The sequence below is a fragment of the Streptococcus alactolyticus genome (assembly GCF_012277075.1).
Taxonomy (GTDB): Bacteria; Bacillota; Bacilli; order Lactobacillales; family Streptococcaceae; genus Streptococcus; species Streptococcus alactolyticus.
On sequence record NZ_JAAXMT010000006.1, the window covers coordinates 1 to 48,498 of the forward strand.

Annotated in this window: 52 protein-coding genes, 1 tRNA gene, 2 rRNA genes and 1 pseudogene; 55 read left to right on the forward strand and 1 reads right to left on the reverse strand. The window is 41.1% G+C overall.

Features of this window, described 5'->3' with window-relative positions:
• Nucleotides 1-749 (reverse strand): IS110 family transposase (locus tag HFK82_RS04820; protein ID WP_336498136.1); only part of this gene is annotated, 749 nt, incomplete at its 3' end.
• Nucleotides 750-1,097: 348 nt separating this feature from the next.
• Between HFK82_RS04820 and HFK82_RS04825 the strand changes: the two genes are divergently transcribed.
• The 55 genes and pseudogenes from HFK82_RS04825 to HFK82_RS05100 form a co-directional block, all read left to right on the forward strand.
• Complete coding sequence (locus HFK82_RS04825) at nt 1,098-2,066, forward strand: ribose-phosphate diphosphokinase (protein ID WP_154454863.1); 969 nt, start codon at nt 1,098-1,100, stop codon at nt 2,064-2,066.
• Between the two features lie 120 nt (nt 2,067-2,186).
• On the forward strand, nt 2,187-3,362 hold the full coding sequence (locus HFK82_RS04830; protein ID WP_168261032.1) for a pyridoxal phosphate-dependent aminotransferase: 1,176 nt from the start codon (nt 2,187-2,189) through the stop codon (nt 3,360-3,362).
• Nucleotides 3,352-4,107, forward strand: coding sequence for a DNA repair protein RecO (gene recO / locus HFK82_RS04835; protein WP_168261033.1), 756 nt, complete (start codon nt 3,352-3,354; stop codon nt 4,105-4,107). Before HFK82_RS04830 ends, recO begins: the two co-directional genes overlap by 11 nt.
• A gap of 140 nt (nt 4,108-4,247) precedes the next feature.
• Complete coding sequence (gene plsX, locus HFK82_RS04840) at nt 4,248-5,243, forward strand: phosphate acyltransferase PlsX (RefSeq protein WP_168261034.1); 996 nt, start codon at nt 4,248-4,250, stop codon at nt 5,241-5,243.
• A 17-nt stretch (nt 5,244-5,260) separates the two neighbouring features.
• A complete protein-coding gene (locus tag HFK82_RS04845) occupies nt 5,261-5,491 on the forward strand; it encodes a phosphopantetheine-binding protein (RefSeq protein ID WP_168261035.1) in 231 nt (76 codons plus the stop codon).
• Nucleotides 5,492-5,615: 124 nt separating this feature from the next.
• Nucleotides 5,616-6,326 carry a phosphoribosylaminoimidazolesuccinocarboxamide synthase gene (purC, locus tag HFK82_RS04850; RefSeq protein ID WP_154454868.1) on the forward strand — a complete coding sequence of 237 codons (711 nt, stop codon included), beginning with the start codon at nt 5,616-5,618 and terminating at the stop codon, nt 6,324-6,326.
• A gap of 60 nt (nt 6,327-6,386) precedes the next feature.
• Nucleotides 6,387-10,112, forward strand: a complete 3,726-nt coding sequence (locus HFK82_RS04855) for a phosphoribosylformylglycinamidine synthase (protein WP_168261036.1) — start codon at nt 6,387-6,389, stop codon at nt 10,110-10,112.
• Nucleotides 10,113-10,218: 106 nt separating this feature from the next.
• Complete coding sequence (gene purF, locus HFK82_RS04860; RefSeq protein ID WP_154454870.1) at nt 10,219-11,667, forward strand: amidophosphoribosyltransferase; 1,449 nt, start codon at nt 10,219-10,221, stop codon at nt 11,665-11,667.
• Between the two features lie 60 nt (nt 11,668-11,727).
• Nucleotides 11,728-12,747: a phosphoribosylformylglycinamidine cyclo-ligase gene (purM, locus tag HFK82_RS04865; RefSeq protein WP_154454871.1), complete on the forward strand. Its 1,020-nt coding sequence runs from the start codon at nt 11,728-11,730 to the stop codon at nt 12,745-12,747.
• Nucleotides 12,747-13,298, forward strand: a complete 552-nt coding sequence (gene purN / locus HFK82_RS04870; RefSeq protein ID WP_168261037.1) for a phosphoribosylglycinamide formyltransferase — start codon at nt 12,747-12,749, stop codon at nt 13,296-13,298. The genes purM and purN overlap by 1 nt, the downstream gene beginning before the upstream one ends.
• Nucleotides 13,299-13,332: 34 nt before the next feature.
• Nucleotides 13,333-14,880 (forward strand): bifunctional phosphoribosylaminoimidazolecarboxamide formyltransferase/IMP cyclohydrolase, encoded by a 1,548-nt coding sequence (gene purH / locus HFK82_RS04875; protein ID WP_168261038.1) that lies wholly within the window; start codon nt 13,333-13,335, stop codon nt 14,878-14,880.
• A gap of 376 nt (nt 14,881-15,256) precedes the next feature.
• Nucleotides 15,257-16,519 carry a phosphoribosylamine--glycine ligase gene (gene purD / locus HFK82_RS04880; RefSeq protein ID WP_168261039.1) on the forward strand — a complete coding sequence of 421 codons (1,263 nt, stop codon included), beginning with the start codon at nt 15,257-15,259 and terminating at the stop codon, nt 16,517-16,519.
• Nucleotides 16,488-16,961: a 2-thiouracil desulfurase family protein gene (locus HFK82_RS04885; RefSeq protein WP_167510362.1), complete on the forward strand. Its 474-nt coding sequence runs from the start codon at nt 16,488-16,490 to the stop codon at nt 16,959-16,961. Before purD ends, HFK82_RS04885 begins: the two co-directional genes overlap by 32 nt.
• A complete protein-coding gene (gene purE / locus HFK82_RS04890; RefSeq protein WP_154454876.1) occupies nt 16,958-17,446 on the forward strand; it encodes a 5-(carboxyamino)imidazole ribonucleotide mutase in 489 nt (162 codons plus the stop codon). Before HFK82_RS04885 ends, purE begins: the two co-directional genes overlap by 4 nt.
• Complete coding sequence (gene purK / locus HFK82_RS04895) at nt 17,433-18,530, forward strand: 5-(carboxyamino)imidazole ribonucleotide synthase (RefSeq protein WP_168261040.1); 1,098 nt, start codon at nt 17,433-17,435, stop codon at nt 18,528-18,530. Before purE ends, purK begins: the two co-directional genes overlap by 14 nt.
• A gap of 19 nt (nt 18,531-18,549) precedes the next feature.
• A complete protein-coding gene (locus HFK82_RS04900) occupies nt 18,550-18,774 on the forward strand; it encodes a phosphoribosylaminoimidazole carboxylase (protein ID WP_154454878.1) in 225 nt (74 codons plus the stop codon).
• Nucleotides 18,775-18,863: 89 nt separating this feature from the next.
• Nucleotides 18,864-20,162 carry an adenylosuccinate lyase gene (gene purB / locus HFK82_RS04905; RefSeq protein ID WP_154454879.1) on the forward strand — a complete coding sequence of 433 codons (1,299 nt, stop codon included), beginning with the start codon at nt 18,864-18,866 and terminating at the stop codon, nt 20,160-20,162.
• Between the two features lie 143 nt (nt 20,163-20,305).
• Entirely contained in the window at nt 20,306-21,217 is a 912-nt protein-coding gene (locus HFK82_RS04910) for a helix-turn-helix domain-containing protein (RefSeq protein ID WP_204984845.1), read from the forward strand.
• Between the two features lie 206 nt (nt 21,218-21,423).
• Nucleotides 21,424-22,422 (forward strand): Holliday junction branch migration DNA helicase RuvB, encoded by a 999-nt coding sequence (gene ruvB, locus HFK82_RS04915; protein ID WP_154454881.1) that lies wholly within the window; start codon nt 21,424-21,426, stop codon nt 22,420-22,422.
• Between the two features lie 251 nt (nt 22,423-22,673).
• The gene (locus HFK82_RS04920; protein WP_154454882.1) at nt 22,674-23,054 is read left to right on the forward strand and encodes an MORN repeat-containing protein; all 381 of its coding nucleotides are present in this window, start codon (nt 22,674-22,676) and stop codon (nt 23,052-23,054) included.
• Nucleotides 23,051-24,832, forward strand: a complete 1,782-nt coding sequence (locus HFK82_RS04925; protein WP_168261042.1) for an acyltransferase family protein — start codon at nt 23,051-23,053, stop codon at nt 24,830-24,832. The genes HFK82_RS04920 and HFK82_RS04925 overlap by 4 nt, the downstream gene beginning before the upstream one ends.
• 384 nt (nt 24,833-25,216) lie before the next feature.
• Nucleotides 25,217-26,701 carry a threonine synthase gene (thrC, locus tag HFK82_RS04930; protein WP_168261043.1) on the forward strand — a complete coding sequence of 495 codons (1,485 nt, stop codon included), beginning with the start codon at nt 25,217-25,219 and terminating at the stop codon, nt 26,699-26,701.
• A gap of 54 nt (nt 26,702-26,755) precedes the next feature.
• A pseudogene (locus HFK82_RS04935) lies at nt 26,756-28,293 on the forward strand (MATE family efflux transporter).
• Nucleotides 28,294-28,547: 254 nt separating this feature from the next.
• Nucleotides 28,548-28,856, forward strand: coding sequence for a 30S ribosomal protein S10 (rpsJ, locus tag HFK82_RS04945; protein WP_002885653.1), 309 nt, complete (start codon nt 28,548-28,550; stop codon nt 28,854-28,856).
• 76 nt (nt 28,857-28,932) lie between these two features.
• Nucleotides 28,933-29,559: a 50S ribosomal protein L3 gene (gene rplC / locus HFK82_RS04950; protein ID WP_154454886.1), complete on the forward strand. Its 627-nt coding sequence runs from the start codon at nt 28,933-28,935 to the stop codon at nt 29,557-29,559.
• A 22-nt stretch (nt 29,560-29,581) separates the two neighbouring features.
• Nucleotides 29,582-30,205 carry a 50S ribosomal protein L4 gene (rplD, locus tag HFK82_RS04955; protein WP_154454887.1) on the forward strand — a complete coding sequence of 208 codons (624 nt, stop codon included), beginning with the start codon at nt 29,582-29,584 and terminating at the stop codon, nt 30,203-30,205.
• Entirely contained in the window at nt 30,205-30,501 is a 297-nt protein-coding gene (locus HFK82_RS04960) for a 50S ribosomal protein L23 (RefSeq protein ID WP_154454888.1), read from the forward strand. Before rplD ends, HFK82_RS04960 begins: the two co-directional genes overlap by 1 nt.
• Nucleotides 30,502-30,518: 17 nt before the next feature.
• Entirely contained in the window at nt 30,519-31,352 is an 834-nt protein-coding gene (gene rplB, locus HFK82_RS04965; protein WP_003062844.1) for a 50S ribosomal protein L2, read from the forward strand.
• Between the two features lie 104 nt (nt 31,353-31,456).
• Nucleotides 31,457-31,735, forward strand: coding sequence for a 30S ribosomal protein S19 (gene rpsS, locus HFK82_RS04970; protein ID WP_000533765.1), 279 nt, complete (start codon nt 31,457-31,459; stop codon nt 31,733-31,735).
• Nucleotides 31,736-31,751: 16 nt separating this feature from the next.
• Nucleotides 31,752-32,096: a 50S ribosomal protein L22 gene (rplV, locus tag HFK82_RS04975; RefSeq protein ID WP_003062848.1), complete on the forward strand. Its 345-nt coding sequence runs from the start codon at nt 31,752-31,754 to the stop codon at nt 32,094-32,096.
• A gap of 12 nt (nt 32,097-32,108) precedes the next feature.
• Nucleotides 32,109-32,762, forward strand: a complete 654-nt coding sequence (rpsC, locus tag HFK82_RS04980) for a 30S ribosomal protein S3 (RefSeq protein WP_167829287.1) — start codon at nt 32,109-32,111, stop codon at nt 32,760-32,762.
• Nucleotides 32,763-32,765: 3 nt separating this feature from the next.
• Nucleotides 32,766-33,179: a 50S ribosomal protein L16 gene (rplP, locus tag HFK82_RS04985; protein WP_003062852.1), complete on the forward strand. Its 414-nt coding sequence runs from the start codon at nt 32,766-32,768 to the stop codon at nt 33,177-33,179.
• A gap of 9 nt (nt 33,180-33,188) precedes the next feature.
• Nucleotides 33,189-33,395 carry a 50S ribosomal protein L29 gene (gene rpmC, locus HFK82_RS04990; protein WP_003062854.1) on the forward strand — a complete coding sequence of 69 codons (207 nt, stop codon included), beginning with the start codon at nt 33,189-33,191 and terminating at the stop codon, nt 33,393-33,395.
• 27 nt (nt 33,396-33,422) lie between these two features.
• Nucleotides 33,423-33,683, forward strand: a complete 261-nt coding sequence (rpsQ, locus tag HFK82_RS04995; protein WP_027972220.1) for a 30S ribosomal protein S17 — start codon at nt 33,423-33,425, stop codon at nt 33,681-33,683.
• 24 nt (nt 33,684-33,707) lie between these two features.
• Nucleotides 33,708-34,076 carry a 50S ribosomal protein L14 gene (rplN, locus tag HFK82_RS05000; RefSeq protein WP_154454889.1) on the forward strand — a complete coding sequence of 123 codons (369 nt, stop codon included), beginning with the start codon at nt 33,708-33,710 and terminating at the stop codon, nt 34,074-34,076.
• A 79-nt stretch (nt 34,077-34,155) separates the two neighbouring features.
• Nucleotides 34,156-34,461 (forward strand): 50S ribosomal protein L24, encoded by a 306-nt coding sequence (gene rplX, locus HFK82_RS05005; protein ID WP_003062858.1) that lies wholly within the window; start codon nt 34,156-34,158, stop codon nt 34,459-34,461.
• Nucleotides 34,462-34,488: 27 nt separating this feature from the next.
• Complete coding sequence (rplE, locus tag HFK82_RS05010) at nt 34,489-35,031, forward strand: 50S ribosomal protein L5 (RefSeq protein ID WP_154454891.1); 543 nt, start codon at nt 34,489-34,491, stop codon at nt 35,029-35,031.
• A gap of 17 nt (nt 35,032-35,048) precedes the next feature.
• Entirely contained in the window at nt 35,049-35,234 is a 186-nt protein-coding gene (locus HFK82_RS05015; RefSeq protein ID WP_003062863.1) for a type Z 30S ribosomal protein S14, read from the forward strand.
• Between the two features lie 99 nt (nt 35,235-35,333).
• Complete coding sequence (gene rpsH / locus HFK82_RS05020; RefSeq protein WP_154454892.1) at nt 35,334-35,732, forward strand: 30S ribosomal protein S8; 399 nt, start codon at nt 35,334-35,336, stop codon at nt 35,730-35,732.
• A gap of 113 nt (nt 35,733-35,845) precedes the next feature.
• Entirely contained in the window at nt 35,846-36,382 is a 537-nt protein-coding gene (gene rplF, locus HFK82_RS05025; RefSeq protein ID WP_154454893.1) for a 50S ribosomal protein L6, read from the forward strand.
• A 103-nt stretch (nt 36,383-36,485) separates the two neighbouring features.
• Nucleotides 36,486-36,842: a 50S ribosomal protein L18 gene (gene rplR / locus HFK82_RS05030; protein ID WP_167829288.1), complete on the forward strand. Its 357-nt coding sequence runs from the start codon at nt 36,486-36,488 to the stop codon at nt 36,840-36,842.
• An 18-nt stretch (nt 36,843-36,860) separates the two neighbouring features.
• Nucleotides 36,861-37,355, forward strand: a complete 495-nt coding sequence (gene rpsE, locus HFK82_RS05035; RefSeq protein WP_154454894.1) for a 30S ribosomal protein S5 — start codon at nt 36,861-36,863, stop codon at nt 37,353-37,355.
• Between the two features lie 14 nt (nt 37,356-37,369).
• A complete protein-coding gene (gene rpmD / locus HFK82_RS05040; RefSeq protein ID WP_154454895.1) occupies nt 37,370-37,552 on the forward strand; it encodes a 50S ribosomal protein L30 in 183 nt (60 codons plus the stop codon).
• 143 nt (nt 37,553-37,695) lie between these two features.
• Complete coding sequence (rplO, locus tag HFK82_RS05045) at nt 37,696-38,136, forward strand: 50S ribosomal protein L15 (RefSeq protein ID WP_168261044.1); 441 nt, start codon at nt 37,696-37,698, stop codon at nt 38,134-38,136.
• Nucleotides 38,137-38,152: 16 nt separating this feature from the next.
• Entirely contained in the window at nt 38,153-39,457 is a 1,305-nt protein-coding gene (gene secY, locus HFK82_RS05050) for a preprotein translocase subunit SecY (protein ID WP_154454897.1), read from the forward strand.
• Nucleotides 39,458-39,553: 96 nt separating this feature from the next.
• A complete protein-coding gene (locus HFK82_RS05055; protein ID WP_154454898.1) occupies nt 39,554-40,195 on the forward strand; it encodes an adenylate kinase in 642 nt (213 codons plus the stop codon).
• Between the two features lie 117 nt (nt 40,196-40,312).
• Nucleotides 40,313-40,531 carry a translation initiation factor IF-1 gene (gene infA, locus HFK82_RS08980; RefSeq protein WP_001040189.1) on the forward strand — a complete coding sequence of 73 codons (219 nt, stop codon included), beginning with the start codon at nt 40,313-40,315 and terminating at the stop codon, nt 40,529-40,531.
• Between the two features lie 25 nt (nt 40,532-40,556).
• Nucleotides 40,557-40,673 carry a 50S ribosomal protein L36 gene (rpmJ, locus tag HFK82_RS05065; RefSeq protein WP_002959355.1) on the forward strand — a complete coding sequence of 39 codons (117 nt, stop codon included), beginning with the start codon at nt 40,557-40,559 and terminating at the stop codon, nt 40,671-40,673.
• Nucleotides 40,674-40,690: 17 nt separating this feature from the next.
• The gene (rpsM, locus tag HFK82_RS05070) at nt 40,691-41,056 is read left to right on the forward strand and encodes a 30S ribosomal protein S13 (protein WP_003062883.1); all 366 of its coding nucleotides are present in this window, start codon (nt 40,691-40,693) and stop codon (nt 41,054-41,056) included.
• Between the two features lie 17 nt (nt 41,057-41,073).
• On the forward strand, nt 41,074-41,457 hold the full coding sequence (rpsK, locus tag HFK82_RS05075; protein WP_003062885.1) for a 30S ribosomal protein S11: 384 nt from the start codon (nt 41,074-41,076) through the stop codon (nt 41,455-41,457).
• A 48-nt stretch (nt 41,458-41,505) separates the two neighbouring features.
• A complete protein-coding gene (locus HFK82_RS05080) occupies nt 41,506-42,444 on the forward strand; it encodes a DNA-directed RNA polymerase subunit alpha (RefSeq protein ID WP_168261045.1) in 939 nt (312 codons plus the stop codon).
• 22 nt (nt 42,445-42,466) lie between these two features.
• Nucleotides 42,467-42,853, forward strand: coding sequence for a 50S ribosomal protein L17 (rplQ, locus tag HFK82_RS05085; RefSeq protein ID WP_154454901.1), 387 nt, complete (start codon nt 42,467-42,469; stop codon nt 42,851-42,853).
• 1,456 nt (nt 42,854-44,309) lie between these two features.
• Nucleotides 44,310-45,857 (forward strand): 16S ribosomal RNA (locus HFK82_RS05090).
• Between the two features lie 54 nt (nt 45,858-45,911).
• Nucleotides 45,912-45,984 (forward strand) — tRNA-Ala (locus HFK82_RS05095).
• A gap of 143 nt (nt 45,985-46,127) precedes the next feature.
• Nucleotides 46,128-48,498, forward strand: a 23S ribosomal RNA gene (locus tag HFK82_RS05100); the annotation flags it as partial.

Here is a 48,498-nt window from a genome sequence, read left to right on the forward strand (position 1 = left end):
TGTCTTTGTTCAGAAAGTCTGAGTAGTTCTTTGGCATAGTAACGAACTTCTTCAAGTATTGGAGAGTTTTTCTTGACGGTACAATAAGACTGATTGGCTAGTGCTGCAAGCTTTTGTGCTAAGTAAGCCACGCGTTTGTCGGAAATGTGTTTTGAAGTAGATTGCCGAATACCTTCTAAGAGCTCATCTTTACTTAACTCAAGCACGAAGTCCTTGTAAGGAAACGTCATGACCAAGTTCCAGTATTGCTCTCTAGTTGGCGTTGATAAGATATTTTCCATCTCAGGAAAGGTAACTTGTAAGACCTTGTGCAATCGATTCTTAGTGCGGACAATATCCTCCGTTAAGTTCTGATAGAATCTACTTAAATCGCGCAGTTCTTGATAGACTTCTTCTTGGATATAAGTTGGCTTACGATTCAGTACAAATTGAGATATCGCTAATGTTTCGGCATCGATTTTATCCGTTTTACGGACACGCAAACTGTCTAATTGCTTTTTCGCTTCCAAAGGATTTAGCTGTGTATAAGCGTATCCATTTTCTTCAAGAAATGCTTGAAGACGACGCGAATAGACACCTGTTGCTTCAAAAATGATCTCGGGCTTTTGAACGGTTTTTAAATCATCTAATAGGCGAGTAAAACCGATAGTGTCATTTGGCATGGTGTATCCATGAATTTTCTCGCCATTGATGACAATAGCCACCTCTGAACTTGCCTTACTGACATCAATTCCAAATACTGTACGCATCATATTACCTCTTTGTCTTGAATGATTCCTTGTTTTAGTGATTTCATTTTCAATACTCGACATCTTGTGTCCCACATACTTTGATAACATTCTTCCTAAAACAGGTGTCTTGCCAGTTTTTGATACGACGTCTAGCGTCAAAAGAGAACTCGACCTAACAAGACACCACTACTTTAACATAAAAGAAAAAGTAGAGAGTACTATCTCCCGTCGGAGATTTTCTCACTACTAATCTTAGTATGTTTTTGCTGCTTCCTTTTTAAAGGCAAGGTAATCCCTTCTTTTATTTGTTGAAAAATAGAGAGAAAAACGGTAAAATATTAGAGGATAAAAACTTTGGAGGAAATCATGTCTTATTCTGATTTAAAACTGTTTGCATTATCGTCAAACAAGGAATTGGCAGAAAAAGTGGCTTCGGCTATGGGAATTGAGCTTGGAAAATCATCAGTTCGTCAGTTTTCTGATGGTGAGATTCAAGTTAATATCGAAGAGTCAATTCGTGGGCGTCATGTCTTTATTTTACAATCAACAAGTTCACCTGTTAATGACAATTTGATGGAAATCTTGATTATGGTTGACGCATTGAAACGAGCTAGTGCTGAAACCATCAGTGTTGTCATGCCTTATTATGGCTACGCACGTCAAGACCGCAAAGCAAGATCACGTGAACCAATTACGTCTAAATTGGTTGCAGATATGCTTGAAGTAGCAGGAGTTGATCGTTTGTTGACGGTTGATTTGCACGCTGCTCAGATCCAAGGTTTCTTTGATATTCCAGTGGATCACTTGATGGGTGCACCTCTTATTGCGGATTACTTTGACCGTCATGGTTTAGTTGGTGAAGATGTCGTTGTTGTTAGTCCTGACCATGGTGGTGTGACACGAGCTCGTAAGTTGGCACAATTCCTCCAAACACCAATTGCTATTATTGATAAACGTCGTAGTGTCACTAAAATGAACACAAGTGAAGTGATGAATATCATTGGTAACGTTAAAGGTAAGAAATGTATCTTGATTGATGACATGATTGATACTGCGGGTACCATTTGTCATGCGGCTGATGCACTTGCTGAAGCGGGTGCGACTGCTGTGTATGCGTCATGTACTCACCCTGTCTTATCTGGTCCTGCACTTGAAAATATCGAAAAATCAGCGATTGAAAAACTCGTTGTTTTAGACACGATTTACCTTCCAGAAGAACGTTTAATTGATAAGATTGAGCAAATTTCAATTGCTGAATTAATTGGTGAAGCTATTACTCGTATTCATGAAAAACGTCCGTTATCGCCTTTATTTGGAATGGACACGGCAAAATAAGTCGAAATGTGGAGAGAACACTTTGGTTCTCTCTTTTTATGTTGGTCTAGTCTGAAAGGTTCTGGCTTTTATTAGAATTTTATGTATAATAGATATAATTAAACATAAAGGGAGATTGTTATGGGCTTGACTAATCGTTTTAATAAGTATTTAGATAAAATCGAAGTATCTTTGATTCGTCAGTTTGACCAATCCATTTCGGATGTGCCAGGGATTATGAAGTTGACTCTGGGGGAACCAGATTTTACAACGCCTGAGCATGTTAAAGAGGCTGCTAAGGCGGCTATTGATGCCAACCAATCCCATTATACGGGAATGGCTGGTTTGGTGGCTCTGCGTCAAGCTGCGGCTGATTTTGTTAAAGACAAGTACCATTTGACCTATAATCCAGATAATGAAATCTTGGTGACTATCGGGGCAACGGAAGCCTTGTCTGCGACTTTGACTGCTATTTTAGAGCCTGGGGATACGGTTCTTTTGCCAGCACCAGCTTATCCTGGATACGAACCAATTGTCAATCTTGTTGGGGCTGATATTGTGGAGATTGATACAACAGGGAATGACTTTGTGTTGACGCCAGAGGTATTGGAACAAGCTATTTTAGAGCAAGGAGATTCGCTCAAGGCTGTTTTGCTTAATTATCCAACCAATCCAACTGGTGTGACGTATTCGCGTGAGCAAATTAAGGCTTTGGCGGATGTTCTTAGAAAATACGATGTTTTTGTTATTTCAGATGAGGTGTACTCAGAATTGACCTACACGGATGAGCCACACGTTTCAATTGCAGAATATTTGCCAGAACAAACCATTTTAATCAATGGCTTGTCAAAATCGCACGCCATGACAGGTTGGCGAATTGGTTTGATTTTTGCACCTGCTGTTTTTACGGCACAATTGATTAAGAGTCACCAATATTTGGTGACAGCTGCGACAACGATGGCACAATTTGCAGCTATTGAAGCTCTTTCTGCCGGCAAGGACGATGCGCTACCAATGAAAGCTGAGTACGTGAAACGTCGTGATTACATTATAGACAAGATGTCTGCACTTGGCTTTAAGATTATCAAACCTGATGGGGCATTCTACATTTTTGCTAAAATTCCAGAGGGTTATGAGCAAGATTCGTTTAAATTTTGTCAGGATTTTGCTCGTGAAAAAGCTGTTGCCTTTATCCCAGGGGTTGCTTTTGGAAAATACGGTGAAGGTTACCTTCGTTTGTCTTATGCTGCTAGCATGGAAACCATCACAACTGCGATGGAGCGCTTGAAAGAATTTATGGAAGAACATGCAAACTAAGGAAACTTATGGGCTTGTTCTCTACAACCGCAATTATCGTGAGGATGACAAGCTGGTCAAACTCTTTACCGAAACGGATGGCAAGTATATGTTTTTTGTCAGACATGCTAGCAAGTCTAAGTTAGCAGCGGTTCTCCAGCCTTTGACCATTGCAAAATTCATTTTAAAATTGAATGATGAGGGCTTGTCTTTCATCGAGGATTATAAGGAAGTGGAAACCTTTAAGGCCATCAACGCAGATTTGTTTAAACTGTCTTATGCGTCCTATGTCACAGCTTTGACAGATGCGGCTTTGAGCGACCATGTGGCAGATGCTCCTTTATTTGCCTTTTTACAAAAGACTCTTTCTTTAATGGAAGAAGGTCTTGATTACGCTATTTTGACCAATATCTTTGAAATTCAGATTTTAGAGCGATTTGGTGTACGCCTTAATTTTCATGAATGTATTTTTTGTCATCGTGTGGGTTTGCCTTTTGATTTTTCGCATCGGTATTCGGGCTTGCTTTGCCCAGAGCATTACCACAAAGATAATCATCGTAGCCACCTCGACCCCAATATGCTTTATTTGGTGGACCGTTTTCAAGCTATTCATTTTGATGATTTAAGAACCATTTCCATTAAACCTGAGATGAAGCAAAAATTGCGTTTGTTCATTGATGACCTGTATCAGACTTATGTGGGTTTACATTTGAAAAGTAAGCAATTTATCGATGATTTGGGAACGTGGGGAGATATTATGACCTAAAAGTTGTTGGTGGTACCTTGTTTTCAAGGATTGCCGACAGTTTTTTATTTTTTTCTGAAAATCCCTTGTTGTTTTTATAAAACTGAAAAAAATGCTAAATCGTGTTATAATGGGGTGATTATATTTTGTGAGGAAATGACATGAAAACAATTGCAATTGATGCTATGGGTGGTGATAACGCCCCTAAAGCTATTGTCGAAGGAGTGAATCAAGCTCTCGCTGAATTTTCAGATATTGAAGTGCAACTTTATGGTGATGAAAGCAAGATAAAACAATATTTGAAAGCAACTGAACGTGTGACAATCGTGCATACGGAAGAAAAGATTAATTCAGATGATGAGCCTGTCAAAGCCATTCGCCGTAAGAAAAAAGCGAGCATGGTACTGGCTGCTCAGGCAGTTAAAGACACGAAAGCAGATGCCGTGATTTCTGCGGGAAATACAGGGGCGCTTTTAGCGGCTGGTTTGTTTGTGATTGGTCGCATTAAAGGCGTTGATCGTCCAGGTTTGATGTCTACGCTACCAACGACTGATGGCAAGGGCTATGATATGTTGGATTTGGGAGCAAATGCGGAGAATACGCCAAAACATTTGCATCAGTATGCAACGCTTGGTTCTTTTTATGCTAAAAATGTGCGTGGCATTGCCAATCCGCGTGTAGGCTTGCTCAATAACGGTACGGAAGCGACTAAGGGTGACCCACTTCATAAGGACACTTATGCCTTGTTAGAAGAAGATAAAAGCTTGCATTTTGTTGGCAATGTGGAAGCGCGTGATTTGATGAATGGCGTAGCTGACGTTGTGGTGACCGATGGTTTCACGGGAAACGCTGTGCTTAAAACCATGGAAGGAACAGCTCTTAACATCATGGGTAGCTTGAAATCATCTATTCAATCAGGTGGTTTCAGAGCAAAATTAGGTGCCCTTTTATTGAAAAATAGCTTGTACCAATTGAAAGATACGATGGATTATACGCGTGCAGGCGGTGCGGTTCTCTTTGGTTTGAAAGCTCCTGTGGTTAAATGCCACGGTTCAAGTGATGCCCAAGCTGTTTTCTACACCATCAAACAAGTACGCACCATGCTAGAAACAAAAGTTGTTGAGCAGCTGGTCGATGCTTTTACTGTTGAGGATTAAAGCATATGACAAGAGAAATGATTTTTAATAAAATGGCAGAAGTGGTTCGAGGACAAGTGAAAAATCCAGACCTAACCTTAACCACTTCAATGGATATTCAAAAAGACCTGGGGCTTGATTCTATCGAGTTAGTGGAACTTATTATTGATTTGGAAGAAGCTTTTCAACTCAGTATTCCCGATGAAGATGTGGAAGATTTGGCCTCTCTTGGTGAATTGACAGATTATTTAAATAATCGGATAAATTAGAAAGAAACGTTCGCGTAAGGTGAACGTTTTTGTTTTTGAATTCTCAAAAAGTCTGTTAAATGTTGAAAAAAATGACATCGTATGTTAAAATCTATTTGAATAAAGGTGAAAGGCGAACAAATAAATGTCAAGAAAACTGATTTATACGGGAAAAGCCAAAGATATCTACACAACTTCAGATGATGAAGATGTGATTATTTCAGTTTATAAAGATCAAGCAACCATGCTTAATGGTGCTCGTAAGGAAACCATCAAAGGGAAAGGGGTGCTTAACAACCAGATTTCGTCTTTAATTTTCACGAAATTAAATGAAGCAGGTATTGCAACCCACTTTGTTAAACAATTGTCAGAAAACGAACAATTGAACAAAAAAGTTGATATTATTCCGCTTGAAGTTGTTTTGCGTAATGTGACTGCAGGATCATTTTCAAAACGATTTGGTGTGGAAGAAGGCATTCAGCTAGAAACACCGATTGTTGAATTTTACTATAAAAACGATGACTTGGACGACCCATTCATCAACGATGAACACGTGAAATTCCTTGGTATTGCAAGTGATGAGGGTATTGCTTACATCAAGGCTGAAACACGTCGTATCAACGAATTGTTGAAAGATTGGTTCAACCAAATTGGACTTCAATTGATTGATTTTAAATTGGAATTTGGTAAGGATAAGGATGGTCATATCATCCTTGCGGACGAATTTTCACCTGATAACTGCCGTCTTTGGGATGCGGAAGGTCACCATATGGATAAAGATGTTTTCCGTCGTGACTTGGGTAACCTAACAGATGTTTACGAAGTGGTTCTTGAAAAATTGCAAGGACTTGGATAAAAAAGCTCGGTACGGTGTACTGGTAAGCTACTAGAAAGAAAATTCTTAAAAGGATAGGGAATGGATAAACGCATTTTTGTTGAGAAAAAATCACATTTTAACGTTAAAGCGCAAGCACTTATCAAAGAGCTTAAGCACAATCTTCAGTTAAACAGTTTGACTGATTTACGCATCATTCAAGTGTATGATGTTTTTCAGCTAGACGAAGCGCTTTTTGCGCGTGCAGAAAAGCATATTTTTTCTGAACCAGTAACGGATAATATTTTGGCAGAAAGTGATGTGGTTGCGGCCTTGTCAGACTATGCTTTCTTTGCGATTGAATCACTTCCAGGCCAATTTGACCAACGTGCGGCGTCATCTCAAGAAGCCTTGCTTTTATTGGGTAGTGGCAACGATGTAACGGTTAATACCGCTCAACTTTACTTGGTAAATAAAGATATCGAAGCGTCTGAATTGGAAGCTGTTAAGCATTATTTGTTGAATCCAGTAGATTCTCGCTTCAAAGATATCACGACAGGAATTGCTCCACAAGCATTCTCAGAATCTGATAAAACTATTCCGAACCTTGACTTTTTCAAGACTTATACAGCAGCTGATTTTGCTAAATATAAGGCAGAGCAAGGCTTGGCAATGGAAGTGGATGACCTTGTCTTTATCCAAGATTACTTCAAATCAATTGGACGTGTGCCAACTGAAACAGAATTGAAAGTTTTGGATACTTATTGGTCAGACCACTGCCGTCACACTACTTTTGAAACCGAACTAAAACACCTTGATTTTTCAGCTTCTAAATTCCAAGAGCAATTGCAAGCAACTTATGATAAATACCTTGCGATGCGCGATGAATTGGGGCGTTCTGAAAAACCACAAACGCTTATGGACATGGCGACTATTTTTGGACGCTATGAGCGTGCCAATGGCCGTTTGGACGACATGGAAGTATCTGACGAAATCAACGCTTGCTCTGTCGAGATTGAAGTGGACGTTGATGGTGTCAAAGAACCATGGTTGTTGATGTTCAAAAATGAAACTCATAACCACCCAACTGAAATTGAACCGTTTGGTGGCGCTGCGACTTGTATCGGTGGGGCTATCCGTGATCCATTGTCAGGGCGTTCTTATGTTTACCAAGCCATGCGTATCTCAGGTGCTGGTGATATTACCATGTCAATTGCTGACACACGCGTTGGGAAATTGCCTCAACAAGTGATTTCAAAAACAGCGGCTCATGGTTATTCATCATACGGTAACCAAATTGGCCTTGCAACGACTTATGTTAAAGAATATTTCCACCCTGGATTTGTAGCCAAACGCATGGAACTTGGTGCGGTTGTCGGTGCAGCACCTAAGGAAAATGTGGTGCGTGAAAAACCAGAAGCAGGTGACGTGGTTATCCTTCTTGGTGGTAAAACAGGGCGTGATGGTGTCGGTGGTGCGACAGGTTCTTCTAAGGTTCAAACCGTTGAATCTGTTGAAACAGCTGGTGCTGAAGTTCAAAAAGGGAATGCCATTGAAGAACGTAAAATCCAACGTCTTTTCCGTAATGGCGATGTGACACGCCTTATCAAGAAATCAAATGACTTTGGTGCTGGTGGTGTCTGTGTTGCGATTGGTGAATTGGCTGATGGTCTTGAAATTGACTTGAACAAAGTGCCATTGAAATACCAAGGGCTTAACGGAACAGAAATTGCCATTTCAGAATCGCAAGAACGTATGGCCGTTGTGGTGCGTCCAAAAGACATCGATGCTTTTGTTGCTGCTTGTCATAAGGAAAATATCGATGCGGTTGTAGTGGCAACTGTGACTGAAAAACCAAATCTTGTTATGACATGGAATGGGCAAACGATTGTAGATATCGAGCGCCGTTTCCTTGATACAAACGGTGTGCGCGTAGTTGTCGATGCTAACGTGGTTGATAGCCAAGTTGATGTGCCAGAACAACGCACAACTTCAGCTGAAACCTTGGAAGCTGATACTGTAACAGTTCTTTCAGACCTTAACCATGCCAGCCAAAAAGGGCTTCAAACTATTTTTGATAGCTCAGTTGGTCGCTCAACCGTTAACCACCCAATCGGTGGTCGTTATCAAATCACACCAACAGAAAGTTCTGTTCAAAAATTACCTGTTCAAAATGGTGTGACAACAACAGCTTCTGTCATGGCACAAGGTTTCAACCCTTACATTGCAGAATGGTCACCGTATCACGGTGCTGCCTATGCCGTTATCGAAGCGACAGCACGTTTGGTGGCGACAGGTGCAAACTGGTCTAAAGCACGTTTCTCTTACCAAGAATACTTCCAACGTATGGACAAACAAGCTGACCGCTTTGGTCAACCTGTTTCAGCCCTTCTTGGTTCTATCGAAGCACAGTTACAACTTAGCTTGCCATCAATTGGTGGTAAGGACTCAATGTCAGGGACATTTGAAGAATTAACAGTACCGCCAACATTGGTTGCCTTTGGTGTGACAACGGCAGATAGTCGCAAAGTGCTTTCGCCAGAATTTAAGGCAGCTGGTGAGTACGTTTATTACCTTCCTGGTCAAGCTATTTCACAAGATATTGATTTTGATTTGATTAAGTCAAACTTTACAAGGTTTGAAGCGATTCAAAAAGCACACCATATCACATCAGCATCTGCTGTTAAATACGGTGGTGTGATGGAAAGCTTGGCTTTGGCTACATTTGGAAATCACATCGGTGCGACAGTTGAATTAGCTGATCTTGACACAAGCTTGACAGCTCAACTCGGTGGCTTTATCTTTACATCTGCTGAAGAAATTGCTGACGCTGTGAAAATTGGTAAGACAAGTGCTGACTTTACGTTGACAGTCAACGGCGTTGCCCTTTCTGGAGAAATCTTGTTAGCAGCCTTTGAAGGTACGCTTGAAGAGGTTTATCCAACAGAATTTGAGCAAAGCCAAGTTATCGAAGATGTGCCAGCTGTGGCTTCAGATGCCGTTATCAAAGCCAGCGAAAAAGTGGCTGAACCATTGGTTTACATCCCTGTTTTCCCAGGAACAAACTCAGAGTACGATTCGGCTAAGGCCTTTGAACAAGCAGGTGCCAAAGTGAACTTGGTTCCGTTTGTAACGCTTGACGAAGCAGCTATTGAAGCTTCTGTTGATACGATGGTTGACAATATCGCAAAAGCAAACATCATCTTCTTTGCAGGTGGTTTCTCAGCAGCGGACGAGCCAGACGGTTCTGCAAAATTCATCGTGAACATCTTGTTGAACCAAAAAGTTCGTGCGGCTATTGACAGTTTTATCGAAAAAGGTGGGCTTATCATTGGTATCTGTAATGGATTCCAAGCCTTGGTTAAATCAGGATTGCTTCCATACGGTAACTTTGAAGATGCCACAGAAACAAGTCCAACCTTGTTCTACAACGATGCTAACCAACACATGGCGAAAATGGTTGAAACACGTATCGCCAACACAAATTCACCATGGCTTGCTGGTGTTGAAGTGGGAGATATCCACGCTATTCCAGTATCACACGGTGAAGGGAAATTCGTTGTCAATGCTGCTGAATTTGAAGAACTCCGTGATAACGGTCAAATCTTTAGCCAATACGTTGATTTCAACGGTCAACCAAGCATGGATTCTAAATACAATCCAAATGGTTCTGTCAACGCTATTGAAGGTATTACAAGTAAAAATGGTCAAATCATTGGTAAAATGGGACACTCAGAACGTTACGAAGATGGTCTTTTCCAAAATATTCCAGGAAACAAGGACCAACACTTATTCCGTAGCGCCGTTGAGTATTTTACAAAAGGTTAGACCTTGCTAAATAAACAACAAGAGGACAAGATAAGGTACAAGGGTGCCTTATCTTGTCAACTAATCAAGAAAATTTCTTATTAACAAGAATCTAGGTAAAAAAATAATGACATATGAAGTAAAATCTCTTAATGAAGAATGTGGCGTTTTTGGCATTTGGGGCCACCCTCAAGCAGCTCATGTTGCTTACTTTGGCCTTCATAGCCTCCAACACCGCGGTCAAGAAGGGGCTGGTATCGTCACAAATGATAACGGTAAGTTGCTTCAACACCGTGATACAGGTCTTCTTTCAGAAGTGTTTAAAAATCCTGCTGATTTGGAAAAATTAACAGGGACCGCTGCTATTGGTCACGTGCGTTACGCGACAGCAGGTTCAGCTTCTATCAATAATATCCAACCGTTTCTTTACAACTTCACTGACGAGCAATTTGGTTTGTGCCACAATGGGAATTTGACAAATGCTTTGTCATTGAAAAAAGAGTTGGAGGACCAAGGTGCTATCTTTAACGCCTCATCAGATACTGAAATCTTGATGCACTTGATTCGCCGTAGTCACAATCCTGAATTTATAGGAAAAGTCAAAGAAGCCCTCAATACTGTAAAAGGTGGTTTTGCTTACCTTTTGATGACAGAAGATAAATTGATTGCAGCGCTTGACCCAAATGGTTTCCGTCCTTTGTCAATCGGTCAAATGAAAAATGGAGCTTGGGTAGTTTCAAGTGAAACATGTGCCTTTGAAGTTATCGGTGCCAAATGGGTTCGTGATGTGAAGCCAGGTGAAATCGTGATTATCGATGACAACGGTATCCAGTACGACACTTACACAACAGATACGCAATTAGCTATTTGTTCAATGGAATACGTGTATTTTGCACGTCCAGATAGTGATATCTACGGTGTCAATGTCCACACTGCTCGTAAGAATATGGGGAAACGTTTGGCACAAGAATTCCAACACGAAGCAGATATCGTAGTTGGGGTGCCTAATTCATCGCTTTCAGCAGCTATGGGATTTGCGGAAGAATCAGGCCTTCCAAATGAAATGGGATTGGTCAAAAATCAATACACTCAACGTACCTTTATCCAACCGACACAGGAATTGCGTGAAGAAGGGGTTCGTATGAAACTTTCGGCGGTTTCAGGGGTTGTTAAAGGCAAGCGCGTGGTGATGGTTGACGATTCTATCGTGCGTGGAACCACTTCTCGTCGTATCGTGAATCTCTTGCGTGAAGCTGGTGCCACAGAAGTTCACGTGGCTATTGGTAGCCCTGAATTGAAATACCCATGTTTCTACGGTATTGACATTCAAAATCGTCGTGAGTTGATTTCAGCTAACCATACGAAAGAAGAAGTTTGTGAGATTATTGGTGCGGACAGTTTGACTTACTTGTCGATTGATGGCTTGATTGAGTCTATCGGTATTGACACAGATGCTCCAAATGGTGGTCTTTGTGTTGCTTACTTTGACGGCAAATACCCAACACCACTGTACGATTATGAAGAACCTTACCTCAAGAGTTTAGAGGAAAAAACCAGCTTTTATTTGGAAAAATAAGGCTTTTAGAGAATTAGTTTTATAATAGCTCAGCTATTTCCCAAAAAGGAGAATTTATTTATGACAAAAAATGCTTACGCTCAATCTGGTGTTGATGTTGAAGCGGGTTATGAAGTTGTTGCTCGTATCAAAAAACACGTTGCACGTACAGAACGTGCGGGCGTTATGGGCGCTCTTGGTGGTTTTGGTGGGATGTTTGACCTGTCTAAAACTGGTGTGAAAGAACCTGTCTTGATTTCAGGAACGGACGGTGTGGGAACAAAACTCATGCTTGCCATCAAATACGACAAACACGATACGATTGGTCAAGACTGTGTTGCCATGTGTGTCAACGACATCATCGCAGCGGGTGCAGAGCCACTTTACTTTCTAGATTACATTGCGACTGGTAAAAACGAACCAGCTAAATTGGAACAAGTGGTTGCGGGTGTTGCGGAAGGTTGTGTGCAATCTGGTGCAGCACTTATTGGTGGTGAAACCGCTGAAATGCCTGGTATGTACGGTGAAGACGACTATGACTTGGCTGGTTTTGCCGTAGGTGTTGCGGAAAAATCACAAATTATCGACGGTTCAAAAGTATCTGAAGGTGATGTTCTTCTTGGACTTGCTTCAAGCGGTATCCACTCAAACGGTTACTCACTTGTGCGTCGTGTCTTTGCTGATTATACAGGTGATGAAGTGCTTCCAGAACTTGAAGGCAAACCGTTGAAAGAAGTGCTTCTTGAACCAACTCGTATCTATGTTAAAGCGGTACTACCCCTTATCAAAGAAGAATTGGTAAACGGTATTGCCCACATCACAGGTGGTGGTTTCATCGAAAATGTGCCACGTATGTTCTCAGATGACTTGGCTGCTGAAATTGAAGAGGATAAAGTGCCTGTTCTTCCTATCTTCAAAGCCCTTGAAAAATACGGAGAGCTCAAACACGATGAAATGTTTGAAATCTTCAACATGGGGATTGGTTTGATGTTGGCAGTTAGTCCTGACAAGGTTGAGCGCGTGAAAGAATTGTTCGATGAACCTGTTTATGAACTTGGTCGTATTGTCAAAAAAGCAGATGCAAGTGTGGTGATTAAATAATGAAAAAGATCGCCGTTTTTGCGAGTGGTAACGGGTCAAATTTTCAAGTTATTGCAGAGCAATTTCCCGTTGCCTTTGTCTTTTCAGACCACCGAGATGCTTATGTTTTAGAGCGTGCTGAAAAGCTTGGTGTGCCTGCCCATGCTTTTGAATTAAAGGAATTTGACAATAAAGCTGCTTACGAAGATGCTATTGTTGCCTTGCTGGAGCAATATGACATTGATTTGGTGTGCTTGGCAGGCTACATGAAAATTGTTGACCCAACTTTGCTAAAAGCTTACGAGGGACGTATCATCAACATTCATCCAGCTTATTTGCCTGAATTTCCAGGGGCTCATGGCATTGAGGATGCTTGGGAAGCTGGTGTCAGCCAGTCAGGTGTGACCATTCACTGGGTTGATAGTGGTGTTGACACAGGACAAATCATCAAGCAAGTCCGTGTGCCACGTCTAGCTGATGATACCATTGACAGTTTTGAAGCTCGCATTCATGACCATGAATACCAACTCTATCCAGAAGTTTTGGAGAGTTTGGGTGTTGAGAGAAAATAAGGATAAACGAAAATTCGTTTTAAAAGGAGAAAAAATGACAAAACGTGCACTGATTAGTGTTTCTGATAAAGCGGGTATTGTAGAATTTGCCCAAGAATTGAAACAATTAGGTTGGGATATCATCTCAACTGGGGGAACAAAAGTAGCACTTGATAAAGCAGGTGTTGACACGATCGCAATTGACGATGTGACTGGTTTTCCTGAAATGATGGATGGACGTGTGAAGACCCTTCACCCAAACATTCACGGTGGTCTTTTGGCTCGTCGTGACCTTGACAGCCACCTTGAAGCAGCTAAGAAAAATCACATTGAGCTGATTGACCTTGTTGTGGTAAACCTTTACCCATTTAAAGAAACGATTCTGAAATCAGACGTGACTTACGCAGATGCCGTTGAAAACATTGACATCGGTGGTCCGTCAATGCTTCGTTCAGCAGCGAAAAACCATGCCAGCGTGACCGTTCTTGTTGACCCAGCAGACTACGCTGTTGTGTTAGATGAATTGAAAGCTACTGGTGAAACAAGTGTGGAAACACGTAAACGTTTGGCAGCTAAAGTCTTCCGTCACACAGCAGCTTACGATGCTTTGATTGCGGATTACTTTACTAAACAAGTGGGTGAAGAAAAACCTGAAAAACTCACTTTGACTTATGACTTGAAACAACCAATGCGTTACGGGGAAAATCCTCAACAAGACGCTGATTTCTATCAAAATGCCTTGCCTACGGCTTATTCAATTGCGTCAGCGAAACAATTGAACGGTAAAGAATTGTCATTTAACAATATCCGTGATGCTGATGCGGCTATCCGCATTATCCGTGATTTCAAAGACCGTCCAACTGTTGTGGCGCTTAAACATATGAACCCATGTGGTATTGGGCAAGCAGACGACATTGAAACAGCTTGGGATTATGCTTACGAATCAGACCCAGTGTCAATCTTTGGTGGTATTGTCGTGCTTAACCGTGAAGTGGACGCAGCAACAGCTAAGAAAATGCACGCTATTTTCCTTGAAATTATCATCGCACCAAGCTATTCAGAAGAAGCGCTTGAAATCTTGACAACGAAGAAGAAAAACTTGCGTATTCTTCAATTGCCATTTGAAGCGCAAGAAGCGAGCGAAGTGGAAAAAGAATACACTGGTGTTGTAGGTGGCCTTTTGGTGCAAAACCAAGACGTTATCAAAGAAAATCCAGCTGACTGGAAAGTCGTGACAAAACGTCAACCAAGCGAACAAGAACAAACAGCCCTTGAATTTGCTTGGAAAGCGATCAAGTATGTCAAATCAAATGGTATTATCGTGACAAATGACCACATGACGCTTGGTGTTGGTCCTGGTCAAACCAACCGTGTGGCATCTGTTCGTATCGCTCTTGACCAAGCTAAAGACCGCTTTGACGGTGCGGTACTTGCTAGTGACGCTTTCTTCCCATTTGCAGACAACGTGGAAGAAATTGCTGCCGCTGGTGTTAAAGCCATTATCCAACCTGGTGGTTCTGTTCGTGACCAAGAATCAATTGATATGGCTGATAAATACGGACTTACTATGATCTTTACAGGTGTCCGTCACTTCCGTCACTAAGATCATATAACTACCTCCCTTTTATTTAAATAACATAGTAACAATAATAGCCTCAACCTCAGGGTTGAGGTTTTTAAGTTTTCTGAAAGGCTTTTTTTAGTTTTCATTAAGTCACCCCAACTATACTAAAGACACTCCTAAAAAAACTTTTTTCATGACCAAGCAAATCCCAATCCCCCAGATTGGGATTTTTGGTTGTGGTCTGAATGGTTGCCAAAAGGAAAATGTTATAAAGTTGTTACATGAATTGTTATAATTTCCGAACAAATATGGTATAATATTTTTGTATAATTCGTTAAAACGTGTAGTGTTTGACGAAAGTTTTGATTCTGGAGCTTAGGCTCTGTTAATGGTTTGTATTGAGGTATAGTAACTTATGAAACTTTTAGTTGTTGGATCAGGCGGGCGTGAACACGCTATTGCTAAGAAATTGTTAGAATCTCCTCAAGTTAGTCAGGTTTTTGTTGCTCCTGGAAATGATAGCATGACGCTTGACGGACTTGAATTGGTAAATATCGGCATTTCCGAACATTCTGAACTGATTGCATTTGCAAAGGAGAATGGCATTGATTGGACTTTCATCGGACCTGATGATGCTTTAGCAGCCGGGATTGTGGATGATTTCAATGCAGCTGGTCTGAAAGCCTTTGGTCCAAGTAAAGCAGCAGCGGAGCTTGAGTGGTCTAAAGATTTTGCCAAATCAATCATGGCTAAATATAAGGTTCCAACAGCAGCTTATCGCACGTTTTCAGATTTTGAAGAAGCAAAACGCTACATCGAAGAACAAGGTGCTCCAATCGTTGTCAAAGCAGATGGTTTAGCGCTTGGAAAAGGCGTTGTGGTGGCAGAAACAGTTGAGCAAGCTATCGAAGCAGCTCAAGATATGTTGTTGGACAATAAATTTGGTGATTCTGGTGCGCGTGTGGTTATTGAAGAATTCCTTGACGGCGAAGAATTTTCATTGTTTGCTTTCGTGAATGGGGATACTTTTTACATTATGCCAACGGCTCAAGACCACAAACGTGCATTTGATGGTGACAAAGGTCCAAACACAGGCGGTATGGGAGCTTATGCACCAGTCCCTCATTTGCCTCAGAGTGTTGTGGATACGGCTGTTGAAACCATTGTTAAACCGGTCCTTAACGGCATGATTGCAGAAGGTCGTCCTTACCTTGGTGTGCTGTACGCTGGTTTGATTTTGACAGCAGATGGTCCAAAGGTCATCGAGTTTAACTCTCGTTTTGGTGACCCTGAAACTCAGGTTATCTTGCCACGTTTGACCTCTGATTTTGCTCAAAATATCACGGATATTTTAGATGGGAAAAAGGCAGAGTTGACTTGGACAGATGAGGGTGTAACCTTGGGCGTGGTTGTTGCTTCAGAAGGTTACCCATTAGCTTATGAAAAAGGCGTTCGCTTACCTGAAAAAACAAGTGGCGATATTATCACTTATTATGCAGGTGCAGCATTTGCCAAAGACGGAGCTCTTTTGTCAAATGGTGGCCGTGTCTATATGCTAGTCACAACAAAAGAAGATGTGAAAACAGCAAAAGACACCATCTACGCTCAATTATCAAAACAAGATACCAGCGGTCTTTTCTACCGACATGACATTGGAAGTAAGGCCATTGGACGCTAAAACTCGATGTGTGTTAGTGAGCGCCTGCCTCTTGGGTGAACGTTGTAAATACAACGGTGGTCACAATTACAATCAAGCTCTTGTGGATTATGTGGCTGATAAAGAAGTAATTGCCGTTTGCCCTGAGGTGCTCGCTGGCTTGCCTGTGCCTAGACCGCCAGTCGAATTAGCCGCGGGTCATGTTGTGGATGCGACAGGTCAACGTTACGATGCTCTTTTTGAAAAAGGAATCGAGCGTTCTTTGGCAGCTATTTCTGGCAAAAAAGTTGATTTAGCCATTTTGCAATCACGTAGCCCTTCATGTGGGGTCAATCAAGTTTACGACGGTAGTTTTTCAGGCCGAAAAATAGCTGGTAGCGGGCGTTTTGCTCAAAAACTCAAAACATTAGGTTATCGCGTTCTTGATGTTGAAGATATCAATCAATTGGAAGGAAAATCATGAAACCATTAATTTCAGTAATCATGGGAAGCAAATCAGATTGGGCTACCATGAAAAAAACAGCAGAAGTACTTGACCAATTTGGTGTGGCATATGAAAAGAAAGTCGTGTCTGCTCACCGTACGCCAGATTTGATGTTCAAACACGCTGAAGAAGCCAAAGGTCGTGGCATCAAGGTCATTATTGCTGGTGCGGGTGGAGCTGCGCATTTACCTGGTATGGTTGCCGCTAAGACGACACTTCCTGTTATCGGTGTGCCAGTCAAATCACGAGCTCTTAGCGGACTTGACTCTCTTTATTCAATCGTTCAAATGCCTGGTGGCGTGCCTGTTGCAACCATGGCAATTGGTGAAGCAGGAGCAACCAATGCGGCTTTGACAGCTCTTCGTATTTTGGCAATTGAAGATGCGACATTAGCAGAAAAATTAGAAAACTTTGCTTTAGAACAAGGCAAGGTAGCAGAGGAATCAACAGATGAGCTCGACTAAAGCAAAAATGATTGGGATTATTGGCGGAGGTCAATTGGGGCAAATGATGGCTATCTCAGCTATTTATATGGGGCACAAAGTGGTTACTTTGGATCCAACAGCAGATTGCCCAGCGTCGCGCGTGAGTGACATGATTGTGGCGGATTATGATGATGTGGAAGCCTTGCGCGAATTAGCAGAACGTTGCGATGTCTTGACCTATGAGTTTGAAAATGTTGACGCAGATGGCTTGGATGCCGTTGTCAAAGACCATCAATTGCCTCAAGGGACAGACTTGTTACGCATTTCGCAAAACCGTATTTTTGAGAAAAACTTTTTGGCTAAAAAAGCTGGCGTACAAGTGGCACCTTATAAAGTGGTTACATCAAGCCTTGATATTGAGAACCTTGATTTTAGCAAGACCCACGTTTTAAAAACGGCAACAGGCGGCTATGATGGGCACGGTCAAGTGGTCATTACCTCTGCTGCTGACTTAGAAAAAGCCAACCAACTGGCAAATTCTTGTGAATGTGTTTTGGAAGAATTTGTGGATTTTGACCTTGAAATTTCAGTCATTGTTTCAGGAAATGGTCAAGATATCACAGTATTCCCAGTTCAAGAAAACATTCACCGCAATAACATTCTTTCAAAAACCATCGTCCCAGCCCGTATTTCAGACGAATTAGCCAAAAAAGCACAAACCATGGCCGTTCAAATTGCGAAAAAGCTAGACCTAGCTGGTACGCTTTGTGTGGAAATGTTTGCGACAGCTGATGATATTATCGTCAATGAAATTGCGCCACGCCCACACAATTCAGGACACTATTCTATCGAAGCTTGTGATTTCTCACAATTTGATACGCATATTTTGGGCATTCTTGGCTTGCCCCTGCCTGATATTCACCTGCACCAACCTGCCGTTATGCTAAATGTCCTCGGACAACACATGGAAAAAGCGCAGGCTTATATGCAAGAAAACCCTAGCGCGCACCTCCACCTTTATGGTAAACTAGAGGCAAAACATAACCGTAAAATGGGACACATTACTTTGTTTAGTGATGAACCAGATACCATTGCGGAAATGGGAGAAGGAATGGATTTTTAAAGTGTTAATCGGAGGAAATATGCTGAAAATCATTGTTCATGCTTATATTGATAATACTAAGAAAGCTATCGTTGAAGTCGTTTTTGCTTCTTCTGATAAGTCTCGTATTTCTGAAAAAATGGCAGAACTGACAAATAAGTACCCCAATGATTATCTTGCTGTTTATGATTTACCACTCGATACAGATTTAACAACTTTACCTCACTATCCATCTGTTGAAATTGGTAAGGAAGATTTTAATTAATTGTGTTAGTTGTTTTATTGATATAACTAAAAAAAGGAAAGGAGTTAGGGTGTTAATCGTATTCGCTTAACGCCCTTAATATCTTAAACATGATCGATCGTTATTCACGCCCTGAAATGGCGGCAATTTGGAGTGAAGAAAATAAATACCGTGCTTGGCTTGAAGTGGAAATCTTAGCCGATGAAGCATGGGCAGAATTAGGTGAAATTCCTAAAGAAGATGTGGCTAAAATCCGTGAAAATGCGGACTTTGACATTGACCGTATTCTTGAAATTGAACAAGAAACACGTCACGATGTGGTGGCTTTCACGCGTGCCGTTTCTGAAACACTTGGCGAAGAACGCAAATGGGTTCACTACGGTTTGACATCAACTGACGTCGTTGATACAGCTTACGGTTACCTTTACAAACAAGCCAACGACATTATTCGCAAAGATTTGAACAATTTCCTTGAAATCATTGCCAACAAAGCAAAAGAACACAAGTTTACTATCATGATGGGACGTACTCACGGTGTCCATGCTGAGCCAACTACTTTTGGTTTGAAATTAGCAACTTGGTACAGTGAAATGAAACGTAACATCGAACGTTTCGAACATGCTGCCGCAGGTGTCGAAGCTGGTAAAATTTCAGGTGCCGTTGGTAACTTTGCTAACATCCCACCATTTGTTGAAGCTTATGTGTGCGATAAATTAGGCATCCGTGCTCAAGAGATCTCAACACAAGTTCTTCCACGTGACCTTCACGCTGAATACTTTGCTGTTCTTGCTAGCATCGCAACATCAATTGAACGCATGGCAACTGAAATCCGTGGTTTGCAAAAATCTGAACAACGTGAAGTTGAAGAATACTTTGCTAAAGGCCAAAAAGGTAGCTCAGCAATGCCACACAAACGCAACCCAATCGGTTCAGAAAACATGACTGGTCTTGCGCGTGTGATTCGTGGACACATGGTAACAGCTTACGAAAACGTTGCTCTTTGGCATGAACGTGATATCTCACACTCATCAGCAGAACGTATCATCACACCAGATACAACGATTTTGATTGATTACATGCTAAACCGTTTTGGCAATATCGTGAAAAACTTGACCGTTTTCCCAGAAAATATGCTTCGCAACATGGGTTCTACATTTGGTCTTATCTTCAGCCAACGTGTGATGCTTAAACTGATCGAAAAAGGCATGACGCGTGAGCAAGCTTATGACCTTGTTCAACCTAAGACAGCTTATTCTTGGGATAACCAAGTCGATTTCAAACCACTTCTTGAAGCTGATGAAGAAGTGACATCACGTTTGACACAAGATGAAATCGATGAGTTGTTTAACCCAGCTTATTACACAAAACGTGTTGATGAAATCTTTGAACGTATTGGTTTAGGGGACTAAGATTTATCAACTTGATGATTTAAATACAACCATTATCGAACACTATTTTTCTAAGAAGGCAGGATAACTAGTTGGGAGAGTATTATCCTGTCTTTCTTTTTCTATCGGAGAGATCGTTAGTTTTAGGGGATTTAAGGAGATTGATTATGAAAGCATTTGGGGAAAAGGTGCGCCAGTTAAGAGAAGAGCGTGGGATTTCACGTGAGGCTTTTTGTGGCGATGAAACGGAATTGTCTATTCGGCAGTTGTATCGGGTTGAAACAGGGCAGTCCATTCCAACACTAAACAAGGTAACCTATATCGCGCAGATTTTGGGAGTGAGCATTGGTGAGCTAACCGATGGCAAGACCTTTGAACTTCCAGCTAGATACAAGGAATTAAAGTATTTGCTGCTGAGAACACCGACTTATGGGGACCAAGAACGCCTGCAAAAAAAGAGCCATTATTTTGATGAAATTGCGGAGCAGTATTACGAAGTCATTCCAGAAGAAGAACGCTTGATGATGGATTGCTTGCAGTCTAAGATAGATGTGCACTTCAGCGATGATGTTAATTTTGGAGAGGGCATTTTGCACGAGTATTTTGACCAAGTTCTAAAAAAGCAGGTTTTTTCCTTAAATGACCTGATTGTGATTGATTTGTACTTGGCTTGTTTGGCCTCAGCTCCCGTTTTAGAAGGCATTTACAGTTTGGATTTGTATAAGACTTTGATGGAACGCTTGTTGGACCAAGACATTGCTGACCCTGAAACGGCACTGATTTTGAATAATGTTTTGCTAAATAACGTTGACTTGGCTTTTCGTTTTCAAAAGGACACTTTTGTGGAGGCTATCATGTCAAAAAGTAGTGACATCATGACGGCGATTCACGATTTTCAAAAACGCCCCATTTTAAGCTTGGTAGAGTGGAAATATCAGCTGCATTTCAAAAATGATTTGGCTACTGCACAAGAATCTTATACCAAAGCCATTTCATTTGCCAGTTTGATAGGAGATACCCATCTAGAAGAGCAGTTGGTCACGGAATGGCAAAAGGATACCCAAAACTATCCCTAGATTTTTTCTAGGGATTTTTTTTGCAGAACAGGACATATATGTCCTGTTGTTTTTCTGAAAAATCCAGTAAACTAAATGTAATCATTTGGAAAGGATGGAAAGAGATGAAATCAATGGTTTTCTTTTTTCTGCTAACAGGTTGGTGGGGTTTATAAGCTCTTATTCAAAAAATTCCCTGACCTTTTTAGTTTTGGTATAATAATGATATGAGTAGAATTTTAGATAATGACGTGATGGGTGATGAGGAGTTCGTAGAGCGAACCTTGCGTCCCCAATATTTGCAAGAATACATTGGTCAAGATAAGGTCAAAAATCAATTACGCATTTTTATCGAAGCAGCAAAATTGCGAGATGAGTCTTTGGACCACGTTTTGTTGTTTGGACCGCCAGGTCTTGGTAAGACTACCATGGCTTTTGTCATCGCCAACGAATTAGGCGTGAATTTGAAACAAACCTCAGGGCCAGCTATTGAAAAAGCGGGAGATTTGGTGGCCATCTTAAATGATTTAGAACCAGGTGACGTGCTTTTTATTGATGAAATTCATCGAATGCCTATGGCTGTCGAAGAAGTGCTTTACAGTGCTATGGAAGATTTTTACATTGACATCATGATTGGTGCTGGTGAAACTAGCCGTAGTGTGCATCTGGAATTGCCACCGTTTACCTTAATTGGTGCAACCACTCGAGCAGGTATGCTATCAAACCCTTTGCGAGCGCGCTTTGGTATTACAGGACACATGGAATACTATGATGTGGATGATTTGACGGAAATCATTGAGCGGACGGCAGATATTTTTGAGATGAGCATTGTTTATGAAGCAGCACAAGAATTAGCCAGACGCAGCCGTGGCACACCACGTATTGCTAACCGTCTGTTAAAACGTGTGAGGGACTACGCTCAAATCATGGGAGATGGTGTGATTACAAAAGATATCACCGACAAGGCTTTGACAATGTTGGATGTCGATGCTGAAGGGCTTGATTACATTGACCAAAAAATCTTGCGGACGATGATTGAACTGTATAATGGAGGTCCAGTGGGACTGGGCACCTTGTCTGTCAATATTGCTGAGGAACGCGATACGGTGGAGGATATGTACGAGCCTTATTTGATTCAAAAAGGTTTTATCATGCGAACGCGGACAGGGCGCGTGGCGACTGCCAAGGCTTACGAACACCTAGGTTACCCGTTTAAGGAAAATTAAAGTTAATGTTAAGTTAATTTTAAGCTAATCTTTCTATACTGTAGACATTCCTAAAACTTTTCTTTTTCATAATCTCCTAGGAAGAAGCTTACTTCGTTAAGTTTCTTCCTTTTTTAGTGTTAGAATTCGGTTGGCTTAACCAGAAACGAAACATTTAAAAGAGATATCATGCGTTAAGCGTCTATTTTTTTGTTATAATAGTAAAAGAAATTTTTTAGACAATCGTTTAAAGTTTTAGAAGTTGTGTGAACATGAAAAAAATAAATATAAGTAGAGGCCGTATAGAGATAATTGTTGTCCTATTTCTTGTTATTTGTGGCCTATCCGTTTTTTCGGTGTCAAAAAGTTCCAAGACAACCTTGGTTTACGATAATGGCAAAATAACCTATACAGGCTATGTAGTCAATCATCGCATGAATGGTCAGGGACAGTTGACTTATCAAAATGGGGATGTTTATAAAGGGCACTTTGTCAATGGTATTTTTGATGGCGAAGGTACCTATACCGCTAAATCAGGATGGAGTTATAGCGGCGAATTTAAAGATGGTCAACCAAACGGACAAGGAACCTTGAAGGCCCAAAATGGTAAAGTCTATACAGGAACCTTTAAACAGGGGATTTTTCAAAAATGAGAATAAAATGGTTTTCAATGGTTAGGGTAACAGGGCTTTTGTTAGTCTTGCTCTATCATTTCTATAAAACAATCTTTCCAGGAGGCTTTGTTGGTGTTGATGTCTTCTTCACCTTTTCAGGCTACTTAATCACTGCTTTGTTAATTGATGAGTATTCTAAGCACAGAAAGATAGACCTTCTTGGTTTTTATAGGAGGCGATTCTATCGGATTGTGCCTCCTTTGGTATTGATGGTTCTGATGGTTATCCCATTTACTTACTTGGTGCGCCGAGATTATGTTGCCAATATAGGCACACAAATCGCAGCGGCACTGGGATTTACCACCAATTTTTATGAAATCATGACCGGTGGTAATTACGAATCGCAATTTGTTCCCCACCTTTTCCTACAAACGTGGAGTTTGGCGATTGAGATGCATTTCTACTTGATTTGGGGTTGGTTGATTTGGTTCTTAGGACGTCGCCGACACAGTTTAGCCCAATTCCGTAGCATGATTTTTGGAATTTCGGGACTTTTCTTTTTGGGAAGCTTCCTATCAATGTTTATCCGAGTCTTTTTCGTGGACAATGTGTCAACCATCTACTTTTCATCGCTATCGCATAGTTTCCCATTCTTCCTAGGAGCAATGGTAGCAACTATGACTGGGGTCAGAGAAACCACTGTCCGATTTAAGAAAAATGTCCGTTTGTGGACGACAAAACGCAGTATCATCACCATGGCAACCAGCTTTGCCTTGCTAATGGTTTTGGGATTGACTTTGAATTTCAACCATCGCATCACTTATTGGTTTGGTTTCTTACTAGCTAGTTTGTTTGCTGTTGTTATGATTTACGGGGCGCGTGTTTTAAATGACCAGTTGCCAAATGCAAAAGAGCCCGTGGTGATTAACTATTTATCAGATATTAGTTACGGGATTTACCTCTTCCACTGGCCATTTTATGTGATCTTTACCCAATTGATGCCTCATTTCTTGGCAGTTCTGTTGACTGTGTTCTTCTCCATTGTCTTGTCAACCTTGTCTTACTATCTCCTTGAGCCTTTTATTGCTGGAAAATCACCAAGCTTATTGGGAGTAGAGTTTGATTTGACGCCTTATAAGAAATGGATTTATGGAGGAACGGCAGCACTTGGCCTTGTGACCCTTGTAACGGTTCTGATGGCCCCAAGCATGGGGAATTTTGAATCCAGCTTGTTGGTCAATTCCTTAAATCAAGAGCAAAGTAATGTGACTAGGACTCATACCCTGACCGCTGGTGATGCTGCTGCGCTCAGTGATGTGACTATTATTGGTGACTCTGTTGCCCTTCGTTCAAGCAGCGCCTTTTCAAGTTTGTTGCCTGATGCTCAACTTGATGCCGCTGTTAGTCGTAATTTCAACGAAGCTTTTGATATTTACAAAAATGCTATTGACAGTGGTACCTTGTCCAAAACAACGGTTCTTGCTGTCGGTGTTAATTCCTTAGATAATTATCGCGAAGATTTGCAACGTTTTATTGACGCTTTGCCAAATGGCTACCGTTTGATTATCGTTACGCCTTACAATGCTAATAATGAAACGCAAGTCAAAGAAGTTCGTGATTACGAATTGACCTTGCCAGATACCTATCCTTATGTGACTATTGCGGATTGGTATAAGGCTGCCTCAACTCACCCAGATATCTGGAAGGGAACAGACGGCGTCCATTACAGCGACAGCGATTCAACAGGTGCAGACCTTTACGTTAAAACCATTCAAAAAGCTATCAATAAATCTGCTAAAGGCCCTGCCAAAGAATAAAGTATTTAAGTCAACGATCCGACTGAGTAACAGTTGCATCATTGACTTTTTTTAGTGGAAAGCCGACTCATAAAAAAATCTCAAAAAAGTTTATGAAAGCCCTTTACAGATTGAATGGCTAGCGTTATAATACCAATGGATTAAACGTGAGTAGGAAGGAGGGAAGTTAGTGGCTGCTTTATTCTATAACGTTTTGGCAAGCGTTTGGATTTCAATTGCTGGTGTAGATTCACGTTGGACTGGTAAGTAAAATAGTAAAAATATGTTGAGGGGGCGAGCCAAAAAAGTCGTCCCCTTTTTACAATTATGGTAAAATTTGTATAAATTTTCTGATAATTATGATAGAATGGACATATAGTCTCTATTTAAGATAAGGAGTTTGTGATGACGTTAATTTACCAATCAACGCGCGATGAAAATAATAAAGTAACTGCTAGTCAAGCAATTTTACAAGGACTAGCAAGTGACGGTGGTTTGTTTACCCCTGTTACCATGCCATCTGTTAACTTGGATTTTGATACGTTAAAAGATGCCTCTTACCAAGAAGTTGCCAAATTAGTCTTGTCAGCTTTCTTGGATGATTTCACAGAAGAAGAGTTGGACCACTGCATTGCTTCAGCTTACGATGCCAAATTTGACACACCAGCTATTGCACCATTGGTATCATTAGAAGGGCAATACAATCTAGAGCTTTTCCACGGGGCAACTATCGCCTTTAAAGACATGGCTTTGTCAATCCTGCCTCACCTTTTGACGACTTCTGTAAAAAAACAAGGGGCAGATCGTAAAATTGTGATTTTGACAGCGACTTCAGGGGATACTGGAAAAGCTGCTATGGCTGGATTTGCGGACGTTCCAGGAACTGAGATTATTGTTTTCTATCCAAAAGATGGGGTCAGCAAGATTCAAGAATTGCAAATGACGACTCAAACTGGCGACAACACTCATGTCGTTGCCATTACAGGTAATTTTGATGATGCTCAAACGGCTGTTAAACAGATGTTCAACGACGATGCCCTACGCCAAAAATTGGCCGATCAAAATCTGCAATTCTCATCAGCCAACTCAATGAATATCGGTCGCTTGGTGCCACAAATTGTATACTATGTTTATGCCTACGCTCAATTGGTGAAAAATGGTCACATTCGCGTTGGAGATAAGATTAATGTTACCGTTCCAACAGGTAATTTCGGGAATATCCTAGCAGCTTATTATGCTAGTCAAATCGGTGTTCCAATTGGTAAGTTGATTTGTGCGTCAAATGAAAACAAGGTATTGACAGACTTCTTTGTAACTGGAACTTACGACAAAAAACGTGATTTCAAAGTGACAACCAGCCCATCAATGGATATCTTGGTGTCATCTAACTTGGAACGTTTGATTTTCCATTTGTTAGGAAATGATGCTGCTAAAACCAAAACTTTAATGGAAGAATTAGTGGCAGACGGTGAGTACACCCTTCCTGAGGTGGACCATACTATTTTAGATTTGTTTGCAGCAGATTACGCAACTGAGGCAGAAACATCAGCCGAAATCAAACGCGTGTACGAAACATCACATTATATTGAAGACCCACATACAGCGGTTGCTTCAGCAGTTTATCACAAATACCTTTACCGTACGAAAGACACAACTCCAACGGTCATTGCCTCAACAGCCAGCCCTTATAAATTCCCACGAGTTGTGGTTGATGCCGTCAGAGAGCAAGCTGCAGCAGATGATTTTGCAGCGGTTAATGACTTGGAAAAATTATCAGGAGTGGCTATTCCAAAAGCCGTTAAAAGCCTTGATAAATTACCTGTTCGTCATGATACCGTTGTTTCAACAGACGGCATGCAAGCCATTGTTGAAAGCATTTTAGGGATATAGTTTCTAAGAGCCGAGATTTGTCCTCGGCTTTTATTTGTGCTATAATGTCACATTATGAAACAATCAAAAGAAATTATTCGATTAGCTTTTCCGTCTATGATGGAAAATCTCTTGCAGATGCTCATGGGAGTCGTGGATAATTATCTAGTGGCTCAAGTGGGTCTAGTAGCTGTTTCGGGAGTTTCTGTTGCGAATAATATTATTACGATTTATCAAGCCGTTTTTATCGCTCTTGGAGCTGCGATTTCTAGTCTAGTCGCCAAGAGTATTGGTGAGAAGAATGCTCAAAAAACCGTACAATATCAATCAGATGCTCTCTTAATTACCATCGTGCTGAGCCTGTTTCTTGGTCTTATCTCCGTGACACTTGGCAAGCAGATGCTTCAATTATTAGGGACAGCGACGGCGGTTACCCAAACAGGTGGGCTTTATCTAGCACTGGTCGGTGGTTTGATTATTAGCCTCGGCTTGATTACAACTTTTGGTGCTATTTTAAGGTCAACAGGTAAGCCTCGTTTGCCGATGTACGTCAGTTTGGTTGCAAATATTCTAAACGCTCTGTTCTCAGCAGTAGCTGTTTTTATTTGCCATTGGGGCGTGGCTGGGGTCGCTTGCTCAACTGTTTTAGCACGTTTTATTTCAGTAGGTATTTTAGCTTATTACTTGCCGATAAAACGCATGGTTAAGCACATGAGGTGGCGTTTGAGTGATGATTTAATCAAACTTGCTCTTCCAGCTGCAGGTGAACGCCTGATGATGCGAGCAGGAGATGTGGTTATCATAGCCATTATTGTTAAATTCGGAACTAAGGTTGTCGCAGGTAATGCCATTGGTGAAACCTTAATCCAATTTAACTTTATGCCAGGTTTTGGTGTGGCAACGGCGACGGTTATTCTTGTGGCGCGTTGTTTAGGTCAGAGAAATCCGCAAGCCATTCGTCGTCTGGTGAGAATGTCCTACGTCATATCAGTCTTGCCAATGTTTGCTATCGGTCTTTTTTTTGGTATTTCCACACCGAATTGTCGCAACTCTTTACGACCGATTCAGTTGCCCTTCACGCTAGTGCCACAGTTCTTTTCTACGTAATAACTCGTATAGCATACATTATACGAAGTTATACGAGGTATTTCCACACCGAATTGTCGCAACTCTTTACGACCGATTCAGTTGCCCTTCACGCTAGTGCCACAGTTCTTTTCTACGTAATAACTCGTATAGCATACATTATACGAAGTTATACGAGGTATTTCCACACCGAATTGTCCCAACTCTTTACGACCGATTCAGTTGCCCTTCAAGCTAGTGCCACAGTTCTTTTCTATTCCTTTATTGGTGGACCTGCCACGGCTGGTACTTTGATTTACACAGCGACTTGGCAAGGTTTAGGAAATGCTCGCCTACCATTTTGTGCAACAACTATTGGGATGTGGCTCATCCGTATCGTTTTGGGATACGTTCTTGGTATCACCTTTAATTTAGGTTTACAAGGGGTTTGGTTAGCCACATTGGCGGACAATATCTTCCGTTGGTTCTTATTAAAATTCCTATATCATAGGCACCTAAAAACACTGGAGCCAGCTCCAGCAACCTAATAATCTATGAAAAAGCAAGAGCAGTAGCTTCTTGCTTTTTATGATAGATAAACTGAAAACGAATTCTTTAAAAAATAGAGCAAAACCCTTGCGAACTCTGTTCAAATTTGCTATCATATACTGGTGCTGTAAAACAGTAACTTTAGCTATGATACAAGAGGTTGCGACACGCTCGGTTGCATTGCCACGCAAAGAGGTGTTGGTTTTCTTGAGGAGCTAGCCTATTATCTTAAATAGACGAGAAGGAGAAAAAGATGGCAAATAAGAAAATCCGTATCCGTTTGAAAGCATACGAACATCGTACACTTGATACAGCGGCAGAAAAAATTGTTGAAACTGCAACACGTACAGGTGCTACAGTAGCTGGACCAGTTCCACTTCCAACAGAACGTAGCTTGTACACAATTATTCGTGCGACTCACAAATACAAAGATTCACGCGAACAATTTGAAATGCGTACTCACAAACGCTTGATCGACATCATCAACCCAACTCAAAAAACAGTTGACGCTTTGATGAAATTAGATCTTCCAAGTGGCGTTAACGTAGAAATCAAACTTTAATAAGGATTTCGTTATTGAGCATAAAAAACGCTCGTTAAAAACTTTTTAAAATAATAAAGTAAAGGAATATTCTCTCATGACAAAAGGAATCTTAGGGAAAAAAGTGGGAATGACTCAAATCTTCACTGAATCTGGTGAATTCATCCCAGTAACAGTCATTGAAGCAACTCCAAACGTTGTTCTTCAAGTTAAAACTGTTGAAACAGACGGTTATGAAGCTGTTCAAGTTGGTTTTGATGACAAACGTGAAGTATTGAGTAACAAACCTGCCAAAGGCCATGTAGCAAAAGCTAACACTGCTCCTAAGCGCTTCATTCGTGAATTCAAAAACATTGAAGGTTTAGAAGTAGGTCAAGAAATTACAGTTGACACTTTCTCAGCTGGAGATGTTGTTGATGTAACTGGTACATCAAAAGGTAAAGGTTTCCAAGGTGTTATCAAACGCCACGGTCAATCTCGCGGACCTATGGCTCACGGTTCTCGTTATCACCGTCGTCCAGGTTCAATGGGACCTGTTGCGCCTAACCGTGTTTTCAAAAACAAACACTTGGCAGGACGTATGGGTGGTAACCGTGTAACAATCCAAAACCTTGAAATTGTACAAGTTATCCCAGAGAAAAACGTTATTTTGATTAAAGGTAACGTACCAGGTGCTAAGAAATCTCTTATCACTATCAAATCAGCAGTTAAGGCTGCTAAATAATAAGAAAGGAGAAAACAGTTAAATGGCAAACGTAAAACTATTTGACCAAACTGGGAAAGAAGTTAGCTCAGTTGAATTGAATGATGCTATTTTCGGTATCGAACCAAACGAATCAGTAGTATTTGACGTTATCATCAGTCAACGTGCTAGCCTTCGTCAAGGTACTCACGCGGTTAAAAACCGTTCAGCAGTATCTGGTGGTGGTCGTAAACCATGGCGTCAAAAAGGAACTGGACGTGCTCGTCAAGGTTCTATTCGTTCACCACAATGGCGTGGTGGTGGTGTTGTCTTTGGACCAACTCCACGTTCATACGGCTACAAACTTCCACAAAAAGTTCGTCGCCTTGCTTTGAAATCAGTTTACTCAGCAAAAGTAGCTGAAGACAAATTTGTAGCTGTAGAAAGCCTTTCATTTGCAGCTCCAAAAACAGCTGAATTTGCAAATGTACTTTCAGCACTTAATGTTGATTCAAAAGTACTTGTAATCCTTGAAGAAGGTAATGAATTTGCAGCACTTTCTGCACGTAACCTTCCAAACGTTAAAGTTGCAACTGCAACAACTGCAAGTGTTCTTGATATCGTAAACAGCGACAAACTTCTTGTTACTAAAGAAGCAATCTCTAAAATCGAGGAGGTTCTTGCATAATGAATTTGTACGACGTAATCAAAAAGCCAGTAATCACTGAAAAATCTATGTACGACCTCGAAGCAGGTAAATATACATTTGAAGTTGACTCTCGTGCGCACAAACTTTTGATTAAACAAGCTGTTGAAGCTGCTTTTGACGGAGTTAAAGTTGCAAACGTGAATACTGTAACTGTAAAACCAAAACAAAAACGTGTTGGTCGTTACACTGGTTTCACTTCAAAAACTAAAAAAGCTATCATCACTCTTACAGCTGATTCTAAAGCAATCGAGTTGTTTGCAGCTGAAGCTGAATAATCTAAGGAGGAAATAACGTGGGTATTAAAGCTTATAAACCAACGACAAATGGTCGTCGTAATATGACTTCTTTGGATTTTGCTGAAATCACTACAAGCACTCCTGAGAAATCATTGCTTGTTTCACTTAAAAACAAAGCTGGTCGTAACAACAACGGTCGCATCACTGTACGTCACCAAGGTGGCGGTCACAAACGTCACTACCGTTTAATTGACTTCAAACGTAACAAAGACGGTGTTGAAGCAGTTGTTAAAACTATCGAGTATGATCCAAACCGTACAGCTAACATCGCTCTTGTACACTACACTGACGGTGTGAAAGCTTACATCCTTGCACCAAAAGGTCTTGAAGTTGGTCAACGTATCGTTTCAGGTCCGGATGCAGATATCAAAGTTGGTAATGCTCTTCCACTTGCTAACATCCCTGTTGGTACAGTTATTCACAACATCGAACTTCAACCAGGTAAAGGTGCTGAATTGATTCGTGCTGCTGGTGCATCTGCACAAGTTCTTGGTCAAGAAGGTAAATACGTTCTTGTTCGTCTTCAATCAGGCGAAGTTCGTATGATTCTTGGTACTTGCCGTGCAACAATCGGTACAGTTGGTAACGAACAACAATCACTTGTAAACCTTGGTAAAGCTGGTCGTAGCCGTTGGATGGGTATCCGTCCTACAGTTCGTGGTTCTGTAATGAACCCTAATGATCACCCACACGGTGGTGGTGAAGGTAAAGCACCAGTTGGACGTAAAGCGCCATCTACTCCTTGGGGTAAACCTGCGCTTGGTCTTAAAACTCGTAACAAAAAAGCGAAATCTGACAAACTTATCGTTCGTCGTCGTAACGACAAATAATCGTTTAGTCGCTTAGTTTATAATAATCATCCGCCAGCTCGGTAGTGTGCAATTTTTGCACACAGGCCGCTGTGGTACTACATTTTAAAGGAGAAAACTACAAAATGGGACGTAGTCTTAAAAAAGGACCTTTCGTCGATGAGCATTTGATGAAAAAAGTTGAAGCTCAAGCAAATGACGAAAAGAAAAAAGTAATTAAAACTTGGTCACGTCGTTCAACGATCTTCCCAAGTTTCATCGGTTATACAATCGCAGTTTATGATGGACGTAAACACGTACCAGTTTACATCCAAGAAGACATGGTAGGTCACAAACTTGGTGAATTCGCACCAACTCGTACTTACAAAGGTCACGCAGCTGACGATAAGAAAACACGTCGTTAATTAGGAGGAGGACACAATGGCAGAAATTACTTCAGCTAAAGCAATGGCTCGTACAGTCCGTGTTTCACCTCGTAAAACACGTCTTGTACTTGATCTTATCCGTGGTAAGAATGTTGCTGACGCAATCGCAATCTTGAAATTCACTCCAAACAAAGCAGCTCGTGTAGTTGAAAAAGTTCTTAACTCTGCTATCGCTAACGCAGAAAACAACTTTGGTTTGGAAAAAGCTAACTTGGTAGTATCTGAAACTTTCGCAAACGAAGGACCAACAATGAAACGTTTCCGTCCACGTGCTAAAGGTTCAGCTTCACCAATCAACAAACGCACAACTCACGTTACAGTAGTTGTGTCAGAAAAATAAGGAGGTAAAATCGTGGGTCAAAAAGTACATCCAATTGGTATGCGTGTCGGAATCATCCGTGACTGGGATGCGAAATGGTATGCTGAAAAAGAATACGCGGATTACCTTCATGAAGATCTTGCAATCCGCTCATTCATCCAAAAAGAATTGGCAGATGCTTCAGTTTCTCGTATTGAAATTGAACGTGCTGTAAATAAAGTAATTGTTTCACTTCACACTGCAAAACCAGGTATGGTTATCGGTAAAGGTGGAGCTAATGTTGATGCGCTTCGCGCTAAACTTAACAAATTGACTGGAAAACAAGTTCACATCAACATCGTTGAAATCAAACAACCTGATTTGGACGCACACCTTGTTGGTGAAAACATCGCACGTCAACTTGAACAACGTGTTGCTTTCCGTCGTGCTCAAAAACAAGCTATCCAACGTACAATGCGTGCAGGTGCTAAAGGAATCAAAACTCAAGTATCTGGTCGTTTGAACGGTGCGGATATCGCTCGTAGCGAAGGTTACTCAGAAGGAACAGTTCCACTTCACACACTTCGTGCTGATATCGATTATGCTTGGGAAGAAGCTGATACTACTTACGGTAAACTTGGTGTTAAAGTTTGGATCTACCGTGGTGAAGTTCTTCCAGCTCGTAAAAACACTAAAGGAGGCAAATAACAAATGTTAGTACCTAAACGTGTTAAACACCGTCGTGAATTCCGTGGAAAAATGCGCGGTGAAGCTAAAGGTGGTAAAGAAGTTGCATTTGGTGAATACGGTCTTCAAGCAACAACTAGCCACTGGATTACAAACCGCCAAATCGAAGCTGCCCGTATTGCAATGACTCGTTACATGAAGCGTGGTGGTAAAGTTTGGATTAAAATCTTCCCACACAAATCATACACTGCTAAAGCTATCGGTGTACGTATGGGTTCTGGTAAAGGGGCTCCAGAAGGTTGGGTAGCACCAGTTAAACGTGGGAAAGTGATGTTCGAAATCGCAGGTGTTTCTGAAGAAGTTGCACGCGAAGCGCTTCGTCTTGCAAGCCACAAATTACCAGTTAAAACGAAATTCGTGAAACGTGAAGCAGAATAAGGAGAAAACATGAAACTTCAAGAAATTAAAGATTTTGTTAAAGAGCTTCGTGGTCTTTCTCAAGAAGAACTTGCTAAGAAAGAAAACGAACTTAAGAAAGAACTTTTCGACCTTCGTTTCCAAGCTGCAGCAGGTCAACTTGATCAAACTGCTCGTTTGAACGAAGTTAAAAAACAAATTGCACGTGTTAAAACTGTGCAATCAGAAAAGAAATAATAGATTGGGAAAGGAGAAATTCTAATAATGGAACGTAATCAACGTAAAACACTTGTTGGACGTGTTGTATCTGACAAAATGGATAAAACAATCACTGTTATAGTTGAAACAAAACGTAACCACCCAGTCTATGGTAAACGTATCAACTATTCTAAAAAATACAAAGCACATGATGAAAACAACGTTGCTAAAGAAGGCGATATCGTTCGTATCATGGAAACTCGTCCACTTTCAGCTACAAAACGTTTCCGTCTTGTAGAAGTTGTGGAAGAAGCTGTTATTATCTAATCAAACTAAAAGGAGAAATTTGAAATGATTCAACAAGAAACTCGCTTGAAAGTTGCTGATAATAGCGGTGCTCGTGAGATCTTGACTATCAAAGTTCTTGGTGGTTCAGGACGTAAATTCGCTAACATCGGTGACGTAATCGTTGCTTCTGTAAAACAAGCTACTCCTGGTGGCGCTGTTAAAAAAGGTGATGTTGTTAAAGCCGTAGTTGTTCGTACTAAATCAGGTGCGCGCCGTCCAGACGGTTCATACATCAAATTTGATGACAATGCTGCAGTAATCATCCGCGAAGACAAAACACCTCGTGGAACTCGTATCTTCGGCCCTGTTGCACGTGAATTGCGTGAAGGTGGCTTTATGAAGATCGTGTCACTTGCACCAGAAGTACTTTAATTCATACATAACACAAACTAAGTCCCCTGCTTTTGCAGGGTGCCCATTAGGGCGTAAGAAATAATAGGAGAAAAACCAAATGTTTGTAAAAAAAGGCGATAAAGTTCGCGTTATTGCTGGTAAGGACAAAGGCGTTGAAGCTGTAGTTCTTAAAGCCCTTCCTAAAGTCAACAAAGTTGTTGTTGAAGGTGTTGCTATCGTTAAAAAACATCAAAAACCAAACAACGAAAACCCTCAAGGTGCTATCGTGGAAAAAGAAGCACCAATCCATGTGTCTAATGTTCAAGTTCTTGACAAAAATGGTGTAGCAGGACGTGTTGGTTACAAAGTTGTTGACGGCAAAAAAGTTCGTTACAACAAAAAATCAGGCGAAGTGCTTGATTAATCACGAAGGAAAGGAGAAAAGTATATAATGGCAAATCGCTTAAAAGAAAAATACACTAACGAAGTTGTTCCTGCTTTGACTGAAAAATTTAACTATTCTTCAGTTATGGCTGTCCCAAAAGTTGAGAAAATCGTTCTTAACATGGGTGTTGGTGATGCTGTAAATAACGCTAAAAACCTTGAAAAAGCTGCTGCTGAATTGGCACTTATTTCAGGTCAAAAACCATTGATTACTAAAGCTAAGAAATCAATCGCTGGCTTCCGTCTTCGTGAAGGTGTAGCGATCGGTGCAAAAGTTACCCTTCGTGGTGAACGTATGTACGAATTCTTAGATAAATTGGTTACTGTTTCACTTCCACGTGTGCGTGACTTCCACGGTGTTCCAACAAAATCTTTTGACGGACGTGGTAACTACACACTTGGTGTGAAAGAACAATTGATCTTCCCAGAAATCAACTTTGATGATGTTGATAAAGTACGTGGTCTTGATATTGTTATCGTAACTACAGCTAACACTGACGAAGAAGGTCGTGAATTGCTTAAAGGCCTTGGAATGCCTTTCGCAAAATAATTTTGGAGGTAAATTAATTGGCTAAAAAATCTATGATTGCTAAGAATCATCGCCCTGCGAAATTCTCTACGCAAGCTTACACTCGTTGCGAACGTTGTGGCCGTCCACATTCAGTTTACCGCAAATTCAAACTTTGCCGTGTTTGCTTCCGTGAGTTAGCTTACAAAGGACAAATCCCAGGGGTTACCAAAGCTTCTTGGTAAGTCGATGAGATAAGAATAGGAAGGCAATGACTGTTGCTTTCCCATGACATTAACTAGCAAGTGAGTAATTCAAACTACTAGTAAGAGGAGAATATAAAAATGGTTATGACTGACCCAATTGCAGATTTTCTAACACGCATCCGTAATGCTAACCAAGCAAAACATGAAGTGTTGGAAGTACCTGCTTCAAACATTAAAAAAGGAATTGCTGAAATTCTTAAACGCGAAGGTTTCGTGAAAAACGTTGAAATCATCGAAGATGACAAACAAGGAATCATCCGTGTTTTCCTTAAATATGGACAAAACGGAGAACGCGTTATCACTAACTTGAAACGTGTTTCTAAACCAGGTCTTCGTGTTTACGCAAAACGTGAAGATGTTCCTAAAGTTCTTAACGGACTTGGAATTGCAATTATCTCTACATCAGAAGGTCTTTTGACTGACAAAGAAGCACGTCAAAAGAACGTTGGTGGAGAAGTTATTGCTTACGTTTGGTAAGATAAGTACAACACATTTCTTACTAACAAATGGACTACTAAGCATATAGTAGTCGCCCCGTGAAAACTCGTCGCATTAAGCGGCTTGACAATTTAACAGGAGAATATAAAACTATGTCACGTATTGGTAATAAAGTTATCAACTTGCCTGCTGGTGTAGAAGTTACTAACAATAACAATGTAGTAACTGTTAAAGGACCTAAAGGCGAACTCACTCGTGAGTTTAACAAAAATATTGAAATCAAAGTTGAAGGCAATGAAGTTTCACTTCACCGTCCAAATGACTCAAAAGAAATGAAAACAATTCATGGTACAACTCGTGCTAACTTGAACAACATGGTTGTTGGTGTTTCTGAAGGTTTCAAAAAAGAACTTGAAATGCGTGGGGTTGGATACCGTGCACAACTTCAAGGTTCAAAACTTGTACTTTCTGTCGGTAAATCTCACCAAGACGAAGTAGAAGCTCCAGAAGGCATTTCATTTGAAGTACCATCTGCAACTAACATCGTCGTTAACGGTATCAACAAAGAAGTTGTTGGTCAAACAGCAGCTTACATCCGTAGCCTTCGTGCTCCAGAACCTTATAAAGGTAAAGGTATCCGTTACGTTGGTGAATACGTTCGTCGTAAAGAAGGTAAAACTGGTAAATAATAGATTATGGGAGTTTTTGCGAGAGTTCTTCTTGCAAAATTCCTATTCTAGTATTTATAACGTGTCATTTTGACATCATTTAAAAAATTAAGAGGTGAAAATTGTGATTTCGAAACCAGATAAAAATAAAATCCGTCAAAAACGCCATCGTCGCGTTCGCGGTAAACTCTCTGGAACTGCTGATCGCCCACGTTTGAACGTTTTCCGTTCTAATACAGGCATCTACGCTCAAGTAATTGATGACGTAGCGGGTGTAACGCTCGCAAGTGCATCAACTCTTGATAAAGAAGTTTCAAAAGGAACTAAAACAGAACAAGCCATTGTTGTCGGTAGACTTGTTGCTGAACGCGCAGTAGCTAAAGGTATTTCTGAAGTGGTGTTTGACCGCGGTGGATATCTCTATCACGGACGTGTTAAAGCTTTGGCTGACTCAGCTCGTGAAAACGGATTGAAATTCTAATAGGGAGGACACTTAATAATGGCATTTAAAGATAATGCAGTTGAACTTGAAGAGCGCGTTGTTGCCATCAACCGTGTTACAAAAGTTGTAAAAGGTGGACGTCGTCTTCGCTTTGCTGCTCTTGTAGTTGTTGGTGACCGTAATGGTCGTGTAGGTTTTGGTACTGGTAAAGCTCAAGAAGTACCAGAAGCTATCCGTAAAGCTGTCGAAAGCGCTAAAAAGAACATGATCGAAGTACCAATGGTTGGTACAACTATTCCTCACGAAGTTCGTTCAGAATTTGGTGGAGCAAAAGTATTATTGAAACCTGCTGTTGAAGGTGCGGGGGTTGCCGCTGGTGGTGCTGTTCGTGCCGTCATCGAATTGGCTGGTGTAGCGGATGTTACATCTAAATCACTTGGTTCAAACACTCCAATCAACATCGTTCGTGCAACTGTTGAAGGTTTGAAACAACTTAAACGTGCTGAAGATGTCGCTGCTCTTCGCGGTGTTTCAGTTTCTGATTTAGCTTAAGAAAGGAGATCATCATGGCTCAAATTAAAATTACTTTGACTAAGTCTCCAATCGGACGCATCCCTGCTCAACGTAAAACAGTTGCCGCACTTGGACTTGGTAAATTGAATAGCTCAGTTGTCAAAGAAGACACTCCAGCTATCCGTGGAATGATTACTGCGGTTTCACATTTAGTAACTGTTGAAGATGTTAAATAATTAACATCAATATGAGTGTTCGTTTAAGTCGCAGAGGAAACTCTTGCGGCTTAAACTAGATAATGGTATAGGCGAGTTTCTATAGGGAGTCCTTTCCCCCTATAGGGGCGCTAGCATTTTACAAATAAAGGAGAAATTAAATAATGAAACTTCATGAACTTAAACCAGCAGAAGGTTCACGTAAAGTACGTAATCGTGTAGGTCGTGGTACATCATCTGGTAATGGTAAAACTGCCGGACGTGGTCAAAAAGGTCAAAAAGCACGTAGCGGTGGAAAAGTACGTCTTGGTTTTGAAGGTGGACAAACACCATTGTTCCGTCGTATGCCAAAACGTGGTTTTTCAAACGTTAACGCAAAAGAATACGCACTTGTAAACCTTGATCAACTTAATGTTTTTGAAGATGGTACAGAAGTAACTCCAGTTGTTCTTAAAGAAGCTGGAATCGTTCGTGCTGAAAAATCAGGTGTTAAAGTCCTTGGTAACGGTGAATTGACTAAAAAATTGACTGTTAAAGCAGCTAAATTCTCTAAATCTGCTGAAGCAGCGATCACAGCTAAAGGTGGTTCAGTCGAAGTCATCTAATTGAGGGGGACATAGAATGTTCTTTAAGCTACTTAAGGATGCGCTAAAAGTAAAAAATGTTAGAAATAAGATTTTCTTTACACTTTTTATTATTTTCGTTTTCCGTGTTGGAACACATATTACAGTTCCTGGAATTAATGCGAAAAGCCTAGGGCAATTAGGAGAACTTCCCTTTTTGAACATGTTGAACCTTGTTTCAGGGAATGCTATGAGTAACTTCTCTGTATTTTCAATGGGGGTCAGCCCTTATATCACAGCATCCATCATTGTTCAACTTCTACAAATGGACATTCTACCTAAGTTTGTCGAATGGAGTAAGCAAGGTGAAGTAGGGCGTCGTAAGTTAAATCAGGCAACGCGCTACATTTCTCTTGCTTTAGCATTTGTTCAATCTATTGGGATTACCGCAGGATTTAATACCTTATCAAGCATAGCATTGGTTTCTACCCCAAATGTCAAAACCTATCTTTTGATTGGCGCTCTTTTAACAACAGGTAGCATGATTGTTACTTGGTTGGGTGAGCAAATCACGGATAAAGGTTTTGGGAATGGTGTATCAATGATTATCTTCGCGGGTATTATCTCATCAATTCCAAGTGCAATCTCAACGATTTATGAAGACTTCTTCGTGAACGTTCGTTCAAGTGATTTAATGTCTTCATACATCTTTGTTGCTTTGTTGATCTTAGCAGTGTTGGTTATTGTTTTCTTTACCACATTTGTTCAACAAGCAGAATATAAAATTCCAATTCAATATACAAAACTTGAAAAGGGAGCTCCAACAAGTTCGTACCTTCCTTTAAAAATTAATCCAGCTGGCGTTATTCCCGTTATCTTTGCGAGCTCGATTACAACTATTCCAAGTACGATTATCCCGTTGATTTCAAATGGTCGAGATATTCCTTGGCTAACGAACCTTGAAAAACTATTAAACTACCAAACCCCAACAGGAATGGTTGTTTATGCAGTGCTAATTATCCTATTCTCTTTCTTCTATACTTTTGTGCAAGTCAATCCCGAAAAAACAGCCGAGAACTTGCAAAAGGGAGCGTCTTATATTCCTAGTGTTCGACCTGGACGCGAAACGGAAGATTATTTGTCTTCATTATTGAAGAAATTAGCCACTGTTGGATCTGTTTTTCTAGCATTCATTTCTCTAACACCAATTGTTGCTCAACAAATGATGGATTTGTCTAGCAGCATTGCTTTAGGGGGAACAAGTTTGTTGATCTTGATCTCAACAGGAATTGAAGGAATGAAACAACTTGAAGGTTATCTCTTAAAGAGAAAGTATGTTGGTTTCATGAATATAGCAGAATAGAATATAGGTTGACTTTGTCAACCTTCTATTTTGTTATTAAATAAATCTAACCTGATAGCAGTTAGATTTATTTAATAACAAAATAAGGAGACGATTATGAATCTTTTGATTATGGGCTTGCCAGGTGCTGGTAAAGGGACTCAAGCAGCCAAAATTGTTGAAAAATTTGGTTTAGTACATATTTCTACTGGAGATATGTTCCGTGCAGCAATGGCAAACAAAACCGAAATGGGTGTATTGGCAAAATCATTCATCGATAAAGGTGAATTGGTTCCTGATGAAGTGACAAACGGTATTGTTAAAGAACGCTTAGCACAAGCTGATATTGCAGAAAAAGGTTTCTTGCTTGATGGTTACCCACGTACTATCGAACAAGCACATGCTTTGGACGAAACTCTTAACAACTTGAATTTGACATTAGATGGTGTGATTAACATCGATGTTAACCCAGATTCACTTGTTGAACGTTTGAGTGGTCGTATCATTAACCGCAAAACAGGAGAAACATTCCACAAAGTATTCAATCCACCAGTTGGTGATTACAATGAAGATGATTTCTACCAACGCGAAGATGACAAACCTGAAACTGTAAAACGCCGTCTTGATGTTAATATCGCTCAAGGAGCACCAATTCTTTCACATTATCGTCAATCAGGTCTTGTTTACGATATTCAAGGTAACCAAGATATTGATGCTGTTTTTGCTGACATTGCAGATGTTGTAGCAAAATTAAAATAATGAGATTTTAATACTTGCGTAAGCATTAATTTGATGCTATAATAGGTTAGTCTGACTTATAATTGTTACCTCTGTATCCAGAGGACATCAAATCGAAATTTAGAGGGGGGCTTTTGCGTGGCAAAAGAAGATGTGATTGAAATCGAAGGTAAAGTTGTTGAGACGATGCCTAATGCTATGTTTACTGTTGAGTTAGAAAATGGACACCAAATCTTGGCAACTGTATCAGGAAAAATCCGTAAGAACTATATCCGTATCTTGGTAGGTGATCGTGTTACTGTTGAAATGAGTCCTTACGACTTAACTCGTGGCCGTATCACATACCGCTTTAAATAATCGAAATAATTGGAGGGATAAAAAAATGAAGGTAAGACCATCAGTCAAACCAATTTGCGAATACTGTAAAGTTATTCGTCGTAACGGTCGTGTTATGGTAATTTGTCCATCAAATCCAAAACACAAACAACGTCAAGGATAATATAGAAAGGAGAAAAAATGGCTCGTATTGCTGGAGTTGATATTCCAAATGAAAAACGTGTAGTAATTTCACTTACTTATGTGTATGGTATCGGACTTGCGACTTCTAAGAAAATCTTAGCTGCAGCTGGTGTTTCAGAAGACATCCGTGTTAAAGATTTAACATCAGATCAAGAAGATGCTATCCGTCGTGAAGTTGATGCAATTAAAGTTGAAGGTGACCTTCGTCGTGAAGTAAACTTGAACATCAAACGTTTGATGGAAATCGGTTCATATCGTGGAATCCGTCACCGTCGTGGACTTCCTGTCCGTGGACAAAACACTAAAAATAACGCTCGCACTCGTAAAGGTAAAGCTGTTGCGATTGCAGGTAAGAAAAAATAAAATAGGAGGTAAAAAAATTGGCTAAACCAACACGTAAACGTCGTGTGAAAAAGAACATCGAATCTGGTGTTGCTCATATTCACGCTACATTTAATAACACTATTGTTATGATTACAGATGTGCATGGTAACGCAATTGCATGGTCATCAGCTGGTGCTCTTGGATTTAAAGGTTCTCGTAAATCTACTCCATTCGCTGCACAAATGGCTGCAGAAGCTGCTGCTAAATCTGCACAAGAACATGGTCTTAAAACCGTTGAAGTTACTGTAAAAGGTCCTGGTTCAGGTCGTGAGTCTGCTATTCGTGCTCTTGCCGCTGCTGGTCTTGAAGTGACTTCAATCCGTGACGTTACTCCTGTGCCACACAATGGTGCTCGTCCTCCAAAACGTCGTCGTGTGTAATCATAATTGTTAATAGTACACAAGATTCGTTTCGAGGGAGTATAATAAATGATTGAGTTTGAAAAACCAATAATAACAAAAATTGATGAAAATAAAGATTACGGTAGATTTGTTATTGAACCACTTGAACGTGGTTATGGGACAACTCTAGGTAATTCTCTTCGTCGTGTACTCTTGTCTTCACTCCCAGGTGCGGCAGTAACATCAATCAAAATTGATGGAGTACTCCACGAATTTGACACTATTCCAGGTGTACGCGAAGATGTTATGCAAATCATCCTTAATATTAAGGGACTTGCAGTAAAATCTTATGTCGATGATGAAAAAATCATTGAACTCGATGTTGAAGGTCCGGCAGAAGTAACTGCAGGGGATATCTTAACAGACAGTGACGTTGAAATTGTCAATTCTGATCATTATCTTTTCACCATCGCTGAAGGACATAGTTTGAAAGCAACTATGACAGTAGCTAAAAAACGTGGTTATGTTCCAGCTGAAGGTAACAAAAAAGATGATGCTCCGGTGGGCACTCTTGCTGTAGATTCTATCTATACACCGGTGAAAAAAGTTAATTATCAAGTAGAACCAGCTCGTGTAGGTAGCAATGATGGTTTTGATAAATTGACTATTGAAATCATGACAAACGGAACAATCATTCCTGAAGACGCACTAGGTCTTTCTGCACGTGTTTTAATCGAACACTTAAATCTATTTACTGACTTGACAGAAGTAGCTAAAAATACAGATGTCATGAAGGAAGTAGAAAAAGTTAACGATGAAAAAGTCTTAGATCGCACTATTGAAGAACTTGATTTGTCAGTTCGTTCATACAACTGTCTAAAACGTGCAGGTATCAATACTGTGTTTGATTTAACTGAAAAAACCGAACCTGAAATGATGAAAGTCCGCAATCTAGGTCGTAAAAGCCTTGAAGAAGTTAAGGTTAAACTTGCTGATCTTGGACTTGGACTTAAAAACGATAAATAATAAAATAATATAGGAGGAAAAAATGGCTTACCGTAAATTAGGACGTACTAGTTCACAACGTAAAGCAATGCTTCGTGATTTGACAACTGATCTTTTGATCAACGAATCTATTGTAACAACTGAAGCTCGCGCTAAAGAAATCCGAAAAACAGTAGAAAAGATGATTACTTTAGGTAAACGTGGTGATCTTCATGCTCGCCGTCAAGCTGCTGCTTTTGTTCGTAATGAAATTGCATCTGAAAACTTTGACGAAGCAACTGAAACATACACTTCACAAACTGCGCTTCAAAAACTTTTCGATGATATTGCACCTCGTTACGCAGAACGCAACGGTGGATACACTCGTATTCTAAAAACTGAACCACGCCGTGGTGACGCTGCTCCAATGGCTATCATTGAGTTAGTATAATTTTTATCAATTTTGTTGAGTGTTATGATGATGGAATGTTCGCATTCTTAGTCTAGCTCTGGTCTACCGCTAGGATTTTTCCTAGCGGGAACACTCATCATATTGTCATATAGGAACACTTGTTTACGAAATATCTCTAGCTTAGAAATATTTCGCAAGCAGGTGTTTTTGTATATTACTTACGATTTAATAAATGTAAGAAGCTCAATAGGGCTCTCTAGCATATAGACGGGCTTATATGTCGTTTTAAAGCTATAATATACTTAGGTTCTATTTAAGGCTATCAAACCCTTTATATGGGCGTTTAATCACGTTAATAGGAAAATTGTGTTGTAATTCATAGAAATAGTTTAAATAGCTCATTTGACGTTGATTTAGTATTGTGAATCATCTTTTTCGATATATCAGGAAATGATGGAGATTCTAATTGATAATTGTCTAAAAGTTAGCTAAATCTCCTCAAACTATTAATAGCAATGTTAATGGTTGATAAGTCATACAACTTTGTATAAAGAAATGTTTAAAATGTGTTATTCACCTGATACGCCATAAGAAATCCATGAAATAATAGTAATTTTCTGTTAAGTAGATTTTCACATCAATAAGTTAAAAAAATAGTTCTCTATATCAAGTAGTATTGTTTCCTCGAAGAAATGCTTAAGAAGCTAATTTAAGGCCGACAGAAGCCCTATTAAGCAAGTAATGGAAAAAACCAATATAGGGATATATCGTACTCATATGGGCTAAAATGGCCCCTTACTCACCTCTAACTGATAAAATAACAGCTTCGGTCGATTCAGCCGTGAATATCATTCTATCGATTTACTATTTTTTTCAAAAAAATCTCAAATTCCCTTGACAATAGATTTAGTATTTAGTATACTGAATAAGCTGTCAACGAGGGACGGTTGATAACTTAAAGGTTTTGAAAAAACTTTAAAAAAGTTATTGACAAGAGATCCAAGAGATGGTAAACTGTTATAGTTGTCTGATGAGAGGACAACAGCTATCAGGTTTCAAAAAAGCTTTTGAAAAAACTTAAAAAAGTTGTTGACAAAGCGAAAGAGATTTTATCGATTTACTATTTTTTTCAAAAAAATCTCAAATTCCATTGACAATAGATTTAGTAATTAGTATACTGAATAAGCTGTCAACGAGGGACGGTTGATAACTTAAAGGTTTTGAAAAAACTTTAAAAAAGTTATTGACAAGAGATCCAAGAGATGGTAAACTGTTATAGTTGTCTGATGAGAGGACAACAGCTATCAGGTTTCAAAAAAGCTTTTGAAAAAACTTAAAAAAGTTGTTGACAAAGCGAAAGAGATTGGATAAAATATAATAGTTGTCTCGAGAGAGATAAAGACCTTTGAAAACTGAACAAGACGAACCAAACGTGCGGGTTGAGAAATCGACCTGTAAAGCAGATAAATCTGTCAGTGACAGAATGAGAACAAGATTAAATGAGAGTTTGATCCTGGCTCAGGACGAACGCTGGCGGCGTGCCTAATACATGCAAGTAGAACGCTGAAGAAAGGAGCTTGCTTCTTTTGGATGAGTTGCGAACGGGTGAGTAACGCGTAGGTAACCTGCCTTGTAGCGGGGGATAACTATTGGAAACGATAGCTAATACCGCATAATAGCTTTTGACACATGTTAGAAGCTTGAAAGATGCAATTGCATCACTACGAGATGGACCTGCGTTGTATTAGCTAGTAGGTAGGGTAACGGCCTACCTAGGCGACGATACATAGCCGACCTGAGAGGGTGATCGGCCACACTGGGACTGAGACACGGCCCAGACTCCTACGGGAGGCAGCAGTAGGGAATCTTCGGCAATGGGGGCAACCCTGACCGAGCAACGCCGCGTGAGTGAAGAAGGTTTTCGGATCGTAAAGCTCTGTTGTAAGAGAAGAATGTGTGTGAGAGTGGAAAGTTCACACAGTGACGGTAACTTACCAGAAAGGGACGGCTAACTACGTGCCAGCAGCCGCGGTAATACGTAGGTCCCGAGCGTTGTCCGGATTTATTGGGCGTAAAGCGAGCGCAGGCGGTTTAATAAGTCTGAAGTTAAAGGCAGTGGCTTAACCATTGTTCGCTTTGGAAACTGTTAAACTTGAGTGCAGAAGGGGAGAGTGGAATTCCATGTGTAGCGGTGAAATGCGTAGATATATGGAGGAACACCGGTGGCGAAAGCGGCTCTCTGGTCTGTAACTGACGCTGAGGCTCGAAAGCGTGGGGAGCAAACAGGATTAGATACCCTGGTAGTCCACGCCGTAAACGATGAGTGCTAGGTGTTAGGCCCTTTCCGGGGCTTAGTGCCGCAGCTAACGCATTAAGCACTCCGCCTGGGGAGTACGACCGCAAGGTTGAAACTCAAAGGAATTGACGGGGGCCCGCACAAGCGGTGGAGCATGTGGTTTAATTCGAAGCAACGCGAAGAACCTTACCAGGTCTTGACATCCCAGTGACCGCTCTAGAGATAGAGTTTTTCTTCGGAACACTGGTGACAGGTGGTGCATGGTTGTCGTCAGCTCGTGTCGTGAGATGTTGGGTTAAGTCCCGCAACGAGCGCAACCCTTATTGTTAGTTGCCATCATTCAGTTGGGCACTCTAGCGAGACTGCCGGTAATAAACCGGAGGAAGGTGGGGATGACGTCAAATCATCATGCCCCTTATGACCTGGGCTACACACGTGCTACAATGGTTGGTACAACGAGTCGCAAGTCGGTGACGGCAAGCAAATCTCTTAAAGCCAATCTCAGTTCGGATTGTAGGCTGCAACTCGCCTACATGAAGTCGGAATCGCTAGTAATCGCGGATCAGCACGCCGCGGTGAATACGTTCCCGGGCCTTGTACACACCGCCCGTCACACCACGAGAGTTTGTAACACCCGAAGTCGGTGAGGTAACCGTAAGGAGCCAGCCGCCTAAGGTGGGATAGATGATTGGGGTGAAGTCGTAACAAGGTAGCCGTATCGGAAGGTGCGGCTGGATCACCTCCTTTCTAAGGAAAAACGGAAGCACGTTTGGCGTATTGTTTAGTTTTGAGAGGTCTTGTGGGGCCTTAGCTCAGCTGGGAGAGCGCCTGCTTTGCACGCAGGAGGTCAGCGGTTCGATCCCGCTAGGCTCCATTGAATCGAAAGATTCAAAGATTGTCCATTGAAAATTGAATATCTATATCAAATTCCACAATTAGAAATAATTGTAGAAAGTAACAAGAAATAAACCGAAACGCTGTGATTTAATGAGTTTAAGGTCAATAAGACCAAAATAAGGTTAAGTTAATAAGGGCGCACGGTGGATGCCTTGGCACTAGAAGCCGATGAAGGACGTGACTAACGACGAAATGCTTTGGGGAGCTGTAAGTAAGCATTGATCCAGAGATGTCCGAATGGGGGAACCCGGCAACTAATGGTTGTCACTCATTACTGTTAAGGTAATGTAGAGGAAGACGCAGTGAACTGAAACATCTAAGTAGCTGCAGGAAGAGAAAGCAAACGCGATTGCCTTAGTAGCGGCGAGCGAAGAGGCAGGAGGGCAAACCGATGTGTTTACACATCGGGGTTGTAGGACTGCGTTGTGGGACGACAAGATTATAGAAGAATTACCTGGGAAGGTAAGCCAAAGAGAGTAACAGCCTCGTATTCGAAATAGTCTTTAACCCTAGCAGTATCCTGAGTACGGCGAGACACGAGAAATCTCGTCGGAATCTGGGAGGACCATCTCCTAACCCTAAATACTCTCTAGTGACCGATAGTGAACCAGTACCGTGAGGGAAAGGTGAAAAGCACCCCGGGAGGGGAGTGAAATAGAACCTGAAACCGTGTGCCTACAACAAGTTCGAGCCCGTTAATGGGTGAGAGCGTGCCTTTTGTAGAATGAACCGGCGAGTTACGATATGATGCGAGGTTAAGTTGAAGAGACGGAGCCGTAGGGAAACCGAGTCTTAATAGGGCGATTTAGTATCATGTTGTAGACCCGAAACCATGTGACCTACCCATGAGCAGGGTGAAGGTGAGGTAAAACTCACTGGAGGCCCGAACCAGGGCACGTTGAAAAGTGCTTGGATGACTTGTGGGTAGCGGAGAAATTCCAAACGAACTTGGAGATAGCTGGTTCTCTCCGAAATAGCTTTAGGGCTAGCGTCGATGTTAAGTCTCTTGGAGGTAGAGCACTGTTTGATTGAGGGGTCCATCCCGGATTACCAATATCAGATAAACTCCGAATGCCAATGAGATATAATCGGCAGTCAGACTGCGAGTGCTAAGATCCGTAGTCGAAAGGGAAACAGCCCAGACCACCAGCTAAGGTCCCAAAATATATGTTAAGTGGAAAAGGATGTGGGGTTGCACAGACAACTAGGATGTTAGCTTAGAAGCAGCTATTCATTCAAAGAGTGCGTAATAGCTCACTAGTCGAGTGACCCTGCGCCGAAAATGTACCGGGGCTAAAACATATTACCGAAGCTGTGGATACCTTTTAGGTATGGTAGGAGAGCGTTCTATGTGTGATGAAGGTGTACCGTGAGGAGTGCTGGAACGCATAGAAGTGAGAATGCCGGTATGAGTAGCGAAAGACAGGTGAGAATCCTGTCCACCGTAAGACTAAGGTTTCCAGGGGAAGGCTCGTCCGCCCTGGGTTAGTCGGGACCTAAGGAGAGACCGAAAGGTGTATCCGATGGCCAACAGGTTGATATTCCTGTACTAGAGTATATAGTGATGGAGGGACGCAGTAGGCTAACTAAAGCGTGCGATTGGAAGTGCACGTCTAAGCAGTGAGGTGTGATATGAGTCAAATGCTTGTATCTGTAACATTGAGCTGTGATGGGGAGCGAAGTTTAGTAGCGAAGTTAGTGATGTCACACTGCCAAGAAAAGCTTCTAGCGTTAATTATACTCTACCCGTACCGCAAACCGACACAGGTAGTCGAGGCGAGTAGCCTCAGGTGAGCGAGAGAACTCTCGTTAAGGAACTCGGCAAAATGACCCCGTAACTTCGGGAGAAGGGGTGCTGACTTTAAGTCAGCCGCAGTGAATAGGCCCAAGCAACTGTTTATCAAAAACACAGCTCTCTGCTAAATCGTAAGATGATGTATAGGGGGTGACGCCTGCCCGGTGCTGGAAGGTTAAGAGGAGCGCTTAGCAATAGCGAAGGTGTGAATTGAAGCCCCAGTAAACGGCGGCCGTAACTATAACGGTCCTAAGGTAGCGAAATTCCTTGTCGGGTAAGTTCCGACCCGCACGAAAGGCGTAATGATTTGGGCACTGTCTCAACGAGAGACTCGGTGAAATTTTAGTACCTGTGAAGATGCAGGTTACCCGCGACAGGACGGAAAGACCCCATGGAGCTTTACTGCAGTTTGATATTGAATATCTGTACCACATGTACAGGATAGGTAGGAGCCTATGAAATCGGGACGCTAGTCTCGGTGGAGGCGTTGTTGGGATACTACCCTTGTGTTATGGCTATTCTAACCCAGATAGGTTATCCCTATCGGAGACAGTGTCTGACGGGCAGTTTGACTGGGGCGGTCGCCTCCTAAAAGGTAACGGAGGCGCCCAAAGGTTCCCTCAGAATGGTTGGAAATCATTCGCAGAGTGTAAAGGTATAAGGGAGCTTGACTGCGAGAGCTACAACTCGAGCAGG

What these genes read in the sequence shown, in the direction of transcription:
- HFK82_RS04825 (WP_154454863.1), top strand. Translation starts at nt 1,098, where the DNA reads ATGTCTTATTCTGATTTAAAACTGTTTGCATTATCGTCAAACAAGGAA.
- HFK82_RS04830 (WP_168261032.1), top strand. Translation starts at nt 2,187, where the DNA reads ATGGGCTTGACTAATCGTTTTAATAAGTATTTAGATAAAATCGAAGTA.
- recO (WP_168261033.1), top strand. Translation starts at nt 3,352, where the DNA reads ATGCAAACTAAGGAAACTTATGGGCTTGTTCTCTACAACCGCAATTAT.
- plsX (WP_168261034.1), top strand. Translation starts at nt 4,248, where the DNA reads ATGAAAACAATTGCAATTGATGCTATGGGTGGTGATAACGCCCCTAAA.
- HFK82_RS04845 (WP_168261035.1), top strand. Translation starts at nt 5,261, where the DNA reads ATGATTTTTAATAAAATGGCAGAAGTGGTTCGAGGACAAGTGAAAAAT.
- purC (WP_154454868.1), top strand. Translation starts at nt 5,616, where the DNA reads ATGTCAAGAAAACTGATTTATACGGGAAAAGCCAAAGATATCTACACA.
- HFK82_RS04855 (WP_168261036.1), top strand. Translation starts at nt 6,387, where the DNA reads ATGGATAAACGCATTTTTGTTGAGAAAAAATCACATTTTAACGTTAAA.
- purF (WP_154454870.1), top strand. Translation starts at nt 10,219, where the DNA reads ATGACATATGAAGTAAAATCTCTTAATGAAGAATGTGGCGTTTTTGGC.
- purM (WP_154454871.1), top strand. Translation starts at nt 11,728, where the DNA reads ATGACAAAAAATGCTTACGCTCAATCTGGTGTTGATGTTGAAGCGGGT.
- purN (WP_168261037.1), top strand. Translation starts at nt 12,747, where the DNA reads ATGAAAAAGATCGCCGTTTTTGCGAGTGGTAACGGGTCAAATTTTCAA.
- purH (WP_168261038.1), top strand. Translation starts at nt 13,333, where the DNA reads ATGACAAAACGTGCACTGATTAGTGTTTCTGATAAAGCGGGTATTGTA.
- purD (WP_168261039.1), top strand. Translation starts at nt 15,257, where the DNA reads ATGAAACTTTTAGTTGTTGGATCAGGCGGGCGTGAACACGCTATTGCT.
- HFK82_RS04885 (WP_167510362.1), top strand. Translation starts at nt 16,488, where the DNA reads ATGACATTGGAAGTAAGGCCATTGGACGCTAAAACTCGATGTGTGTTA.
- purE (WP_154454876.1), top strand. Translation starts at nt 16,958, where the DNA reads ATGAAACCATTAATTTCAGTAATCATGGGAAGCAAATCAGATTGGGCT.
- purK (WP_168261040.1), top strand. Translation starts at nt 17,433, where the DNA reads ATGAGCTCGACTAAAGCAAAAATGATTGGGATTATTGGCGGAGGTCAA.
- HFK82_RS04900 (WP_154454878.1), top strand. Translation starts at nt 18,550, where the DNA reads ATGCTGAAAATCATTGTTCATGCTTATATTGATAATACTAAGAAAGCT.
- purB (WP_154454879.1), top strand. Translation starts at nt 18,864, where the DNA reads ATGATCGATCGTTATTCACGCCCTGAAATGGCGGCAATTTGGAGTGAA.
- ruvB (WP_154454881.1), top strand. Translation starts at nt 21,424, where the DNA reads ATGAGTAGAATTTTAGATAATGACGTGATGGGTGATGAGGAGTTCGTA.
- HFK82_RS04920 (WP_154454882.1), top strand. Translation starts at nt 22,674, where the DNA reads ATGAAAAAAATAAATATAAGTAGAGGCCGTATAGAGATAATTGTTGTC.
- HFK82_RS04925 (WP_168261042.1), top strand. Translation starts at nt 23,051, where the DNA reads ATGAGAATAAAATGGTTTTCAATGGTTAGGGTAACAGGGCTTTTGTTA.
- thrC (WP_168261043.1), top strand. Translation starts at nt 25,217, where the DNA reads ATGACGTTAATTTACCAATCAACGCGCGATGAAAATAATAAAGTAACT.
- rpsJ (WP_002885653.1), top strand. Translation starts at nt 28,548, where the DNA reads ATGGCAAATAAGAAAATCCGTATCCGTTTGAAAGCATACGAACATCGT.
- rplC (WP_154454886.1), top strand. Translation starts at nt 28,933, where the DNA reads ATGACAAAAGGAATCTTAGGGAAAAAAGTGGGAATGACTCAAATCTTC.
- rplD (WP_154454887.1), top strand. Translation starts at nt 29,582, where the DNA reads ATGGCAAACGTAAAACTATTTGACCAAACTGGGAAAGAAGTTAGCTCA.
- HFK82_RS04960 (WP_154454888.1), top strand. Translation starts at nt 30,205, where the DNA reads ATGAATTTGTACGACGTAATCAAAAAGCCAGTAATCACTGAAAAATCT.
- rpsS (WP_000533765.1), top strand. Translation starts at nt 31,457, where the DNA reads ATGGGACGTAGTCTTAAAAAAGGACCTTTCGTCGATGAGCATTTGATG.
- rplV (WP_003062848.1), top strand. Translation starts at nt 31,752, where the DNA reads ATGGCAGAAATTACTTCAGCTAAAGCAATGGCTCGTACAGTCCGTGTT.
- rplP (WP_003062852.1), top strand. Translation starts at nt 32,766, where the DNA reads ATGTTAGTACCTAAACGTGTTAAACACCGTCGTGAATTCCGTGGAAAA.
- rpmC (WP_003062854.1), top strand. Translation starts at nt 33,189, where the DNA reads ATGAAACTTCAAGAAATTAAAGATTTTGTTAAAGAGCTTCGTGGTCTT.
- rpsQ (WP_027972220.1), top strand. Translation starts at nt 33,423, where the DNA reads ATGGAACGTAATCAACGTAAAACACTTGTTGGACGTGTTGTATCTGAC.
- rplN (WP_154454889.1), top strand. Translation starts at nt 33,708, where the DNA reads ATGATTCAACAAGAAACTCGCTTGAAAGTTGCTGATAATAGCGGTGCT.
- rplX (WP_003062858.1), top strand. Translation starts at nt 34,156, where the DNA reads ATGTTTGTAAAAAAAGGCGATAAAGTTCGCGTTATTGCTGGTAAGGAC.
- rplE (WP_154454891.1), top strand. Translation starts at nt 34,489, where the DNA reads ATGGCAAATCGCTTAAAAGAAAAATACACTAACGAAGTTGTTCCTGCT.
- rpsH (WP_154454892.1), top strand. Translation starts at nt 35,334, where the DNA reads ATGGTTATGACTGACCCAATTGCAGATTTTCTAACACGCATCCGTAAT.
- rplF (WP_154454893.1), top strand. Translation starts at nt 35,846, where the DNA reads ATGTCACGTATTGGTAATAAAGTTATCAACTTGCCTGCTGGTGTAGAA.
- rpsE (WP_154454894.1), top strand. Translation starts at nt 36,861, where the DNA reads ATGGCATTTAAAGATAATGCAGTTGAACTTGAAGAGCGCGTTGTTGCC.
- rpmD (WP_154454895.1), top strand. Translation starts at nt 37,370, where the DNA reads ATGGCTCAAATTAAAATTACTTTGACTAAGTCTCCAATCGGACGCATC.
- rplO (WP_168261044.1), top strand. Translation starts at nt 37,696, where the DNA reads ATGAAACTTCATGAACTTAAACCAGCAGAAGGTTCACGTAAAGTACGT.
- secY (WP_154454897.1), top strand. Translation starts at nt 38,153, where the DNA reads ATGTTCTTTAAGCTACTTAAGGATGCGCTAAAAGTAAAAAATGTTAGA.
- HFK82_RS05055 (WP_154454898.1), top strand. Translation starts at nt 39,554, where the DNA reads ATGAATCTTTTGATTATGGGCTTGCCAGGTGCTGGTAAAGGGACTCAA.
- rpmJ (WP_002959355.1), top strand. Translation starts at nt 40,557, where the DNA reads ATGAAGGTAAGACCATCAGTCAAACCAATTTGCGAATACTGTAAAGTT.
- rpsM (WP_003062883.1), top strand. Translation starts at nt 40,691, where the DNA reads ATGGCTCGTATTGCTGGAGTTGATATTCCAAATGAAAAACGTGTAGTA.
- HFK82_RS05080 (WP_168261045.1), top strand. Translation starts at nt 41,506, where the DNA reads ATGATTGAGTTTGAAAAACCAATAATAACAAAAATTGATGAAAATAAA.
- rplQ (WP_154454901.1), top strand. Translation starts at nt 42,467, where the DNA reads ATGGCTTACCGTAAATTAGGACGTACTAGTTCACAACGTAAAGCAATG.